This is a genomic window from Sporosarcina sp. FSL K6-1508 (genome assembly GCF_038007465.1).
GTDB classification, from domain to species: Bacteria; Bacillota; Bacilli; order Bacillales_A; family Planococcaceae; genus Sporosarcina; species Sporosarcina psychrophila_B.
Genome location: NZ_JBBOXF010000001.1, coordinates 1,430,001 through 1,487,671, shown reverse-complemented (window position 1 = coordinate 1,487,671; position 57,671 = coordinate 1,430,001). Strand labels below are relative to the sequence as shown.

Below are 57,671 nucleotides of genomic sequence, written 5' to 3'. Positions count from 1 at the left end.
ATCAATGTCTGCGTTCTGGCAAATGACTTCCAATGAATCCAAGACACTCGGTCTCCCGACTGATAATTCCGCACTCCCGTTGCCATTGTCGTATCTTTGACGATACTCAATGGAGAAGCCATCACACCTTGATCATATTGGGTGTCGAATGGCACATAGTGAATACCTGTTGTTTTTGGAAACACCAGAATTGTATGCTTTGATTCGATAAATTTCGTTTTCCGTAGCCAGCCGAAAAAATCAGATACTTCAACCATCACTCCCTGGAGTATATGCTCGCCCCGTGGCATCTTTTCAATTTCATATTCCCACTCAAATTCTTTGCGGAATCCAAAGATAAATAAGCGCTTTAATTTTTCGCCTCCCATAATGGCGATTTCGCGATCTGCCCAATTCTCACTCACTACCGTATAAAGTAAGGGAAAGCGACTTTTACGTTTTATTGATAAAGAAACTATTAACTTCTCCCCATTTTGCACTTGAGGCGTCCGAATGGTACGTTTCACGGTCAGTTCTGACATTGGATAGAAAAACAATAATAGCGAGTAGATTATGAACGGTAAAATGATATAAAAAACTGTCCAACTTACAATACCGCCTTGAAACATTGCAAACACAAACGCAGAAATCAAAACGAACAACACAAATAGTAATCGGCCCGACATATCGGCCATTTTTTTTACAGTTCTCATTTCAATGGAACCCTGTCTACAGGGACACGTACCTTTGTCAAAATTCGATCCACAATTTCCGAAGTGGAAATCCCCTCATATTTCGCTTCAGGCCTAAGGATCATACGGTGGCCAAAAACAAATGGGGCTAAATACTGGACATCATCAGGCGTGACATAGGCTCTGCCTTTTATCATAGCGTACGCCTGACACGCTTTCATAAGCGCAAGTGATCCACGGGGACTTACACCTAAATAGACATATGGATTATCGCGCGTCTGCATGGCACATTCAACGATATAGGACTTTATGGTATCGTCGACCAAAACATTGGTTACAGCGCCCTGCAGTTCTATTAAATCAGCAAGTGAGATAGCTGTTTCTAAATTATCAATAGGCACCGCTTTTTCAGCGCGATTTAACACTTCGATCTCTTCAGCCTTTGTTGGATAGCCCATTTTCAGCTTGAATAAAAATCGATCCAGCTGTGCCTCGGGTAAAGGATATGTCCCTTCATATTCAATCGGGTTTTGTGTCGCCATGACAAAAAACGGCTGGGGTATCTGCATGGTCTCTCCATCAATCGTTACTGAGGACTCTTCCATCCCTTCCAGTAGAGAGGATTGAGTTTTAGGTGAAGTTCTATTTATTTCATCGGCCAAGATTATATTCCCCATAATTGGCCCTGGTCTAAATTCAAACTCCATCTCTTTTGGATTGTAAATCGATACGCCTAAAACATCCGACGGAAGCAAGTCAGGTGTAAATTGGATGCGCTTAAAGTCTGCTCCAATTGACTTGGCTAATGCTTTTACCATCATTGTTTTTCCAACACCCGGTACATCTTCAAGCAAAACATGTCCTCGGGCCAGAAGCGCGGTCACACTCAATTCGGCGATATTTCTTTTCCCGATCATTACTTTTTCAATATTTGTTAATACTTTTTCAATCATCTCTTTATATATCATTTCAGTTCCCCCAATTGTATAGTACACTCAACTTATCCGAAAATTAACAAAACATACCCTCATAATACAGGATATCTAATTTTCACACAACTCAGGTGTAATAATGAAAAAAACAAAAGGACAAGCACCAAGGTATTTGTGTCTGGACTTGAAATTTTCCCTCTCGCAGTTTTTCCACAGACAAAAAACGTTATAGTTTCATTAAATAAAGAAAAGGCCCCCGGTAGGAGCCCCATAAATCACTTCCAGAAATCATCAAAGATAGTAATTGGCAGATGCCGTTTGTGTTGCGAACGCAGGAAATGGTTCTCAATTGCTGTACGCGGTCCTTCCGGCAGCTTTTTCCCTTCAAGATAATCATCGATATCGTCATACGAAACACCAAGTGCAACTTCATCAGGCAATGCTGGTTTATCTTCTTCCAAATCTGCTGTTGGCACTTTCATATAGAGATGCTCAGGGCAGCCAAGTTCCCGCAACAACTCTTTCCCTTGGCGTTTGTTCAATCTGAATAGCGGCATAAGATCTGCACCACCATCTCCAAACTTCGTATAGAATCCAGTGATTGCTTCCGCCGCATGGTCACTCCCGAGCACAATGCAATCATGCATTGATGCAACTGAGTATTGGACTTTCATCCGTTCCCGCGCCTTTTCATTTCCTTTAGCGAAATCGTTCAACGTAACACCTGCAGCCGTTAATGCACGTGCACTCGCATCGACAGCTTCTTTAATATTAACGGTGTAAATCATCGTGGGCTTAATAAACTCCAGTGCATCTTGACAATCATCCTCGTCAAACTGGGAACCATAAGGCAATCTGATTGCTATGAATTTATAGCGTTCCGTTCCTTCCTCACCGTTCAATTCATCGACAGCCAGCTGGGCAAGTTTTCCGACAAGTGTTGAATCCTGTCCACCTGAAATCCCTAACACAAAACCATTTAGAAACGCATTTTTCCTTGCATATTCTTTCATAAAGTCGATTGATTTCCGCACTTCTTCTTCAGGATCGATAACGGGTTGCGCCTTCAGCTCTTCAATGATCTTGTCTTGTAATGTCATAATCGATAAACCTCCTTATTGATTAATAAAGTCTTCCACCATTTCCTGGACTTCCTGGATGTTACGCATTTTATTGTCCCAACATTTCTGGCTTAAGTCGACTGGATATTCTTCAGGATTTAGAGATCGTTTATATTCATCCCATAACAATTCAAGGTTTTCTTTTGCGTAGTTACGCATTTGTTGAAGTGTCGGATTAACATAAATGACGCTCCCATTCTCTACCACTTTCACATGCAAGTCTTTGGCTTCGAAATTCGTAACAAACTTCGAGATGAATGTGTGGACTGGGTGGAACATTTTAATGCGTTTTTCGGAAGCAGGATCCTCATCATGCATTGTAATATAATCCCCTTCAGCCTTGCCGTTTTCTAAGTCGATAATGCGATATAATTTTTTCCGTCCAGGTGTTGTCACTTTTTCTGTTGTTGACGAGATTTTAATCGTGTCTTCCATTTTACCCTCGGCATTTTCAATCGACACAATTTTATAAACTGCTCCTAATGCCGGTTGGTCATATGCTGTGATTAATTTCGTTCCGATTCCCCACACATCAACCTTTGCGCCTTGAGCCTTCAAGTTGAGGATAGTATATTCGTCCAGATCATTTGAAACGACAACTTGTGCTTCCGTGAATCCGGCTTCATCCAACATACGACGCGCTTCTTTTGATAGGAATGAAATATCCCCGCTGTCGAGACGGACACCGATGAAATTGATTTTATCGCCAAGTTCTTTTGCAACTTGGATAGCCGTTGGAATACCGATTTTCACTGTATTATAAGTATCTACAAGGAATACACAATCCTTATGTCTCTTAGCATATGAATGAAATGCTTCGTATTCGCTTTTATATGCTTGGATCATTGAATGGGCATGCGTCCCAGCTACGGGTATATCGAATCTTTTTCCTGCCCGGACATTACTCGTGGCCTCAACACCGCCAATGAATGTAGCTCGTGCTCCCCAAATCGCCGCATCCATCTCATGCGCACGGCGTGTCCCGAACTCCATCACAACTTCGTCTTTGACAACTTGTTTGATGCGGCTCGCTTTTGTCGCAATCAATGTCTGGTAGTTGACGATATTAAGCAGGGCTGTCTCCATCAGCTGCGCTTCGATAAGCGTTGCTTCCACGCGAATAATCGGTTCATTCGCAAAAACGAGTTCCCCTTCAACCATCGAATAGACATCACCTGTAAAACGGAGTTCTTTTAAATAAGAAATGAAATCTTCTTTATAACCAAGATCGTCACTCAAATAAGCAAGATCACTTTCGCTAAAATGAAATTCTCTTAAGTAATCGAGAACACGCTCAAGCCCTGCGAATAGCGCATACCCATTACCGAACGGCAAGTTTCTGAAAAACAGTTCAAAAACCGCCTTCCGTTCATGGATACCATCTGCCCAGTATGATTCCGCCATATTGATTTGATATAAATCCGTATGTAAAGCCAAGCTGTCATCTGCATATTTCGAACTCATGTCAATCTCCTTCTTCCGCATTCTAATGGTACAAGTATACACTATTTACCCTAAAACCGACTTAACATAACATGATTTGACAATCCTATTTCTCATTTCCTCAATTGATGAATGATTTTAGTTGCTAGTGCCATATTAAAGGGGATTGATGAAACGGGGAGGTATTGTTATGGAAGAAGACAACAAGAAAGAATCAAAGCAGAACGAAACTTTATCCGAAAAAATAAAAACAGGCAAGATAGACCAAAACGGCATTCACGAAGAATTGTCAAGAGAGTTTGCAACTCTGGGTGATCGGAAAAAGGCAATGATTGATTTATACCGTTCTACTGAAAAATAAAAGTTGCTCTAGTATGTTGAAATAAGGAATCCAATGATTCCGCTACTACGCTAGGAGCTGCCTACGCTGTATACATTTATTCAGCGCCATATGTGTTGATTCACCAAATATAGGCTGTCAACACTGCTTACTTTTGTGATAAAACACTTAACTCCTTATGTACGGGTTGCTCGGCGATCACTGCACCATTATCCAGATTTCTGCTGCGTGGGGAGGCGATAAAATCGAATCCCTGCGTAGTTTTTTCGTTAATGGTATGATGGAATTTCGTCCGTGCTCCCCAAAGATAGATACACGTTCATCAAAAACTTTCGAGAACGAGTGAATTACCACCTTCCCATCCATAAGGCGATGCCAAAGATGCAATTTCAGCTGCTTACTCCTTCTTTATTACACTTCCTTTTCGATTTTAAATCAGTCATACCTTCTATATAACGTCATTCTATTACTTGTCTGATCTTTGCTAGAATAAACAAAAAGGCTTTAGTAAAAGCGGTGATATACCCGGAATTTCATCTTGAGTCACTTGCAACCTCTGTATTTATTATCTCATCTCCCATTTGCATAACTTTTTTTTATAAAAAACTAGTTTTTAGCTTGTAATCTCAACCAATCATGTTAATACTAAAATGAAAGGTTCTATCAGTCATGTTCACTTTTAATTAATTATGAAGGAGCTATTATCATATGAATGGTGTATTGGATATTTTCGAAAAAAAGGGACCACGGCGGATTCTTATCTTCGCTTTGATTATATTAATTCTTTACAGTGTTAGAAGTATGATGAATATCATCTTACTTACATTTATTTTTGCATTTTTATTAAACCGGCTTGTTGAATTTACGGTAAAGCGTGTACGGTTAAATCGTAAATTATTAGTGATTTTAATGTATACATTGATTGTTGGAATACTTACGATAGGCATCGTAAAATATTTACCTTTAATCACCTCGGAAATCAGCCAACTTATTATACGAATTACCACCTTCTATTCACAACCACATGACAGTGTACTACTTAAATACTTGGAATCTATTATCTCAAGTAATCAAATTGCAGCCTATTTGGAAAATGGTTTTTCTTTTCTACTAAAATACTTTACTGATATTAGTAAAACAAGTATTCAAGTAATGCTCGCTTTACTATTAAGCCTATTTTTCTTGTTGGAAAAACCGCGTTTAATTGAGTTTACAAACAAATTTAAAGATAGTAAGATTGCTCCTTTCTATTATGAAATTGAATTCTTCGGCAAAAAATTTGCTCGGACATTCGGAAAAGTAATTGAAGCCCAATTTATCATCGCGATCGTCAATACTTTCTTGTCTGTAATCGTTTTGATTGTACTTGGATTCCCGCAAATAATTGGCTTGGCAATCATGATTTTCTTTTTGGGACTCATTCCTGTTGCCGGTGTAATCATTTCCCTGATTCCATTAACGTTGATTGCTTTTACAATTGGCGGATTTCTAAAAGTTGTCTATGTTTTCATTGCAGTAATGATTATTCATGCCATAGAAGCATATATCTTAAATCCAAAGCTAATGTCTTCAAAAACAGATTTACCCGTTTTTTACACGTTTATCGTACTCATTTTCTCGCAAAACTTCTTTGGCGTATGGGGACTCATTATCGGTATTCCCGTATTCGTTTTCCTTCTTGACGTACTAGATGTAACGGATAAAGAACAGGTGATTTCTGTATCTGCTCCAAAAACTAAAAAATAAAAAAGACAAGAGGAGATTTTGAATTTTCCTCTTGTCTTTTTTCACCTCTTGTAAGATGGCCTTTATTCGGTCTAACTTAATAAACGATCTTATTTCCCATTTATATTACTATGCTGTTTTCTACCCTCAGCAACTCCTCTTTCATCTCTAAACCGGCCCTAAAACCACCCAACTTACCGGTTTTTGCAATGACACGATGACAAGGTACAATTATCAATACTGGATTCGCGCCGATAGCGGTTCCGACTGCTCGTATCGCGGTCGGTTTTTCAATCCTCTTGGCAATATCCGAATATGAAACCGTCTGCCCATATGGGATTTCTTGCAGTGCCTTCCAGACAGATTGTTGAAAAGGTGTGCCGTGAAGATCGATTGGCAATGAGAAATCCTTACGCAGCTCTTTCAAATAGTCGACCAACTCCATCGTATATGGTTGCAAGATACTCGCCTCTTCAGACAGCGTATAACTCGGAATCCACTTCTTCACCCATGTGACAAGTTCTTCGAATGGCGCATTTGGGCTACCGATATAGCAAAGACCTTCTGTCGTTGCAGCGATATACATATTCCATTGTGAATGCTTAAGCAATGTCCAATACACGTTAGCTTCCCTATTTTTCTCCATTGGTCTGCACCTCCATTACGTTTTTTTCGGTCTTGTTTTGACATTTGCCTAATTTGCAGTTTGAATACCGTGTTGAAGTAGTTATGAATGCATGTTTAAAACTGTGGATGGTATTTTCACCAGAGCGGTTCGTCGTCATTCGATAATTCAATCATGTATAGAGAAAGAGTCATTGCTAAAACCGTGGTTACAATCAAGCTTGTAATGACAATCGGCAAAGGGGCTTCAAATAGTACTGCTGGAATAAGTGTCACAATAGGAGCAATGGATATCAGGCCTGTACGCTTTCTAGAACCGGGAGTGACAAACTGTTTTTCACCGCAGTACGAGCACTCCACTCCACTGCTAAATCGAAGGAACTTGATGAACGTATTCTTCCAATTCCATTTGCGGTTACAATTTTTACATGTCGGCATTTTCTCATCTCCAGTTAATACATATACGATCTTGATCACTAACAAGTTTCATTTGTTCCTCAATAAAAGTAAATCTTCCTTTCTGGGGAATAAAGGTAGACAAATACCAATGAACGATTAGCAACAAACACTTTTTAGAACTATAATAGAGTTTTCTTGCATGATAAAATACGCTATATAAATAAGAAGTTAGTAGGAGCGAATTGAATGTCTAATTTTTATGAACCTGCCTTGCATTTTCATAACGTCAATTATTCCATTGATGATGTACATATTTTAAAAAACATAACGGGTTCCTTTCCAAAAGGGAAAATCACTACGCTTGTTGGCCCATCCGGAGCAGGAAAAACGACGTTGCTCAAATTATGTAATGGTTTGATATCCCCCACTTCCGGCGAGATTTATATTCATGAAAAACCAATTCTCACATATGAGCCGGTTGAACTCCGCCGTCATGTCGGAATCGCCCTTCAAAGTGCACCAATGATAAAAGGTACCGTCTTCCATAACTTAGCACTCCCTTTGGAACTTCAAGGTGAAAAAATGCCTGAACAGAATGCGGTTGAAATTCTGGAAGACGTCGGGTTGGATAAACAGTTTTTACATAGGAAAACGGATGATTTGTCAGGTGGACAACGGCAGAAAGTATCAATCGCCCGTACACTGATTAATCGCTCTGAAATCCTATTGCTGGATGAAATAACCTCCGCCTTGGACCGATCATCATTACATGAAATTGAAGAGTTGATCGTTAAAATCAATCGGAAATACGGCGTGACAATCATTTGGATTACACATAACTTGCAGCAAGCGTTATCAATCGGCGATTATACCTGGGTGCTTATGGACGGTAAAGTCATTGAAACGGGCAAAAGTGACTTATTGAAATCGCCGACAAATGAATTCGTGAAGCAGTTTGTACAAGGAGGCGAAGAATGAGTTATTTGACGTTATCCATCACACTTATTTTTGTTATCATCCCCCTCCTACTATCGAAAACACTGCGCTTAGGGTTGGAAAAAGATACGCTTATTGCAACAGTCCGATCCATTATCCAGTTGCTCGCTGTAGGATATATTCTCAAATTCGTCTTCGATTCCGAAAATCTTTTGTACATCGGATTGATGGTTACATTAATGATCGCGGCAGCGACGCAAAACGCACGGAAGAAAGGAAAAGCAATCGAGGGAATTACGTGGAAAATCGCAATCACATTAGTTTTTATCGAAGTGCTTACACAAAGCATTTTACTAGGCTTCCAGATTGTGCCGCCAACCGCGCAATATATCATTTCAATCAGCGGTATGGTCATTGGTAACTCAATGGTTCTCTCGATTCTCTTTCTAAATCGATTTACAGCCGAGGTCGAAACCTATCGTGACGAAACAGAACTTATCCTTTCACTCGGCGGAACGCCAAAACAAGCAATCCATAGGCAGCTCATCAATGCGATTAAGGCAAGTATGATCCCAACTATCGAAAGTCAGAAGACAATGGGCTTAGTCCAGTTACCCGGCATGATGAGCGGTCAAATTATCGCAGGCGCCGACCCCATTCAAGCGGTTCAATTCCAGTTGCTCATTATCTTCCTATTATTGACGACAGCGGCAGTGACAAGCGCATTACTTGGATTTTTATCATATCCCAGTTTATTCAACCAACGTATGCAACAACTCAGGGAGAAGCATTAACAATCTACCCCTTGTTTTATTTTCCATAGCGTGCTAAAGTTATGGAAATTGTTTTTTCACATAATTTCATATTTTATTCTTATCAAGAGAGACCGAGGGAATGGCCCAATGACGTCTCAGCAACCAACCTGTTCAGGTACGGTGCTAATTCCTTTAGGTGTCCATTTCCCTAGAAGATAAGAAGATTGTCTGCGATATTTCGGGGACCCTCTTCTTACAGAGGGTCTCTTTTTTTATTTCAAAGAAAAGGGTGACTATAATGACAAAAAGAAGTTTGGAAACAATTCTAGTGCAATTAGGCAATAACAGTGATTCGAAAACAGGTGCTGTCAATCCGCCGATTTATTTATCAACTGCATACAAGCATAAGGGTCTCGGCCAATCGACTGGCTACGACTATACAAGAACAAAAAATCCGACCCGTTCCATTTTAGAAAAAGGCATTGCTAACTTGGAGGGTGGAGATGGTGGTTTCGCTTGCAGTTCCGGCATGGCGGCGATTCAGTTAATCCTTACCCTGTTTCGTCCCGGTGATGAATTAATTGTTCCAGAAGATATTTACGGCGGCACATACCGCTTACTCGAACAGTATTCTGATGTCTATTCAATCCACACGTTGTACACGGATTTTACTGATGTAAATGAAACCGAGAAGTTGATTTCGCCGAAGACGAAGGCACTCTTCATCGAAACACCTACGAATCCATTAATGCAAGAATTCGATATTCTTCAGTATGCCGAACTCGCAAAAAAACATGATTTACTGTTAATTGTCGACAACACGTTTTTAACGCCCTATTTCCAAAGACCAATCGAACTAGGCGCCGATATTGTCATGCATAGCGCAACGAAATATATCGGCGGGCATAATGATGTTCTCGCTGGTCTTGTCATAGCAAAAGGCGAGAAACTTTGCGAAAAATTGGCTGCCAACCATAACGCAATCGGCGCGGTCCTTTCCCCTTCTGATTCTTGGTTAATAATCAGGGGGTTGAAAACACTGCATTTAAGGATGAAACAGCATGATGCAAATGCAAAAGTAATCGTAGACTTTTTGAAAGATGAACCGCTTGTAGCAGACGTTCTCTATCCAGGCAAAGGTGGTATGCTCTCATTTCGATTAAATGACAGTCAATCGGTCGGACCGTTTCTTGAAAATCTGCAACTCATTACATTTGCGGAAAGTCTGGGCGGGGTGGAAAGTTTTATAACTTATCCAGCAACGCAAACACATGCAGATATCCCGAGAGAAGAACGGATACGTCGAGGTGTCTGCGACCGGCTTTTACGTTTTTCTGTTGGAGTAGAAGAAGCGGATGATTTGATTGCAGATTTGAAGCAAGTATTTGCAACTTTGAAAAGTGAGGTGCTAGTGCCATGAGTTTGAATGAAGAGCGATTAGAAACAACTATCATTCACGCATCCACAAGGGGAGAATACGAGCGGAAATCAGGGGCTGTTAATGTTCCGATTTACTTATCTTCCACGTTCCATCAAGAAAGTTTTGATGGCTTTGGACCATATGACTACAGCCGGTCGGGCAATCCAACGAGAGAGGCTTTGGAGAAATCCATCGCCACATTGGAAGGCGGTGCAAGAGGGTTGGCGTTCGCTTCCGGAATGGCTGCTATCTCCTCTGCATTTATGCTTCTTTCTTCCGGCGACCATATCGTTGTCACTGAAGATGTATATGGCGGAACGTACCGCTTTGTGACCGAAGTTTTGCCAAAGTTCGGGATTGACCATACATTTGCAGATTTGACGAATGTGGAACAAACGGCCCAAGCTATTCAGCCAAATACAAAAGTAATTTACATCGAAACACCATCTAATCCTCGTTTGGGCATTACGGATATTGAGGCCATTGTAAAACTTGCAAGAGAGAATGATTGTCTAACGTTTCTCGACAACACATTCATGTCACCACTCTACCAGCGCCCTCTTGACCTAGGCGTCGATGTCGTCGTTCATAGTGCAACTAAATTTTTATCGGGTCACAGTGATATCATTGCCGGTTTAGCAGTGACAAAAGATGAGACACTCGGCAATCGATTGGCATTCATCCAGAATTCATTTGGATCCATTCTTGGCGCACAAGATTCCTATGCACTAATTCAAGGGATCAAAACATTAGGTGCTCGCTTAATGCAGTCATCCGGATCAGCACAGAAAATAGCTGACTATTTGAATGCGCATCCTTTAGTAGAAGAAGTATTTTACCCAGGATTAGCAAGTCATCCCGGCTATACCATCCACTCGAAACAGTCGAAGAGCCCTGGGGCTGTCTTATCTTTCAGTTTGCCAGATAGAGAAACCGCAAAAGCTTTTGTTGAAAATGTCCGAATTCCTGTTTTCGCTGTAAGTCTCGGCGGCGTTGAATCTATTCTTTCCTATCCTGCAACTATGTCCCATGCTGCCATGCCGAAAGAAGAACGGGAGAAACGCGGCATTACCGATGGGCTTCTGCGCTTTTCTGTCGGTCTCGAACACGTGGATGACTTGATTGCTGATTTTGAACAAGCTTTGATAAAGGCGAATAACATTGTTGCCCTAATTAATTAAGCCCAGCTACAGATAACCATATTCGTTAGAAAGAGGGTAGTAAAATTGACGAAACAAATCGCGGAACCAACTTTAACGAAAGCTCCATTCAAAGCAGACCATGTGGGGAGTTTCCTACGACCAGAACGCCTAAAACAAGCCCGTCTCCAAAATGAAAACGGTGAAATCACTGCCGAAAAATTACGTACAATCGAAAACGAGGAAATCACAAAGCTCGTGCAAAAACAAAAAGATGCTGGACTAAAATCAGTAACAGATGGTGAATTCCGCCGTAAATGGTGGCACTTCGATTTTCTAGCCGGTTTTGAAGGAGTCGACTTATACCAAACGGAAGAAGGAGTCGAATTTAAAGGCGTCCGACGCAAAGCAGATGGCATTAAAGTAACAGATAAAATTCGGTGCAGTGATCATTACATGATTGAACACTTCACGTTCCTAAAAAGTGTCGCAGGCGATACGCTAGCAAAATTCACGATTCCTAGTCCAAATATGTTACTACACAGAGCAACATTTGAAGATGGCGTCTATGCAACTGATGATGAGTTATTCAATGACTTGGTGACCGCCTATCAAAATGTAATTCAGGCACTTTATGATGAAGGATGCCGCTACCTGCAACTTGATGATACATCGTGGGCCTCTTTCTTATCAGAAGACGGTAGAGATACATTGAAAGCAGAAGGGCAAAACCCCGATACCCTTGCACAACTATCTGCAAGGATAATCAATGAAGCCATCTCGAAAAGACCAGCCGACTTGCTCGTGACGATGCATATTTGCCGCGGTAATTTCAAATCCACCTACTTTTCCAGCGGTGGCTACGAAGAAGTATCTGAAATAATTTTCGGCGGATTGGATGTTGACGGGCTTTTCCTTGAATTTGATGACGAACGCTCCGGCAATTTTGAACCATTGCGCCGTGTAAACCGACCCGACCTCTATATTGTATTAGGTCTGATCACGTCTAAATTCGGCGAACTGGAAGACCCTGAAAAAGTTAAGGCAAGAATAGCGGAAGCTGCAAAGTATGTACCTTTGAAGCAACTCTGTTTGAGCCCGCAATGCGGTTTTGCTTCGACAGAAGAAGGTAATCTACTGACAGAAGAACAACAGTGGGAAAAAGTACGCCATACAGTAGATACCGCACAAGATGTGTGGGAGCAAGTAAGACGGTAAAGACACTGTCCCGATGAAGTCCGGAATGCCCCCTTTAATTGGAGAATTCAGAGTACATTTCTCATCCGTTTATAGATATGGAGATCTGTGGGATTGGTATTTGCGAATAACAAATAGGCCTGCCGTCAGTTATTGAACTAATGGCAGGCCTTTCTATACCGAAATTTATACGGATTCGATTAATTATAAAAACTTTCTGGGATTGCACCTATATTTCTTCGGTGGTAGAGCAGCGGTTCTTTACCTTCATTCTGAATATCTAACACTTCACCTATTAGTATTGTATGATCTCCAGCCTCAATTTGTTGTACCGTTTTACATTGCAAAACCGCAAGTGTATTTGACAGTACTGGAAGCTGTAAATCCGACTCTTTCCAGTCACATTGACTAAATCGATCGGCAACCCGACTGGAAAATAACGTGCATAAGTCGCTTTGATCTTCGGCCAAAATATTTACCGAAAATTTTTCCGTACTTAGAAAGTCGCTATAGGTAGATACTCTTTTATCAATTGACCATAAAATGAGTAAAGGTTCCAAAGATACGGATGCAAATGAATTGACTGTCAGCCCCATCGGTTTTTTATCTGCATCATATGCTGTAACGACAGTGACCCCCGTCGGATAATTCCCCATTGCTTCTTTAAAACTCGCCACTTGTTCCGTCTTACTTCCCATATTAGCAACTCCCATTTTCTTATTTCACTAAAAGCATATCAAACCTATTAGAATATTTCATACTTTGTGATTCTGTACTTAATTGAAGAGTTTATATTTACTCAAAGCTTCCTTCTCTATAATCTTTATAGGCCTGCACAATCTCTTCTTCTGAATTCATCACAAACGGACCTCGCGCTACCACTTTTTCTCCGACAGGTTTACCTGCATATAACATAATATGCAATTTTTCTAGTGCGTGAATCTTCACTTCAGTCTGTTCAATGTCCATTCCACGTTCTAGCCACAGAACCTGCCCTTTCTTTCCCTCCGTGCTCTCCTTGCCAAACATCCCTGTTCCTTCTAGTATATAAAGGAACCCGTTGTAGTTGCCGGGAAGATTTTGTGTGACAGTGGTTCCTGGTTCAACAATCAATTCAACCATTGTCACGGGCACATGATTTTTTGTGTCAGCAGTTATATCCTCGGAAGAACCGGAAAAGACACGAATTGTTGCCCCCTCTTCATAGCGTACCGGCATATCTTGTGCACGCATGTTTTGGTAACGCGGTTCTGTCATTTTTTTATCGCTCGGGAGATTGAGCCATAATTGAAGGGAATGTACCATTTCTCCAACTGCAGGATCTTCTGTATGAATGATTCCTTTACCCGCAGTCATCCATTGCACGTCTCCGGGGTACAATTCCCCGCCGCCCGTTTTATTATCAAAATGCTCCAGTTTTCCACCAATGACATACGTTACTGTTTCAATACCACGATGCGGGTGCATGCCGAATGTTCCGCGTTCGAAAAAGTCCTCTGCCATCAACAGAAACGGATCGACCTCTTCCCAGTTTCCTGGTTCAATAACTAATCCAACTTTATGAGTTGGCGAATTTTCCTGATAAACAACAGTCTTAACACTTCTTATTCCCCTTGAGAAGATTTGTTTCTGATTCATATTACATTCCTCCTTCTGTTTTTAAACAGCTAAAATTTTCACGAATAGTAATAGATCCCTATATATGTTATTATGGAACAAACTAGATGGAAAGAGAAGTACGCACTTAAAAGTGCTATAGTATATAAAATGATACTAATGGAGGTTATACTATGGAGATAACACCCGAACTATGTAAAGTTGATGAAGCTTTGGGTATCTTAGTAGGTAAATGGAAACCGATTATTTTACTGCACTTATTTACTGAAGGGACACAAAGATTTAGTGAATTGAAAAGATTGATGCCTGATATTACTCAAAAAATGTTGACCAAGCAATTAAGAGAATTAGAAGATGAGGATATTATTAACAGAGTTATCTATCCACAGGTTCCACCGAAAGTTGAGTATTCTATTTCCGAGTATGGAAATAGCTTGCAGCCTGTGCTAGCAATTATGCACGAATGGGGCACCAGCCATGCCACACATATTCAAAAGAAAAGAAATAACCAGAACATCAGTGACGTACTTTAATAGATGATTTAAAAACAGACACTCTCCAAGAGAGTGTCTGTTTTTAACTTGATTCAGCAGAGGTCCACCACTTCTATAGGTGGTGGGCTAAATGCTGAAATCCTTATAAATCAGTAAGGATGCTAACTTCCAACGGATGATTAGTTGATTCCTTAAGCTTTAACTGTAACAGCCGTTTTATTATAAAACTCAATAAAGTTATAAACAACTGAATCCAAGAAGTCGATTGTAGCTTTATCTGTTAGTTCGCCAGCTTCGTTCATTTTTTCATGCACGGAACCGACGTAAACTTCATTGCCAGGCAATAATACAGGCGCTAATGCCGGGTTTGATAGAATTTCTCTTAAGTGAATTTGAGCACGAATACTGCCGAATACTCCCATAGACGATCCCACGATGAATCCAGGTTTGTTTTGAAGCGTGAAATCGCCTCCACGTGATAACCAGTCAATTGCATTTTTCATTGCGCCTGGAATCGAGAAGTTATATTCAGGGACTGCAAATAATACAGCATCTGAATCTTTAACATTATTTTTAAAATCCACTACGTTTGCAGATGGATTGCTTTCTGTATCAATTGAAAACATTTCAAGATCATTGATGAAAACCGGTGTAATGTCTAATTGATCTGCATAACGATTTCTCATATGTTCAACTAGTTTCAAGTTGAATGAAGTTGAACTTGTACTGCCGATAATTGCCTTTACTTTAATTGCCATAATGTAAAACTCCTCTATATAAATGATTTATAAAGCTAATTCCTATCTTAAGTATACACAAATAAAATGAAATAAGTAGTACGCACTTTGTAGTGCCATAGTATACTAAAAGATACCGTGGAGTACTATCCTTCACGACCGACCGTAAACTACACTCGACCGCTCATATCTCCTCAGCAAACGATCGTAAACTACACTCCACCGCTCATATTTACTCGCCAACCGATCACAAACTACGATCGACCGCTCATATCTCCTCGTCAAACGATCGTAAACTACGATCGACCGCTCATATCTCCTCGTCAAACGATCGTAAACTACGATCGACCGCTCATATCTACTCGCCAAACAATCATAAACTACACTCGACCGCTCATATCTCCTCAGCAACCGATCGTAAACTACACTCGACCGCTCATATCTCCTCAGCAAACGATCATAAACTACACTCGACCGCTCATATCTCCTCAGCAACCGACCGTAAACTACACTCGACCGCTCATATCTCCCTCGCCAACCAATCACAAAAGGCATCCCCTCCGTCATTAACTAACGCACGGGGAGACGCCTCTCTTATTCAAGAACTTATTTTAAAAAATTAATTCTTTTGTGCAACCAATTGACTTTCCCTAACTTCTTTCGCCGCTGCTACCATTACTTTCAAACCTTCAATCGTCTCTTCTTCTTTTCTTGTTTTCAAACCGCAATCCGGATTAATCCAAAATTGGTTCGGATTAATGGTTTTAAGGGCACGATTAATATTTTGTTTCATTTCTTCCTTGCTTGGAACGCGCGGGCTATGGATATCATAAACACCTAAGCCAATTTCTTTATCATACGTATTGTTCTCAAATGCCGCGATGATTTCGCCATGACTTCTTGATGTTTCAATCGAAATAACATCCGCATCCAGCGCACTAATGGATTGGATAATGCCGCTAAACTCCGAATAACACATATGTGTATGGATTTGCGTGTCATTTTCAACTGAAGCAGTTGCTAGTTTGAACGCATAGACAGCAGCATCCAAATAGCTATCTTTTTTCTCGGGATCAAGGGGCAAACCTTCTCGAAGTGCGGGTTCATCTACCTGAATCATACGAATGCCGTTCTTTTCAAGCTCTTCAATTTCTTGACGAAGTGCAAATGCAATTTGGTTCAATACATCAAAACGAGGAATATCGTCGCGTACAAAGGACCAATTCAAAATTGTCACAGGACCCGTCAGCATCCCTTTTAGCGGTTTAGTCGTTAACGATTGCGCATAGACACTTTCCTTCACAGTAATCGGCTCACTAAATGCAACATCCCCTAAAATGAGTGGCGGCTTGACACAACGTGAACCATACGACTGAACCCAGCCGAACTGCGACACTGCAAAACCTTCAAACTTTTCACCAAAGTATTCGACCATATCCGTTCTTTCAAATTCTCCATGAACTAAAACATCAATGCCGATAGCCTCTTGAATTTCAATCCATTTGTCAATCTGATCTTTAATAAATTGCTCATAGGCCTGATTTGTAATTTCCCCTTTGCGCCATTTGGATCTCGTCTGCCTTACCTCTGGTGTCTGCGGTAAACTCCCAATTGTTGTTGTCGGCAGAAGAGGCAACTTAAAGCGTTGTTGTTGCTCGATAATCCGTTCTGCAAATGGTAATGAGCGATTCACGTCTTGTTCAGTTAACTTTTCGATCGTTTCTTTCACTTCAACGTTTTGCCGGTATTTCGAGTTATTTAGGCGAGTAAGTGCATCTCTGCTTTCTTCAAGCTCTGTCGCAATAGTTTCTGTTCCTTCGTGGACGCCCTTACTAAGGATAACAATTTCAGCAAGCTTTTCATCGGCAAACGAAAGGCCTCCCTTTATAATTGAATCCAATTTTTCTTCCGGTTGTGTACTAACCGGCACGTGGAGCAATGAAGCCGACGGTTGAACAATAAGACGTTCCTTTTCAACAAAAGCCTGAATTTCTTCTAACACTGTTAATTTACTATCCAGATCCGCTCGCCACACATTCCGACCGTCAATGACACCCGCTGCGAGTACTTTGTCTTTAGGGAAACCGTATTTCTGCAGCAATTCAAGTGAATCACCGTGAACAAAATCCAGACCCAATCCTTGTACAGGCAACGCAGCAACTGCTTCATAATTAGCAACTTTTTCAAAATAAGTTTGCAGGATAATTTTTAATGTTGGCACTGCCTCATGGATCTCTGCATATGCCTGATGCACATGTTCAAAATCCTCTTTCGACAACTTGCTTGTAAGAATTGGCTCATCAATCTGAACCCACTCTGCGCCGGCCTCTTCAAGCTCTTTCAACACCTCTATATACAAGGGCGTAAACTGTTTTAATAAAGCCGGGAAATTCTCTTCACCGAAAGACTTTGCCAGTTTAATATATGTAACTGGACCTAAAAGTACAGGCTTACCTTCAATGCCCAACTTTTCTTTTGCTTCTTTATAAAATGCCAATGGACGGTTCTCTACTAGTTTCGGTTTTACACCTTCTAATTCTGGAACAATATAATGATAATTTGTATTGAACCATTTGGTCATTTCAGAAGCAACCCCGTCCTTAGTTCCGCGGGCAATTGCAAAATACGTGTCCAGAGGCACCTTGCCGCCTGCATATGCAAAGCGTTTTGGCACGACACCAAACATAATCGAGGTGTCCAGCACATGATCATATAACGAGAAATCTCCAACCGGAATAAGATCAATACCGAATTCTTTTTGCTTTCGAAGGCTATCTAAACGTAGTTCTTGCGTTATTTTTAAAAGTTCTTCTTCTGAAATTGCTCCATTCCAGAAGCTTTCCAATGCCCTTTTCCATTCACGTTTTCCACCAATTCTTGGGTACCCGTTATTTGAACTTTGTACTTTTACCATCGTATGTTATCCCCTTTATTTTTTATTTTTTATTTTCCATATTTTAATAGACGATACTTTCGGTTTGAATCACCTCCCTTGCAACAACGGCGTCCACTCTGCTGTGTATATACTCCGTTAAATTCACAGTCATGTCGTAACGCATAAAGGGTGTTATTAAATAGATGCCATGAAAATGCTCAAGTGCCACATCGATCAATTCCCTAGAAACTTCTAACCCTTCTCTCGTAGACTGTTCACGATTCCCGTTAGATAATGCCATTCTTGCTCGTACTTGTTCTGTCAACTTAATGCCTGGTACCTCGTTGTGCAGAAATTCGGCGTTTTGCGACGAGGTCAACGGCATAATTCCGATGTATGTCGGTGTCTCAATATGTTTTGTTGCCTCGTAAACTTCTATAATTCTTTCCTTGCTATAGATTGGCTGGGTAATAAAATAATCGGCTCCAGCTTCTATTTTTTTCTCTAATCTCTCAACGGCGCGATCTAAATGGCGAACATTCGGATTAAAGGCCGCTGCCACAGTAAATGACGTTTTCTGTTGCAATGACTTTCCTGACTTTGAAATGCCTCCGTTAAATTGCTTGATAAGTTGAATCAATTCAAAGGATGTCACATCGAAAACAGATGTTGCACCGGGAAAATCGCCTATTTTTGTAGGATCTCCCGTAATTGCCAATAACTCAGTGATACCTAATGTGTGTAATCCCATGAGGTGTGACTGCAAGCCAATCAGATTCCGATCCCGGCATGTCACATGAACAAGGGGTGTGGCCCCAATCTTTTGTTTAACAAGCGATGCCATTGAAGCATTGCAAATTCTTGGGGTCGCCAAGGAATTATCAGCCAATGTGATAGCGTCTACACCTGCATCCTTTAACGCCTGGGCCCCTTCGAAGAATTTAGTCGTATTTAAATGTTTGGGCGCATCAAGTTCAACAATTATCGAATGTCTTTTTTTCACTGTTTCAAGCAATGTTGGTGTTTGCATTCCATTCGTCTTAGACTCCGTAGCCTCTATTTTTGCTTCCTTCTTTTTAACAAGCTTTTCTATAATCGGCTTTCGATTTGGAAGTCCTTTCACTAATGCTTGAATATGTTCTGGCGTTGTCCCGCAACATCCGCCAATTAAACTGACCCCCTCCTTCCTAAAATTCAATGCAAATTTCTCGAAATAGTCAGGTTCATTTTCGTAAAATAATTTACCGTCCTTATATCCTGGATAACTGGCATTCGGATACACCGATAACAGGGCACGCTTCATCACTGGGACAGTTTCTAAAGATTTCAACATATGGTGTGGACCAAGTCGGCAGTTGATGCCGACTATATCAGCGCCTAGATCTTCTAATTGTTGCAATGCGTCCGCAAGCTCCAAGCCATTTTGTAGTACGCCGGCTTCATGCATCGAAACGTTTGTAATGATTGGAAGATCTGTCTCCTCACGTGCTATTTTGAGTACAGTTGTTAATTCATCAAAATCGTAATAGGTTTCTAAAAGTAGTCCATCTACCCCTTCAAGTAGCAGGCAATACAATTGTTCTCTGAAACTGCGCTTGATTTCATCCTTTGTTCCGATAGATGTTCGGGAACCATGAATCCCCCCGATAGTTCCAAGGATGAATGTATTCTCGCCGGCAGCTTTTTTTGCAATTTGGACAGCTGCTTTATTTATTTTTTTTACGCTGTCCTCTAAACCGTGACGTGCTAACTTTATATAATTGGCACCATAGGTGTTTGTTTGTATAATGTCAGCACCCGCCTCAATATATGCCTGATGGATGTGAAGCACCTGATCGGGATGCGTCAAGTTCAGTTCTTCAAAACACAGATCCACCCCATGTGAGTAAAGAAGGGTTCCCATTGCCCCATCACCAATTAAAATGCGTTCTTTCATGGTATCCAGTAATTTCGACAACTATATTTTCTCCTTTCTTTTTCCCACTGCCACAAATATTGTTTTGAAAATCCGTTTTAAAACACCTTCATTTTGAAATTATGTTACTTATTGGAAGAATTTATAAAAACAAAAAAGAGTCTCTTCCTGTATTTAATAAAGGAAGTAGACTCTAAATTTGAATAAGTCTTCTCCTCATCTACCAAGCCGCATTTCCGGCTTGCTGGAATTAGCACCGTGCCAAAATGGCGGTTGCTGAGGTGTCATCGGGCCAGTCCCTATACCTCTCTAGATAAGAAAAACTATTAAGTTGGATTTGTTTACTTATGTTATTACAGACTTTACCTCATTGTTGGAAAATTAGCAACACCTTTTTAAAAAAACATTATATATATTGAAAAAATGAATACAGCATATGCGCTTTACAAGGGTTTTTGGGAGGCCACTGAAAAAGACCCCAATACTTGTAGTGAAATGGAATTCCCACCAATACGGCTTCGACGCCTTGTGGATGGCCTCTATGTGAGAAAGCGCATTTCGTTTTCGGGGATAAGACCTACAACCTGGAGTGCCATAAATCGATCGAATGTGATCAACGAATGTCCCAATACATGAGGAATGGATTAGATATCCTGCTAATATCGCTTCGGCGCTTTGTAGATGCCTCCCGCGATAAGCCGGAAAGGAGAGCACTTGGGAGGGATTGAACTGCATCCCTCCTCAGTCTTATCGCTCCGGCTACCACGAAGTCGCGCCTTCGCTGGATGGTCGATGTGAGAGAGCGCATTTCATTAGCTGTGATGAAATCTGCAATCTGGAGTGTGTCTTTCTTGACTCTAATTCTATATGTTGAACTATTGAATCCGGTGTATAAACTGAGCGAAGGCGCCTTAACAGGGGTAGCCGAAGCCATAAGACTGGCGGCGAAGCTGCTTGGCTTATGGCGGGAGGCATCCCCTAGCGCCGTAGCGGTTCAGTGGAATTCTTTATTTCAATTTATATAGTATCAACTACTACTCACATTATAATCTCGGCATATACATCTCAAAATCACATTTCTCTCGATGATGAACACCCTAGCGCAGGCGCGGCAAAGGGGTCGCCGAAGCCGTAAGACTGGATGCAAAGCGCTAATCCAGGCTTACGGCGAAAGGCACCCCCAAAGCGCCAAGCGATTTACAATCCACACCCCGAACTACAACTCTCTCATTATTGACCGCCATAGCAGATTCAATGGGATTCTTTAATTCAACATATATATTTCATAGTTTCAATTTTTTTCTTCCCGAAATGGCATCTCTGAAATCTTCTTGAATAGTCGTCTAAATAAATAATAATGCCCCTATTGATCACTGCAAATTCTATAACCTTGCATATAATAAATTATAAGAACAATAACGAATCACCGGTTTACCCAGTTGTTGTTCCCGTTGAAGTGAAAGGAGGTCATTGACTTGAAAACTTCCTTAGGCATCTGGATTGGTTGGCTGGCAATTATTTTAGCCGTAGCAGGATTCTTTTATGCCCCTTATTGGTTAGGTGGCGCCGCACTCGTTCTCGGATTAATCTGTTTAGCTTATCCACAAAAAGTATTGGCATGGATTTCAATCATGCTTGGGGTCATTGTGATTTTACTAACAATGTTCCAGTAACCGGCTGAAAAGTCGATATTTCAGGGCATGTACGGTTCCACAACCGCACATGTCTTTTTGTTATGAAGAAATAGGTTTGTATAGAAAACGGACTCCTCAACTGGCACTTTTAAGCTTTTTTTGTTACCCGCCAAATAACCCCTGTCTCAGGAATGGCATTTTTTCCAGCAAAGAGCCCAAAGTCAGCGACATAAAGGACACCACTAACGTCAAAAACGGCATCAATGGGCCGTTCGAAGCCGCCCCCATGCGTTTCTGAAGCTGGGAGACCCGATCGATTCAATGCAAACACATGTACCTGCCCCGTTTGCATATCGATGCGGGAAATACGGTGCCCTACACGGGGTAATTGTTTTCCTCCAGTTGTAACAGGAGCATTTGCTCCGAACTCGGCAATATAAGCATCCCCGACTGGACCAAAGGCAGGGCTTTCATTAAAACTGAATCCCATCACTGCGGAGTGTGCCGGAAAAGTGGCTACTGGTCGGGGAGGTTGCATAGGATGTTCAGCTAAGAGAAATGTTGGCTGTGGTTTTCCCTCTGGTTTAAATTGTGGCGAGGTCACGGGTAATCCCCCGGTGAAATCCGGAAAACCATACCAGAAACCAGGCCGTATCCACTGAAATTCATCCGGTGAGTTGGCGATTGGGCGGCTCCCTCGAACGTCAATCCCATGATTGGCTGCAAATAAACGGTTATAACGATCAAATCGTATTCTGAAAGGGTTGCGTAATCCCCATGAGACTAACTCCAGCTCAGAGCCGTCTGCATTGGCGCGCAATATACTTCCATTTGCACGTGTAATTCCATCCACTGCTTTTCCTGGATAGGCTGCAATCCCAAAAGGTACATACGCACCAGTTGTAGTCAATCGATCTGGAAAGCTATCTAAAAAACTGGACGTTTTAAAGCCCTGTCCCTTCAAGGTAATTCTTCCACCTGGATATTCGTGGAAAAATGGATATTCCTTAACCCAACTATTGTCTAGCCCTACAACCCCACTATTGGTTGCAGTTCCCTGACCAAAATACATTTTCCCATCAGGTCCGAACACCACCCGATTATTATGATGATCCCCGTTACTTGGCAAACCTTCAATGACGTCCTTTTTAGTCCCGTCCGGCAAAATCATCGTGACATAGCGTCGATGTGCAACGTAAATATTGCCCTGGTATTCAGTAATTCCCGTTAATGGAGGATTAAAGCCGTCAGCTATTACGGTAAACCCCTGTTGCGTCAGCTTTAACACTTTGCCATTGCCATCTGTTATCCCAGAATCAGCAACTAACATTTCCCCTTTACCGGTAAAGGTAATATTGATAGGTGTGGTTAAACCGGCAGCAAACACATCGATCGTGTAACCAGGCGGTAATTGGATATCTCTAGGATCAATCTTTCTTGAAGGAGTTTGTTCCATACCGTTCCGTTCAGTCATCTGCTACTATCCCCTCTCCACAGTTTCCTTATCAATCTATTCAACCATTGGGCTTTTGGGCACTCATTCGAGTCACAGCTGCTCTCATTTTCTTATACTATATATAGACAATGTGATATGAGATTTTCTACTGGTTGAAAAGGCTTAACTAAAAGGAGTGAGACCGTGTATTTTAATGAATCCATACCATCTCATCCAAAAGATATTCATCAATTCTTTGACAAGTGGCCAAGTACAAAAAAGATGTCGTTTACGGCTTTGATGACGGCACTTGCAGTAATTTTACAAGCGGCTGGCGGGTTGTTACCCGGAATTGGTTATTTCTTTAGCCCATTTGCCACTGCCCCGATTTTGCTGGCTGCATTGATTTCATTCCGTTCGGGTGTTTCGACTTATGTACTAACTAGTTGTTTATTATTATTAATTCAACCAAGTGAATTGATTATTTTCCCATTCACTACAGGTCTGCTCGGGTTAGGACTTGGCTGGACATTCTGCAAGTTAAATCGGCGGTTTGGGATTTTAATTGTAAATGGGTTATTATTACTGCTTGGTGCTTGTATACCCTTGTACGTTTTCGGCTTTCCGCTATTCGGCCCTGTCATCTCTCCGTGGTTTAACATACAGTCTATGATAGGTATTTTTGGATTTTCCTTAATTTACAGCTGGTTATGGTTAGAATTCGGTCTGTTTCTGCTTCGTAAGATTAACATGGTTTTAGATCTGAAATAAAGTAATGCCAAAAAGACCTTTTGAAAGTTCATTGAACTCACAAAAGGTCTTTTCAGAATTATAAAGTCATTTCCAATTTGTATGGAAAGAGCCTTCTCTATCAGTACGCTCATAAGTATGCGCACCAAAATAATCACGTTGTGCTTGTAATAGATTTGCGCTGGAATGACCTGTACGATAACTATCATAATACGTGAGGGAAGCACTTAAGGATGGAAACGACATACCTGACATCATGCTTTCCGCAACTACATTTCTTAAACCTAGTTGGTACTCTTTTGTTTTTTCTACAAAGTATGGCGCTACCAATAAATTAGCAATACTCGCTTGTGCATCATAAGCTTCACTAATTGTATTTAGGAATTCCGCTCGTATAATACAGCCGCCGCGGAAAATAAGCGCGATGTCTTTTAACGGCAAGTTCCAGCCGTTAAGTTCCGACGTCCTTTTATATTGAGTGAACCCTTGTGCATAAGCACAGATTTTCCCCATATATAAGGCTTGTCTTACATATTCAATCCATTTTTCTTGATCTAACTCTTCATCCCGAGCCTCTGGACCTGCCAATAGACTGGATGCATGCACCCGTTCCTCCTTCACATGGGAAAGGTAACGGGCAAATAACGATTCAGTAATAATTGACACCGGGATGCCATTATCGATTGCTTGTATGCTGGTCCATTTACCTGTTCCATTTTGGCCAGTTTTGTCGAGGATTACATCTACAAGCGGCAAACCTGTTTTATCATCTTGTTTTCTCAAAATGTCGGCAGTGATTTCAATTAGATAACTTTTTAGTTCTCCTTGATTCCACGTTTCAAAAATATCAGCAATTTCATTCAATGGTATATGGAGTTTCTCTCTCAAAAAAGTATAGGCCTCAGCGATAAGCTGCATATCTGCGTATTCAATACCGTTATGCACCATTTTCACAAAATGACCTGCACCTTTTGGACCGATATAAACGCAGCAAGGGATCCCTTCTACTTGAGCAGCAATTTTAGTAAGTATAGGTGCTACTTTTTCATACACTTCCTTATCTCCGCCAGGCATGAGGGAAGGCCCTTTTAATGCCCCTTCTTCACCGCCTGAAACACCAATGCCTAAATAATCGATTCCTTTAGCTTTTAATTCATCATATCTGCGTGCAGTATCTTGGTAATTTGAATTGCCGCCATCCATGATAATATCATCCGGCTCAAGATAAGGTACTAGTGAACGAATCACTGTATCTACAACTTCACCAGCCGTAACCATAAGAAATATCTTTCTCGGTGACTGCAGAGACTGTACAAAACCTTGCACATCATAATACGGATAAATTTGCTCGGGGTTGCTTCTTTCTAAAAGTTGATCAGTTAACTCTCTTGTATAATTATAGACAGCCACCTTTTCACCCTTACTTGCCATGTTTAACGCGATACTGCTGCCCATTACCCCAAGACCAATAATGCCAATTGTATTACTCATATACTTTCAGACCCCTTTCTATATCACTAAACTTAGTAATAAAATAAACACTAAACCAGCTACTGAAATAATCGATTCAAGCAAAGTCCATGTTGCAAATGTTTCTTTCAGCGTCAAACCAAAAAACTCTTTAAACATCCAGAAACCGGCGTCATTCACATGTGATGCAATTAAACTACCCGCCCCTGTCGCTAGTACGACCAAAGCTAAGTTTACATCAGACGTACCTAACATCGGTATAACCAACCCAGCTGTTGTTAAAGCCGCAACAGTCGCTGACCCTAGAGCAATCCTTAAGATAGCTGCGATAATCCATGCAAGCAAGATAGGTGATAAGGAGGTGTCACTGAATAAATCAGCTACATAACCCCCAACACCACCATCTATGAGTACTTGTTTAAATGCCCCGCCGCCGCCAATAATTAAAAGCAGCATGCCGATGTTTGCAATTGCGATAGAACATGAATTCATCACTGCTTTCATTGGGATATTTCTAGCTAATCCCATGGTAAAGACTGCGAGTAATAAAGATAACAACATGGCTGTTGAAGCGTTTCCAATAAAACGTACGATTTCAAAAGCCCGGTTATCTGTAATATCCATCGTCTTCTGTACCATCGAAATAACCGTGGCAATAGACATTAAAATAACAGGAAACATTGCTGTAAATACACTGATTCCAAAACCAGGTGTTTCTTCTATTTTAAACGTTTTTTGCTCACCTAAAGATGCAATATCCCCTGTTCTATTGAACGAATCAGGAACAAGTTTTTTAGCAAGCTTGGTAAATAAAGGACCGGCAATAATGACGGTCGGAATGGCTATAATGAAACCATAAAGTAAAACTTCACCGATATTTGCCCCATATTCTCCTGCTATTACTGTCGGCCCCGGATGCGGCGGTAAGAAACCATGCGTCACGGAAAGGGCGGCGGCCATAGGGATTCCCAAATACAAAATAGAAACCCTTAATTGTTTTGATATTGTAAATACGATTGGAATTAATAACACTAATCCTACTTCAAAGAATAAAGCGATACCGATAATGAATGAAGCAACCACAACAGCCCATTGGATATTCTTTTCTCCAAATTTGTCGATGAGGGTCATCGCAATGCGTTGTGCCCCTCCGGCATCTGCAATTAGTCTTCCCAACATTGCACCAAGACCAAATATCAGCGCTAAATGACCTAGTGTTCCGCCCAGTCCAGCTTCAATTGAGGAGACAATGCTATCCAGCGGCATCCCTAAGGCTAAAGCAACACCGAAAGAGACAATGATTAAAGAAACAAAAGTGTTTAATTTAAAGCCCATGATTAAAACAAGTAACGCAATAATCCCTATCGCTACTATAAATAACGGCATAACAATCTCCTCCTATATATTTCGAATAAATGTATACAGCATAGGCGCCTTATAAGGTTTAGCCGCAGCAGATTCAATGGATTCATTATTTCAACATATATATTTAAAATTATTTTTTTATTAAGCTTCTTTGATAACTTGCGATGCTTGTGTATTCATTTTCCAATACTCTGGATAAATTAATGAATATCGGTAATAGTTTTCTGTATTCTTGTACATCGGATTCTATAGGTGTGTGCTTATGGGTGCTGCCAATCATTTCAGATACAACGTCAAATGAATCAACTTTTCCGGCAGCATAGAGCCCTAAAATACAGGCACCCAGACAGGAACTCTCATAACTTTCCGGGACAATTACTTCCAGATCGAATATGTCGGCCATCATTTGACGCCAAACGTCTGACCGTGCAAATCCGCCCGTTGCTTGAATTCGGATAACTGGTTCATCCATGACTTCCATCAATGCTAAAAATACTGTGTATAGATTGTAAATCACGCCTTCAAGAGCCGCTCGAATCATATGCTCTTTCTTATGCGTCATTGTTAAACCAAAAAATGAGCCGCGTACATCAGGATTCCATAAGGGTGCACGTTCTCCTGCCAGGTATGGATGGAAGAGTAATCCATCCGATCCGGGTCTTACACGTTCAGCAATCTTCGTTAACACTTCATATGGATCAATGCCAAGCCTCTTCGCTGTTTCTACTTCTGCTGAGGCAAATTCATCGCGAATCCAGCGAAGTACCATTCCGCCATTGTTTACAGGACCGCCAATAACCCAGTGTTTCTCGGTTAGTGCATAACAAAATATCCGTCCCTTTTCGTCTGTTTGAGGTCGGTCTATGATTGTTCGAATCGCGCCACTCGTCCCAATCGTTACTGCAACTTCTCCCTTGCCTATCGCATTCACGCCTATATTGGAAAGAACCCCATCACTTGCACCAATGACAAAGGAAGTTTGCGGAGTGACACCAAGCTTGTTCGCTATTCCCAGGTTACAATTAGTGAAAATCTCGGTTGTCGGTACAAGTTCCGAAAGCTGATCGGGGGTCACCCCGGCAATTTCCAATGCCTCTTCATCCCACTTCAGTTGTTTAAGATTCATCATGCCCATTGCTGAAGCGATAGAATGATCCACGACATACCGGTCAAAGAATTTTTTGAAAATGTATTCTTTAATGCCTATATACTTTTTGGCTTTTATCGCTATTTCAGGACGGTCATGCACGATCCAAGCAATTTTGCTTAAAGGGGACATGGGGTGAATAGGTGTTCCAGTTCGTTTATACACTTCATGACCATTTAACTCTTCTTTTATTTTACGGGTCCAAGCTTCACTTCTATTGTCTGCCCAGGTGATACACTGCGTCAGCGGCTGATCATTTTCATCCATCGCGATAATGCTATGCATCGCACTGCTAAATGATATGAACAGTAACTTTTCCGGAGAAATTTGTGAACTTCTCATTATAGTTGAAATGGCTTGTAAAACCGCTCGATATATTTCTTCTGGATCCTGTTCTGCTGTTGAGATGTCTGGTGTATAAAGGGGATACCCAATATTCTCTTGCTGTATGATTTCACCTTTTTCGGTAAATAAAACAGCTTTAGTACTCGTTGTACCTATATCTACACCTAACATATAGTTCGTCATACTTTTCGCTCCTTTCTTTTAGCGAGCATTTGTTGCGACATCCAAAGGTCTGTCACTTTACCTTGCACATCATCGAAGTTTTGATGCAAAGCTTGAATCATGATATCTCGATCTTTTGTATTTATGGCTTTAATATAAATTTCATGGTTACTCAAGATACGTGTGAAATCATCGTATTTTTCCACCAAACGCATTCGCATCGATAAAAGGATTAAACTTTCCATAACAGGTTTCGTGTTATTCCAAATCAGCATGATGTATGAATGGTCAATTGAACGAATAATCGTTTCATGAAACAAAACGTCTTGATAGGAGAATTCATCTGCATCCTTGTATTTAATGGCGACTTCCATCATTTCGAGTATCTTACTTAGTTCTCTTACTAATTCCGTTGTGTCTATTTTAACGATTCGTTCATAAACAAAGGTTTCTATCAGTAAACGTACATCATAGATCTCCTTGATATCCTTCTCGGTTAAACCAACTACAACCGCACCCATTCTTTCTAATCGTATAATATTTTCTGATGCCAATATTTTTAATGCCTCGCGAATAGGAGAACGACTCACTTCAAATTCCAAAGCTAATTTATTTTCCGATAAAACAGTGCCCTTTTCTATTACGCCGGAAATAATCCGCATCCTAAGTTCGCATGCTAAACGTCCTCCTGTGGAAGCGCTTGCAATCCATTTTTCAGGATATAGGAAATCCTTGGATTTACTCATACCATCACTTCCCTATCTACATATAGATATACTTGTATACAAGTATGATAGTGCAAAAATGGCGAAATGTAAACGCTTATATGATGGATTAAAAGAAAGATATTGAAACGGTTCTTAATGGGTGATGCATTTCCAATGGAATGACAAATCCTGTATGATAGAGGGCCTCCAGAAGTAATAAATCTACTCGAACAGTATCAACAATAAAGGGAAAGTATAACTGAACAAATGGATGTCCGTTTGCCCTTTTTGTAACTCAACATCGAGCATACTAAAAAGCTCACCCAATTGAAAAGGTGAGCTTTTATGAGTTTATTTTTCCAACATATCACAGTCTCAACGTTGTCAATATTTCTTTGAAACCCTGTCATCTACATGGGACATTTTTATGGCTTCAATTTCTCCAGTAATCTGATCTAATTCATGTTCCAACATATTAAGTAAAATCAATTTAGCATCCAATTTTTCCTCGTAGTCCAACGATTTAGCCAATAACTCTTTTATTTGACGGTCTAATTGCAGAAGTGTTTCAGCATCAATTGCAGATAGACTTGTCAAATCGTAGGAGTTAATATCTGTAGAAATGCTATTCTTTCTGTTACCGCTTTTATTTGCTGCAATTTTTTTATTCTGTTTTTGTAAATCTGATACTTCACTTTGTAGTCTTCTTATTATACTGCTTTTTTCTTCGATTTCTTTTAGTAAATGCTGTTGCACTTTTTCAGATTCGATTCGCTTTTGGTTAGTTATGTCTAATTTTTCTATTCGGGATTGCACTTCTGTATTGGATTCTTGAATGAGATGTACCAACTTATTTTCGAGCTGCTCTATAGTCGTTTTATACTCTGCAATCTTATTATAAAGAGAAGAAATTTGCCTATCATTATATAGACTGGTATCAAGTCCGTCTTTTAAATCATTAATGACATCGGTCAACTGTTTATTCGTCGTCCATAAACCAGTTTTTGTTTTCCTCAATGTATCAATAGAAGTAATATACTTTTCGCTTTGGATCTCATGTAAATGAATATGTTTTTTATAGTCATTAGTCCGCTTTTCAAATTCTTTATGTAACGTTTGTAACTCCTCAGATAGCATGTTTTTTTCATTTACTAACTGTAGATTTTCCTGCTCTAGCTTTTCTGCTAATGAATAGTGGTAGCTGTCATGATATTTTTTAACTTCCTGTTTATACTTTGCTAATTCTGCCTTTAAAAAGATAATCATTTGTTGGAGTTGCAGAGGATCCTTATTTTTGATGTATTCACTATTCATAGCTGAACCTCCTTTCACAGGTGTTTCGGTGGCAAGGGTTGCATCAGAAGCCCTTAAAACTTTTCTCTTAGCAAAGCAATCATTTCTTCAAAGTCATTTTTGTTATCCGCCATGACTTGTTCAAGCTTCTTTAAAGTCTTTTCTTGAGAATCCTCACTCACTTCTCCAAAGGACCGGCGCTCTCCGTTCATCAACAGATAGATAATTAACATATTCAATGTACTATTCTCTAGAAATACAAAACTATTATTATTTTCATGCCTATCCTCTTTACGTTCGTTAAGCTGGTCTTTCATAAATTGGCGGATTACATGCTTTATTAGTAAATCTTGTTCATTTCCATCGAATTCACTCATTTTCATCCCCCTGTATACGGACAGTTCCATTAAGATTGATAGGATTAATCGCAGCAATCCCATCTTTCACTTGATCACTGAATGTAAATCCAGTGATACTCCCTGCATAAGTTTCTTTAGGCGACCATTTAATCTGAAAATTCGAAAATGAAATGATTTCATTAGGTTCTATCGATGGTTTGCCTAAAGGCTTAAGCCAGAATTCCTCTTTATTCGTTTTTTCATTTGTTCGTTCCCATCCACCCGCACCTTTTAATGACTGCTTAAAGTGTTCATAAACATATTTACCGGAGAAAGAGAAAGGACTATCTTTAGGGATTTTTATACATAAGTAAGGATTTATAATTGGCTGATTCCCTATGTTATGTAAATGATATGATCCTAGACATAGGCTCTCCTGCTCCGGGTCGTGTGAAATGTTCAGTGAGTATGTAAAATAACTTATTATATTCACTCTGGCAGGTTCATGCAGCTCATCTATCAATTTCTTAATTTCATGCAGGTATGATTTTGTTTGATGTTGAAGCTCCGCAACCTTCTCTTCTACATGATTTCTACTGTGTTTCACCATTTTCTACCCCATTTCAAAAAAAATAAAGAGAGGAATCTCCTCTCTTTAAGATATGTTTGGTACTTAATCATTATCACCATTACCCGATATTAGTGGCAGCAATTGCCACCGTCTGGGAAAACAACAGAGCATTGCTGTGGACGCATTGGCGGAGGGCAAGCTGTTGGTAGATCATCTCTTGGTTCACAGTAGTCAGCTAAAAACTCAACAGTTACCGGGAATGTTGACTGGATACTTTGACAAGTTGCGACTGAAATATTTAGACCAGTGAATGTGATTGTTAGTGCAGTTGTATCTATTGTGAACGTTCCTGGAGAACACACGAAACAGTCTAAATCCGTGTAAGTAATTGCAACGTCTGTTCCTTCAGGCGCGCACAAGGTTACCTGTTCACAACGGCTAACAGGAATAATCGCGCTCGTCAACACCAGTCCGCTCGCTAGCGTAACGAGAATTGTTACATCGAAATTCTTTTGAATATTGAGCTGTTGAAGCATTACATTTTTACCATCGATGCAGAATGGACGATTATCACGATTAGTGATTACGATTGGATTCATCGCAGCAGGTGTCACATCACAGGATACAGTAGCACCTACTAAAGTTGTCGTGGGTAATATTCCTGGAAAAGAAATTGCTCCTGTTGGAAAAATATCAAATGAGTTTTCTTTGACAATCCAGTCGTACACCTTGTCGACATTTATACAAATTAATTCTTGACCCTCACACAACTTTTTTTCTTGCATGTTTGCAGACACCTCCAAGTTTTTTATCTTTCGTTCGTAGCATATGACGTGAAAAAGTTCGTGTATGGGCAAAGAAATGACTTATCGAGAATTTCATCAAATTGCACCTCTAATTGATAGAGAATGAAGAATTTCATGCATATGTATTTTTGTAAGAACGTTGTTTCCCCCTAAGAATCCCGCATTTTGTCACGGATTGAAACCATCATTAATAGAATAGTAATGGACTGTAAAGGAGTGAAAATAGATGGAAAATTCTAAGTTATACTCCACTCATGACATCGAAAAACTAAAAAAGAAAATCGCAGCATACAGAGATACCTTAACCACATTGAAAAATGGAAATTCAATTGATGACTATCTTTTCATGAAGGGCGAATTTAATGGTTTTAAAACGAAAATATCAGATTTAGAAGGGGAACTTGAACTAATGAATGAAAAGCAAAGTACACATCTAGAGGAGCAAGAATTGCAAGTTGAAAAATTTTCGATCCAGATCAACTCTCTGCATCAAACTGTAGAGGAATTGAATCAAGATATTTCAGTACTTATGGATAAGTTGAGGAAGAATGATAGTGATAATAGTGATCTTATAGAAGAAACAAATCTCCAAGTCGGCTTACAAGAAGTTTTAAACTTCGATAATAACAATGTTGCGAGCGACATAAATCTTATAAAGGAAGAGTCTTCCCAAACCAATGACCAGACCCCGATTTCTACTATTCAAACGGATACCCTTCCCCCATCTTACAAACAACTGAAAAAGTTTGTAAATGAAGCGAAAAGTATCGAAGAATTACCTTTTAGCCAAACACCTTCGGATAGAGGCGATATCCAGAAAAAGCCCCTCGAAGAGCAGCCGCGCTTCAGTAAACGAAACTTCCCGTCAAACAGCATTATTCCTGATCAACCATATGATGGCCAATACAGAAAACTAAGCATGAAAACAACAATTCATTTAAATAATGTTTCAAAAAAACATATACTTCCTACAAATCCAAACAAAAACACCACTGGGTTTTTCCAGCCAACTATTAGCGAACCTGAAAATATAGAAACCGCAACAGAAACCGTAGAGGAATACTTCGGCACTACTTCTTATGTTGCCCCTATTGAAAAGAAAGAAGAGCTAATCGAAATTCCAAAAAGGTCGAAACAACAAGAATCCAAAAGCAAAGAATCTATATCATTTTTCAAGTTCTTTCGAAAAGAAAATTAAACTAGAAAACCGAGCAATCAACAATTAGTCTAACTCCAACCACTACAGCCGCTTTGACTTATTAGCAGGGCGGTTTTTAATTACGGTCAGTAATTAGTTGAGGGTTCGCGACCATTAATGCTGAATAAATTAAAAACGTTTAAAACAAATAGTTGATAGCCCGTCCGCCCTGCTATTCTTCTGAATAGGATAGCAGAGAAAGGAGGTGTTAAAATGTATTATAATAATTCTCGTAACCGCGGATGTGGTGGTTGTGGTGGATCTGGCGGATGCAGTCAAGCAAGCTGTTTTTGTCAACCATCTAACGGCTCAAACGTTTGTAGAGCCCTTGGACCATTCACAGCTGTTGACTCCGCTTGTATAATTCCGCCAGCTAACACTGGTTCTGTCATCCCGTTCGCTTCCGGTATTGTGCCAGTCACTTTAACTACTATTTTAGGTGGATTGGTTAGTACGCCGGCTTTCGTTGGATTTGGTACTAACATTCTCAGCCCAACCGTTCTTGGTGCTACAATAGACTTGTCAGGTCTGTTCAACGAAGCATTTTCGGTTCCACGAGCAGGTACGTTAACAGCTATTTCTGCATCTTTCACTCTTACGGCTGCAGTGACACTTCTCGGAACTACAACAATTACAGCTCAAATCTTCCGTGCACCAGCAGGAAGTAATACTTTCAGTCCTACAGGTGTATCTGTAGATCTAGCCCCGCCTATAACAGGTCTTCTAGCCGTAGGCACTACAGTTTATGGAACGTCGTCCAACTTCCTACCAGTGCCAGTAGCAGCGGGTGATCGCTTGTTAATGGTATTCTCGTCAACTACATCAGGATTGGATATCGCCGGAGTGGTTATAGGTACTGCTAGCGCAGGTTTAACTATCTCGTAAACATTTGCTATCGATAAAACAAAGTTCACTTAAAAGTGTTCTAAACGATTTTTTAAGCCCCTTGCTTAAAATGTAAGGGGCTTTTTGTTTTTATTTGTTTTGGTATCTATGCAATTTTTGCTTTCACTGCTATTCGTAGTGCATGGTCATTCAGCAAAAGCTTATTACCGCAAAACAAACTCCCCCCTGATCATATGATCAAGGGGGAGTTTGGGCGCATTACGTTCCTATTTTAAAAACTGGTTGTCTAACCTTTAATAACCTAGACCCCTGCCTTTTTCAGTCATTTCATGTGCTAGTTTAATAATTGAAACTGCTAACTCGGCATACGTCGCTTCTCGTTCAGGGTTAAAGTGATTTTGGTCAGTCTTTAATAATCCCATTGAGGTTGCCAAGGCCACATAGCCGGTGTATTCCGGTTGTACCTTATTTGCATCAACAATATCAAGTTTATAGATACTGCTTTGCTTAGCCGCTTGCTCAAGACCTAGAGCACGTATATACCAAGCTGCCAATTCTTCTCTTTTAACGGGTGCATCCATATCAAAGCTCTGGCTGTCCCGTTTAATAATGCCCAGTTCAACGGCGCGTTCGACCGATTGATAGAGCGGGTGTTTGGAATCTATATTATCAAAAGTTTGATTCGTATTTTCGTTTCCTCCATAATATCTGCCGGAATAAATATAAGTAAGTGAATTCATAATGATTTTTATTGCTTCCCCTTTTGATACAGAGGCATCACCATTAAAGTTTTTAGTATCTTTAATGTCTAATATTTTGGCATTAATAAGATAATTAAGTTCCTCTTCTGCCCATGGATGTGAAATGACGGTTGAATTTCCACCACCATACAAGCTATCCCATTCTCCCGTCTTAGCATTTAAAAAACTAAGGTCTGCATCATTAAAAACAGGTAGATAGACTAAATCATAGTGATGATCATCTTTGTTATTCCCTTGTTTCATATAATTAAGTTTTAAGCTTAGTGCTTCTTTCAAGTTAGCAATTGCGTCTTCTTCAGAAATAACTTCATCAATTGATGGCCATTCTTCCATCTCTTGATAGCTGACATTAAGGCTGTTTAAAGAACCATCGCTGGCAATACTCACACCAATTTGATCACCCATCACTGTAATCCCATTTACAATTCTCGGGAAAGAAAAGTAATAATTACCTTGTCTCTCGTCAAAGTGTGCTTCCTCTATAGGCATAGCATAGTGATGTAAATTAGATGGAGCCCATTCCTTAATATATTTCACCGCTTGAGCGAGAGCTTCCTCCCGGGACAAAGCTTTCTCTTTTTCAGGTTTGTCTTCAGTTCGTTCTAGCATGTCACTTTTTAGATCACTGTATTGAATAATCTCACCCGTATTTTTATCTAACTCCAAATTCGTTCCATGTCCACCATTCGCATATTCATACATATACTGAATGCTAATAACTGCCTGTCCATTTTGGTTTTCTATTTCGTCTATAGATTGAATATTCAACTTAACCTTCTCTGATTTAATGGCTAGTAATTGTTCAGCAATTTCCTTTGCTTCTTCTAAAGTAATGCCATTCTGTTTTGCCGGGAGTGAATCAGCTGTAACTTTTTCTATTTTTGTTTTCTCTGGGAACTCTACTGTGTACCCGTCTGCAGTCAACCACTTACCTGAAAGTGCGTTAACCCCCCGTAACTTTGTTGTTGGCTGGTAAACAAGCTGAACGCGGCGTTCACCCGTTCGATAGTCTGTATCAATATGATATTGCAAATCTATAGAGAGATTTTCTTTTACTTTCTTTAAAACCTCGTTTTTATCCATTACTTGTTTTACATCATCAAAGGTGGAATTTTCCAACTTAACAGAGCTTCTGTAAAAACTAACAACTTCACCATTGCCAAGAACAGATACTCCAATTGTTTGATCGGAAATGGATACTTGATTTTCCGTACGGGCAAAAGAGAATGAGTATTGTATTGGTTCAGTTAATATTTGATTTGGAAAATAGTTAAAGATATCCGTTTCTAATTGAAATTCCTCTCCACCAAGAGTATTCTTGATAAAATCGACGGCTATTTTCTTAGCATCCTCTTTTGAGACCTTGGCGGGAAATAAAGCTTCTGCTTCATTCGAAGGTTGATAATGAAAATTCTCAATTTCTAAATTCTCCCCAACAAATCCAACACTCCCACTTACTTGCTTACCATCAATTGTCTTAAAAAAGGATAAGCCATAACGTAATGTATCGTCTTCAGGGTAAAAGTAACTATTATCCACTCTAAAATCACTATTCGATAAAAAGTCGAACTGGTTAGGAAACAAAGCACGAAACTTCTTAATTAAATCATTTTTCGAAAAAACTGTTTCTGTTGCAGCAACTTGAATTTGTACTTTGTCAGGTTGTCCAATCATTGTAGTTGAAGCGTTGGCAGCAGACGAGTACATCCCAAATGATAGAGCAGTAGAGCTTACTATTACCCCAATTTTTTTAAAGTTCACCAAAATATTCCTCCTAAATTAGTAGTCTATAAATTGTACATTAGATTCAGCGAATTGTGAACAAGAGTTTTTAAAAATACTCTTTATGTAGTTACCCATTCCGCCTTATCTCTTAAATAATTGAAATTCACTCTCCGCCTTCCCTATTGGTAATTGTAGACAATTCTATTGATGTTATGATAGTGATAAAGGAAACATACCAATTTCGGTTATCACAGTTCACCATTTATAAAAGCCTTCTATAGTTTTGTAGATTACAAATGAAGTAACGGTGTTGGAAAAGGTCTTTTCAAATGGTTGAAATTAAGCTTCTTTAAAAGCTAACTTTTAGCATTACTCTAATTCTCCCCGTACACATAAAAGGTTTTAGATTATTCTTACATCACGCTACCAATAACGTTGTAGGCTCTACAATCTAATACAAACTAAAATATACGCTGATTTAACAATCTTTATAGTACTTACTTTTTCCTGAAATTAGAATGTGACGGCTTCTACAAAATGAGTAACTTAATAACTAAAGCAATAAATAATAAAGAACCCATACCTTATTTGGTTTGGGTTCTTTGCTACTTCGTTTGCGTATCGGAGAAAGAAAGCATCGATTTCTTTTATAAAAATCATATTCTATAATCTGAAACCCTAATTGACATAATAATTTCTTACTCCAATCTGGATATCATCTATGTCGGAATCATGAATAAAGAATAAAGATTTATGAACTTTACCATCACCGTCTGTCATCGTGATCGTATTGTTTTGAATCTTATACTTGCCTTTTTCTATTTTGCTGGATTGGCTGGTATGTGTCGAAGGATTACTATTTGCCATCAAACTACCTATACTCACGCCTGACAGCTCGAACGTTCCATTTGCTCGAAGGGTTAATTTATATGTCCATGAGTTGGCGGCCGGAGTAATCCCGATTAAACCAGAGTATCCCATAAAGGTATAATTATTATTAAAAGTAGTCCCTTTAGGAACTGGCTGCACCTTATCTAACATAGTCCCGTTTATCATAAGAAAACCATTTTCCGACTTCTTGATTGGAATGGATTTTCCGTTACTAAGCTTTAGCTCCCCCTTGCTAATCGAGTAATTAAGACATTTTTCCTTTTTGCAATCAATCGTTTCCGGACCTCCATTCGTTGGCGGTCCAATCAGTACCTTTTTATTTTGCATGAAGGTGTAGATGTCCCAACACAAACCCCCACATTCATAACCACCTAAATCCGCCCGAAATCCATAATACATTCCGTTCAATTTATTCAGATCTACAGGAGCCGTTGGTTTATTTTGTTTTTTAGGCTTAGAATCCTCTTTTTTCTTATCAGCCTCTTCCTTTGCTTTAGAATTCAAATACTCTTTTACCGCTTTATCCAACTCTTCTTTCTTAACATTATTTTCTTTCATGAATTCCAATGTAACAATAGAGACTTCGGCGTTATAGGGATCCCAGTAAACAAGGGCTCCAGTAGCATCACCAATAAAATGAAGTGGCACTTGCAAGGCCCCATCAATGCTTTCCGCTGCAACTTGAAGTGTAATCGTTTTATTATTTACTTTAGCTTTTTTCTCTCCAACAACTAAAGCAATCGTCTTCTCACTGTTTTTTATAGTAGCTAATTGTTTCTTCGGCTCCCAAATTACCTCCATCTGTAAAGCCTCAAATACAGCCCGTAAAGGAACGAACGTAGTACCATTCTTAATCTGAGGTGGAGTTTTTACGTTTACCTCCTTTGTATCAATATAGATTTTTATAATAGAATCAGACGAGCTTGCAGAGGCTTTCCAATGTTGTGAAAAAACCCCAATCACCAAAATTACAGCAAAACAAACAACCATGCGGAAAATTCGACCAGGCAAATAGTAGTCCCCTCTCTTGATAAACATTGAATATTCAGTATATGTTTCACTCAAATTATTTGCCAGTTACGAAAGTAACATTCATCACATTTCCAAGACATTTAGAGGGTGCTTGGCCCTGTTACAAGTCGGAACCACCCAATTGAGAGTCGAGACCTCGATTCAAGTTCGGCGGAACAGTCAATTAACCTTTAGGGAATTGAAAGATGCTCGGATTCCCATAGTTTCAGTATTAATTGTCCCCAACTTATTCCCTCTCTTCTGACAATCGATTAGGTAGTTACGTACATGGCTCTGACTAATGTATCAATGTTAATATATACCTCACTCAACGTAGCACTCGATAAACAGCGCTAGCGTCCGCTCATAGTTTCTATTATTCCTCTGTAGTGTGTTCTTAAATTTTTCTGTCTTCCAAAAATCTTGATATGTAAATTTTAAAAGCATAAAAAATAACCACCCCTCCAATTAACTGAGAAATGGTTATTCCTAAACTAATTAATTTTAATTGAGATGGCTTTTATAGATTGCTACGTACTGCTACAAACAGTGATAAAACAATGTTTTAGTCGATGTTATCAAAACCGTCTTCCGCATGGGTAATCGTTAGTAATTCAACATCAGTCATTATGATAAGTTATTGCTGGGACAGTCCCAGTAGCTTTAGCCGATCATATCTTTATATAAACTTATTCATTTTAAACAAACTATCTCTAATGATTATCAAGAAAATGACCACTAGAGCAGCCAATTATTCACAAATACTCATTAAATTAGCTATTTGTAAAGGATGTTACACCTTTCTAGGCATTCCACCACCCAACTATGACTTGGTTGGTACAGTAAATGTAATTTTTGTTCCGTCATTGGGGGTGCTGAAAACGCTCAGACCTTTTCCGTACAATCGCTTCAAACGTTGTTCGGTATTGACTAGTCCAATGCCTTTTTTCAGATCGGGTTGGATGATAAAGATTTGTTTTATCTTTTCTTCGTCCATTCCGACACCGTCATCGATAACGGCAATTTCCGTATAGCCGTCTTTTTTTCGGATTCGTATTGTTATTGAGCCTCCAGCTATTCGCTTCAACACTCCGTGATTGACAGCATTTTCTACTAAAGTTTGGATAGATAAAGGCGGAATCATTACATCTTTGACTTCGTCTATTTCCCATTTTATATGTAGCCGATCCCCAAACCGCTCCTTTTCAATATATAAATAAGAGTCAAGTAAATCAAGTTCATCTTGAAGAGAGACAACCTTGTCTAAGTTTTTCAGATAGAAACTGCTCTGTAAATAATGTGCGAACTTCTCAAGAAGACGGGCCATTCTCGGTGTATCTGTCTCGCTCAATGAAACAATCGCATTCAGTGTATTTAACATAAAGTGTGGGCGAATTTGTGCTTGAAGCCATGCAGCTTCCATCCCTAACCGTTCATTAATTGATGCTTGTAAATTGGTTAAAGCAAATACCCGAACATTTAACTCCACTGCATCGACTGGTTTTGTAACGTAATCATTTGCACCTGCTAAAAAACCAGTATAGATATCCTCCGGGTTACTTCGCGCTGTTAAAAGAAGAATAGGAAGTTCAGATATTGAAAATTTTTCTCGGATGAAACGGGTTAATTCATACCCGGACATAGTGGGCATCATAACATCTGAAATAATTAAATCCCACTTCTTCCATTCAAGTTGTTTTAATGCTTCTTTTCCACTAGTAACAACCTCTACCTCATATTGGTCTTCAGTAAGAATGTTGGTCAACACTTTCAAATTCACTGGATCGTCGTCAATAGCCAAAACTCTCGGTCTGTATGAGGGTGGCGTATTTTTAGTAAATGCTTCAATCATTGCATGATGCATAGCAATCGGTGTTTCTTTAATAGGAAATTCACTCATATCCAGAGATGGGGTTATTGTTGTGGCTATTTGCTCTTCAAAAGAGCCTTCTGCTAGTGGTAAAGTAAATGTAAATATCGAACCTTCGCCCAAGATGGAACTCGCTTTTATGATTCCACCATGCATTTCCACTAACTGTTGGCAGATACTTAGACCTAAACCGAGACCACCCCCAATTGCTGTAATACTGGAATCACCTTGTTCATATGGTTCAAAAATTGTACGTAGCGTTTTTTCATTCATCCCTACACCCGTATCGGTGATATGAATATGGGCTTTTTCCTCGTGTATGTCAGCATCGATAGTAATGATGCCTTCATCGGTATATTTCACCGAATTGTGAAGAAGATTAAACAAAATTTGAATCAGCCGATTTTTATCCGCTGCTACACTAGGAAAGTCGCTTTGGATTCGTACTTCCATTTGAATATCTTTATTTTCAATTAGAACTTTGAGCATATCAACAACGCCTGCAGAGATAGCTTGTATGTCAAGACGCTCCCTTTTCAGTTGGATCCTATGTTCCTTCAAGCGGGTAATGTCTAGTAAATCTTCCAAAGTCCGTGACATATGATGCCCAATCGTCAGTTGAAGTTCCAAGTCATTTTGAGTTTTTTCATCCAGATAATTAGGTCTGTTATACAAAATTGACTGTGTGATATTAATAATGCCATGTAGTGGATTCCGAAGTTCATGGGATGTATTTGCAAGAAAGTCATCCTTTTGCTTAATCTCTTTTTGAAGTTGAATGGCAAGCTCTTCATTTGATGCATTTAAAGCTAATAGTTGCTTGTTTTGTTGCTCTGTTTTCCGAACCGACTCAGCAAAATTTTTACTCATCAGGATTACATGGATCATTACATAGACGCCAACCGCTGGCAACATTAATGTCGATCCTTGATACCAATTCTGCCCTATCGCAAAATCATTAAAAAATGCCAAAAATATAAGTCCCATCCCGATTAGATTTACTTTTGCGTTTCTGTTCTTATTACGAATACTCTTGGAAATAACATAAATTACATAGAAAAAGGTAGGAATAGCCAAATAAAACACATTAAAAAATAAAGCCTGAAAAAATATAGGCTGTGTAAATGAAGTCGTAACAATAAGCGCTGAATGTATAATAACTAGCCCATACATTATTTTCTTGGAAAACTCCTTTTCATGCCACTTCCACAATAAAATGACATAAAACATTGACGTCGCCTCTGTTAAAATATATTCTAATCTGGTTCCCCAGAGCCAAGACATATCTAAAAATATGAGCGTATAGTAAAAAGGTACAGTAAATAAAGCACGAACAGATATGAGCATAGCAAAAATCCCGAATATAAAAAACACAGGCTCCTGTCTACGATACCAAGCAAATAAAATCATAAACAGACCAATGATGAAAATACAACCATTCATAAAAAGGGTACTTATCATATTCGTATTAAACTTTTGAGCTACAACTGACGCTTCCCCTAAATAAATGGAGTTCTCAAATCCCCCTCGAATATGATCGAAGCTAGATACTTGAATAGTGAGGTACACTTCATCCGATTGCGCAATAAAATATCCTGTTCTTGGAGCCATTTCAGCAATATGTGACGCTGAATCTTGCCCCGCTACACCATTTTTAGAGACTTCTGTTTGATCTATATAAAGTGTATAGGCACTGTATTGAAAGGGAATATGAATTGCTAATGTTTCCCCTACATATTCTTTAGGAATTTTGATCGTTGTGCTATATGTTCCGTATGTATTGATTTCCCCCGTTTGTGTCTCAAACGAGCTAGGAAGTGAAACCACTCTTCCCATTCCATTCCTTCGCTGATCCATCACTTCATTAGGTGTTAATAATGCTTTCTCAAAAAAGTACCATTCACCATCTAAATCTGTATAAAATTCTTTCGATTGTAGATTGTCATTTATATCAAAAGTCCCTAATGCCTCGACCTGTTTCGCAGCAGTCCTGGGCTTTTCTATCATTATGATCATTATTAAGATCGCTATAAAAGCTAACAAATATCGCTTATGCGTCTGTCTCATTAGACTCCCCCGCCTTTGATACTAAGAATTATATGTGAAACTAAATTATGAGCTATTAGTAAATCTGTACCAGCACTATAATACCAATCAAACCGATCCTCCACAATATAAAGACTATTACAATAACCAACAATTACTGTACCTATTTTCAGATTAGAAAATTCCCCTAATTTTTACAAAGAGAAGAAGTTATCGATGATGATCTGGATATAATAAAAAAAGCGTCATAAAAGTAGAGGTTGGATAATTTAAAAGACTATGTATTCACTACATATTACTACTACCAAATCTTATTGTGAAATAGATAGTGAAGAAGGTATTTTTGAATTAAATCGAACAACTAATCACGTTAGCCTATGAAACTTAACTTAGTATTAGAGGATTTGATACATAGTTTTGAAAATATAATGTTACCTTTTCTCGAAAAAAGCGGAGTCTGTATCATTGTAAACCCCTGTTATAACACTATTTATGTAGTTAAGCTTATATCATGCCGCCCATATCAGGCATTCCCTCGCCAATCGGGTTCGCGTCAGGTGAATCTGCAACAACTGCTTCAGTCGTCAGCTTTATTTCCACAAGTTACGCTGTGTTTTGTATAGTTTAACTTGTCTTAGAGCCGTTCATTCATAGATTTTTATAAGCAGACCATTTCTCGATATTTCTGAATGTAATATTAAAATTGAATAACGTTAGACCCTTTAGACCAGTCAATATAGATGTCAAAAAAGTAATACGATACGTTTGGACAGCACTTTCTTGGTTCTTTTTGCAAAAGGGATAAACTGTATTAACGAGGCAGATCTATTAGAATAGACCTCCTTTTTAGTCTTTGGTTAATTATGAGTCAGGACTCTTGGAGCGTTTTTAAATTGTGACAAAGGTTAATATTTCCACGAAAACTTGTTACTTGGCCGTTATACTCTTGTTATTTTCTTTTGTTATTGTAGTTAATAAGCAGAAGGGGCACTGCTAATTTATTCGAGCGAAAAGCTTCATAACGAATACTTTAAAAAACTGACCCTGTTTTAGACCATTGATTGAGAAGGAGGTAGATGTACATAACGTCTTAATAGAATGCGTGTCATTTCAATTTCGAATTAGTAGTCGGGATTAAAAAATTCAAAAAAGGGAGTTTGATGATTCTTGGTTAAAGAAACTAATCAAAAAGAAAAGAGCACGAATAAGAAAATTTTGCCGTTTGTAATGTCAACCTCAATGCTAACAGCTGCTATTTTCGGAGCAGGTGGCTCAGCATTAGCAGCTGAAAAGGGCGAAGATACAGGGTTTAAAAATCACGGCGCAGAGGTTTCATCTTTTGCAACCAGTATTCCCGGTTCTCCTGAAAAAGGAAAAATAATGCGGTCAATTGCAAATAAAAATTTGCAGGAAATGGCACCAGATGAAGATGAAGCTACGAATGTACCTGTCGACGAAGAGGAAGCAACGGATGCACCTGTGATTGAAGACGAAGCTACAGATGTGCCTGTAGTTGAAGACGAAACTACAGATGTACCTGTAGTTGAAGAGGAAGCAACGGATGCACCTGTGATTGAAGACGAAACTACAGATGTACCTGTAGTTGAAGAGGAAGCAACGGATGCACCTGTGATTGAAGACGAAGCTACAGATGTACCTGTAGTTGAAGACGAAACAACGGATGTACCTGTGATTGAAGACGAAGCTACAGATGTACCTGTGATTGAAGACGGAACAACTGGTACACCTGTAATTAATGAGGAAGCAACGGAAGTACCTGTGATTGAAGACGAAACTACAGATGTACCTGTAGTTGAAGAGGATGCAACGGACGCGCCTGTGGTTGAAGAGGAACCTGCTGTTGAAGATGAATCAGCAAATGAAACTGACGAAACAGAAAAGCCAGCTGACGATAATATCAATGAAGATACTAAGTCACCTGACCAATCTACTGATAGCAATATTATAACAGAAGAGCAAGTAAATGAATATAGATCTATCATACAAAATTATGGAAGTTTAATTGATTACTATGATTTCCTTATCCAAGAACATCTTGGTATGATCTTACCAGACGAAGATGGCAATGTAGCAGAAGAAACTGCTGAGGATCTAGCAGAAGTACCTGTTGTTGGCGACACTGTGGAAGAATCTGCTGAAGATGTAGCAGAAACACCTGTTGAGGGTGACAATACTGTGGAACAACCCGTTGAAGATGTAGCAGAAACACCTGTTGAGGGTGACGATACTGTGGAACAACCCGCTGAAGATGTAGCAGAAACACCTGTTGAGGGTGACATTGCTGCAGAAGAATCTGCTGAAGATGTAGCAGAAACACCTTTTGAGGGTGACATTGCTGCAGAAGAACCTGCTAAAGAAACTGTTCAACCAACGGTTTGGGACAACTTAGTCGGTTATTATCAACAAGTTGTTACAGCTTACAATTCTTTATTTAGTTCACTAAAGAAGTAAAATGACAATTAAAATTATATAAATAATTTATTTTGCGGGAAGTGTTATCATTCCCCGCCTGAACTGTATGATTTACGGTTGATCACATTAAAAATTTAATGTTGACAAAACTTTGTGCCTTTGAAAACTCCTAATAGAGTTTTCAAGGGCTTTATGTAGTATAGGTTATTTATAAATTTCTCATTAACACCCATACGACTAGTAGCGCTGTAGCGGTTTCAATGGAATTCTATAGTTCAATCTAGATAAACTAATTATAATAGCATAAAAAATAACCACCTCTCCAAATTTCTGAGAAGTGGTTATTTCTATTTGAATTAATTATGAACGCGATAGCTTCACAAAATAACCTGTGAAGTTGATTACATCATGCCGCCCATACCACCCATGTCAGGCATTCCGCCGCCCATTGGGTTTTCCGATGGTAGATCTGCAACAACAGCTTCAGTAGTCAAGAACATCGCTGCAACAGATGCTGCGTTTTGGAGTGCATAACGAGTAACCTTAGTCGGATCAACGATTCCAGCTTCCATCATGTTTACCCATGCGCCATCTGCTGCGTTGAAACCGACTCCGACTTCTTCGCGTTTCAAGCGGTCAACGACGATAGATCCTTCAAGACCTGCATTGTTAGCGATTTGGCGTACTGGCTCTTCAAGTGCACGAAGTACGATTTTAATGCCTGTTGCAACATCGCCTTCAGTAGACTCTAGTAATGTCGCTACTTTACTGTAGACGTTTACAAGCGCAGTACCACCACCTGAGACGATACCTTCTTCAACAGCTGCACGCGTGGAGTTCAATGCGTCTTCAATGCGAAGTTTACGTTCTTTCAGTTCAGTTTCAGTAGCTGCTCCAACTTTGATAACCGCTACGCCGCCTGCAAGTTTAGCAAGACGTTCTTGCAATTTCTCTTTATCGAATTCAGAAGTCGATTCTTCAAGTTGAACACGGATTTGGTTAACGCGTGCTGCGATAAGATCCGAGTTGCCGCTGCCTTCAACGATTGTTGTGTTGTCTTTAGTAACGACAACTTTCACTGCATGACCAAGTTGAGAAAGGTCAGCTGATTTAAGGTCAAGACCAAGGTCTTCTGTAATAACTTCTCCGCCTGTCAATGTCGCAATATCTTCAAGCATTGATTTACGACGATCGCCGAATCCTGGTGCCTTAACAGCAACAGCATTGAATGTGCCGCGCAGCTTGTTCACAACGAGTGTTGCTAGTGCTTCGCCTTCAACGTCTTCTGCAATCATAAGAAGTGGTTTACCTTGTTGAACAACTTGCTCAAGAACAGGAAGGATTTCTTGGATATTCGTAATCTTTTTATCTGTAATCAAGATATAAGGATTGTCCAAAACTGCTTCCATTTTGTCTGTATCTGTTGCCATGTAAGCAGATGCATAGCCGCGGTCGAATTGCATTCCTTCAACAACGTCCAGTTCAGTTGTAAATCCTTTAGACTCTTCGATTGTAATGACGCCGTCGTTGCCAACACGCTCCATTGCTTCTGCAATGAGTTGTCCTACTTCTTCGTCTCCGGAAGAGATGGATGCAACTTGTGCAATTTCTTCTTTTCCTTCGATTTCATTCGAAATTTCTTTAAGACCTTCAACTGCAGTTGCAACCGCTTTTTCGATTCCTTTACGGATTCCGACAGGGTTAGCACCAGCAGTAACGTTTTTCAGTCCTTCACGGATCATAGCTTGTGCTAGAACCGTTGCAGTTGTTGTACCGTCACCAGCGATTTCATTCGTTTTAGAGGCAACTTCAGCAACAAGTTTTGCACCCATGTTTTCGAATGCATCTTCAAGTTCAATTTCACGTGCGATTGTTACACCGTCATTTGTAATAAGCGGTGAACCAAATTTTTTCTCAAGAACAACGTTACGTCCTTTAGGCCCAAGCGTTACTTTTACAGCGTCCGCTAATGTATCTACCCCACGCAGCATTGCGCTTCGTGCGTCTTCGTTGAATTTAATTTGTTTAGCCATTTATAAGTACCCTCCTGATTTTTCGTGTATTTTTAAACAATCCGAGCATCAGTTTATTAACCGATAATCGCTAAAATATCGCTTTCACGCAAGATCAGATATTCGTTATTTTCATGTTTGATTTCAGTACCTGCATATTTTGAGAAAAGGATTCGATCTCCTTCTTTAACTTCTAAGTCGACACGTTGGCCGTTTTCAAGAACGCGTCCAGTACCTGTTGCAAAAACTTTACCTTCTTGCGGTTTCTCTTTTGCAGAGTCCGGTATAACAATACCGCTTGACGTTTTTTCTTCTGCCTCGATTAGCTCGATAACAATACGGTCACCTAATGGTTTCAACAATTGAAACAACCTCCTCAAAGTAATATCTCCCATTTAGCACTCATTAGACTGGAGTGCTAATACATTTCTAATCATAATGAACATTTGCATTTATTGCAAGTGAAATACTCTGCATATTTCTTTGCTTATCTCCCTTGAAACAGATAAAATTGACTTCATCCCCATTTGAAAGGGTGGCGCTAGATGAAAAATTGGAAAATCTATATTTATCTCTTAGTTACTTACATTTTAATGCAGTTGAGCAGTGTCTATGTGGCAAAGGGCTTGTTCAATTACTTCCCTTGGAATGAGCAATACACTATTCAAGAAATTAAGTACCACGCAAGTTCTTGGTCGCTCTTCCTGGTTAACGTAATTGCGGTAATTCTTTTCTTGCTAATCATCTTGCCTAAGAAAAACTTCTTCCAAGTGTTCAAGGGTAAAAAATCTTCCATCGGCAATTCAGTCCTTTGGGGATTCATTGGCTTCTTCCTGGCCCTAGGAGGGCAGATGCTTGCCGGCGCAATCGAAATTGCAATCGGAATAGAACCGGGATCCGACAACACTGCAATCCTTTCCGATATCGCGAAAGTCTCGCCGATTATCATCATTTGCATAGTACTGTTTGCACCGATTTTGGAAGAAATCATCTTCAGAAGGGTTATCTTTGGAGGAATTTATCAAAAGACAAACTTCTGGATTGCAACCATTGTCAGCGCCCTCGTTTTTGCTGCTGTACATAACGAATTCGAACACCTTCTGACATATATGATGCCAGCTTTTGTTTTCGCCTACTTGTACTACCGGACAAAACGAATACTGACACCAATAATCGCTCATTTACTAATGAATGGATTTGTAGTTATCCTCAACCTGAATCTCGACAAGTTACAGCAAATGCAAGATATGAAACAAGCTATCATTGCCTTCCTGCAATAGGAAAAGCGTAAAGCGGTTTGCGCCTGAAGTCTAGACATCGACTCGAAAACTTATGCTATTTCTATTAAAAAAAGTCTTCCAAAGCCCGATTTCGGGTTTTGGAAGACTTTTTCATTATAGCTGCTGTTGATCATTAACTTCATCAATCTGACGTTGTTGTTCAGCTTTCGCTTCTTCAAATTGCCGTTGCTGTTCTGCCTTCAAGTATTTTCTATGCCCAAAACGGGATATGAAGATACTTATTTCATAGAGTGCAAACAACGGAACTGTGACGAACATATGTGACAATAAGTCAGGTGGTGTAATGAACGCCGCAATCACGAAGAGGACAAAATAAGCATACTTCCGTATTTTCACAAGCGTCTTGGGGTTCAATATGCCGAGTCGTGTTAAAAATAGCAAGACAACCGGCAATTGGAAGACAATCCCAAATGGTATAAGCAGTTGGAAAAGGAATGTGAAATACTCATTTATCCCGATTGTCTGGGTTATATCGAGCTCTGTGGATAAGTTCATCATGAACTGCATCACATATGGAAGCAAGACAAAATACGAAAACGCAATTCCCCCCACAAACAGTAAAAAGGTGAACGGAATATAATTTAATGTCGCACGTCGTTCAGTTTCATGTAATCCAGGTGATACAAACGACCATAATTGGTACATCAGCACCGGAGAAATAACGATGATGGCTATAAAGATGATCACTTTTACGTAAATCATGATTGGATCGAGTACGTTAAAAGCATTTAATGCGATATTATTCGCTTCTCCATCATTCTGCAGAAATTGGATAAGCGGCTTCGCCACAAAAAAAGCGCCAACTATTCCAACTGCAAAGAAAACGACAATGACCATCAGCCGTTTTCTAATTTCATCTATATGTTCAATGACTGTTAAATTTTTATCATTCATCGGACAGACATCCTAACTTACTTCAGTTCTTCTTTCTTGTCTTCCACTTTCTTTACGTCGTCATCTTCAGCGAGACCTTTCGTCGCGTGTTTAAACTCACGCAATGAAGAACCGAAGGCTTTCCCGATTTCAGGCAGTTTCTTAGGACCGAATACGAGCAATGCAATAACAGCAATGATAATCAGACTTCCTGGACCTGGCATTCCGGACACCTCCTTCATAAGATAGGAATTGAACTCAATCCTTCTTTGGGGAAGAACGTATTTCAATTCTTCCTGTGTCTATTTTACACGAAACCTGTCGGCATTACTATTTATGAACCATTACATATGTGAATCTTTTACGTCATTTTTTATAAAGTAGATAAGCGTTTGTAACTCAACAGATAAATCGATTGTATGCACCCGAACTGATTCCGGCACTGCAAGCCGGATGGGAGTGAAGTTAAGAATTCCTTTTATACCGATTTCAACAAGCTGGTCTGTCACTTCTTGGGCTACACGGGAAGGGACTGAGAGGATAACAAGATCGATACCTAATTCCTTTATCTTTTCTTTAATCATGTCGGGATGAAAGACAGGGATTCCGCTCATTTCCTCTCCATCACTTGGAGCTTTCGGATCGAATGCAACGACGATACGCGTATTATGGTTCTTATGAAAATTATATTTCAAAAAAGCATTTCCTAAACTGCCAACCCCGATAAGGGCAACATCCGTTACTTCATCCTGATCAAGCGTCTGACGGAAAAAATCAACGAGATAGTGTACATCATAACCATAACCTTTGCGGCCAAGTGCCCCAAAATGTGAAAAGTCACGGCGTATTGTGGCTGCATCGATTTTCATTGCTTCACTTAACTCACTGGATGAAACACGTTTTTTTCCTGAGTTCGCAAAGTTTTGCAAAAATCTATAGTAAAGTGGCAAACGCTTTGAAGTTGCCTGTGGTATTTTCTGTGTTTCTCCTATCATGTTAACCCTCCTGCACGTACTTAAAGGCGATTCTATCGTACAGTAGATAATGAATGTTGTAAAGCCGACCGTTGCACGCTTGGCGCCATTGATTTAAACTGAAGAGGAATAGAGGTGCTTACTTTGATTGTATTACAAGTGAACGGACTAACAAAATCATTTTCAGGAACAGATATATTAGAGAACGTAAAGCTTGAAGTCCAGCATCGTGATCGTGTCGCACTCGTCGGACGGAACGGTGCTGGAAAATCGACATTACTCAAAATAATCGCGGGAGAAATGAGTGCTGATTCGGGGGATTTAATTGTCCCTAAAGATATACGAATCGGTTATCTGGAACAGCATTCAGGCATCGATTCTGAATTGACGGTTTGGGAAGAAATGATGACCGTATTTGAACCGCTCCATAGTATTGAAAGACGGCTTAGGTCGCTTGAAGGGCAGATGGCGGACCCATCTGTCTATGACACCCCGGCCGACTATGATCGCGTGATGAAAGAATACGATGCACTGCAAATTGAATTCAAAGACTCCGGCGGCTACCAATACGAATCGGATACGCGTTCTGTCCTACATGGAATGCGTTTTTATCCGGAGGACTACAACAAAAATGTCACTCTTCTTTCTGGTGGACAGAAGACGCGATTGGCACTTGCTAAAATGTTGCTTAGCAAACCTGATCTTCTTATCCTTGACGAGCCGACAAACCATCTTGATATTGAAACACTCGGCTGGCTGGAGAAATACCTAGTGTCTTACGAAGGTGCCATCTTGATTGTTTCTCATGACCGTTATTTCCTGGATGAAATCGTCACCATTGTCTACGAAGTATCGAGAAAAAAAGTTGTGAAGTATACAGGTAACTATAGTGCTTATCTTGACGAAAAGGCGAAGAACTATGAGCGTGATCAAAAGCTATTTGTGAAGGAAATGGGAGAGAAAGCTAAGCTTGAAGATTTTGTTCAGCGGAATATCGCAAGGGCATCAACATCTAAAATGGCGAAAAGTCGCCGTAAAACATTAGAAAAGACCGATTGGATGGATTCTCCAGATGGAGATGAAAAATCCGCAAACTTCACCTTTTCAATCGATCGCCCAAGCGGTAATGATGTGTTAGCACTAGAAGATATAGCAGTCGGATACGACGGGATTCCTGTTTCAACCGGTATCGGTATGCGTGTCTACAAACAAGACCGCATTGCCCTTATTGGACCAAACGGTGTTGGGAAATCAACAATATTGAAGACAATCATTAAAGACCAGAAACCGATATCCGGAAATATCCGTTATGGGACAAACGTTCAATTCGGCTATTATGACCAAGAACAGGCTACATTAATCGGCACTGGTTCCGTTCTCCAAGAATTATGGGATGACTGGCCAATGATGAACGAAAAAGATGTACGCTCTGTACTTGGACGCTTTTTATTCACCGGTGAAGATGTTGAGAAGTCTGTCATGTCTCTATCAGGTGGAGAAAAAGCCCGGCTATCACTCGCTAAACTAATGCTCCAAAAATCAAACACGCTTATTCTCGATGAACCGACAAACCATCTTGACTTGGATAGTAAGGAAATTCTTGAAAATGCATTGGATGACTTCCCCGGTACACTTATCTTCGTATCGCATGACCGGTACTTCATCAACCGCATTGCAACAAAAGTAATTGACATTAGCGCAACTGGCGCAACCGAATATCTCGGGGATTACGATTACTTTATAGAAAAAAAGCTAGAACAAGCGGAACTACTTGCTGAAGCAAATGCTACTAAAGCAACCGCAGCTCCTGTTATTGTAAGAAAGAATGATGATGACAAAGAATTAAAAAGGCAGGAACGGAGACTGACAAGAGCCATCGATGAAATTGAGTCTCAACTTTCCGTTGTAGACGATGAACTTGCAGCACTTCACGAAGAACTTGCTACCCCTGAATACGCAGATGATCACGTGAAATTGATGGAACTGCAGGCACGGATCGATGCCCTTCAATTGGAGCATGACAACAAATCAGAGAACTGGCTAACACTTCAAGAAGAACTAGAATTATTATAAGAAAAGACGGAGCAATGCGTCACATTGAATCGATATTTTTCGGTTCATTGTGACGCTTTGTCATTTCTTGCTGTCGCAACTTATCGAAGAACAGAATACAATAAGAGTTGCCGATTAATTATTCCACAATCTTATACACATGAGAAGTGTATATATAACGCCAATAAACAACTATTATCCACACCATCAACAAATACATCATTTTTTATACACATAGTTATCCTTTAATCACCGTTATTAAATGTACATATACAATTGTTATGCACACCTTATCAACAATTGTGCATAAGTACGAACGTTCCCTATTGACATCTAGAAAAAATTCCGGATAAAAAAACGCGGAAATTGTCAAAATATGACGACTTCCGCGTGATTAACCATTTAATTCTTCCATGACACAAGAGGCATACCGGGCTTGCCGTTCATTGCAAGATTGCCGCGTATTCCATCAATGAACATTGCTGATCCAGCTGCCGCAATCATTGCTGCATTATCTGTACAAAGCGCGATTGGCGGAACAAAAAAAGGAATTTCTTCTATCCGAAACGTTTCTTCAAGAGAAGAGCGCAGTCCTTTATTCGCTGCAACTCCGCCGGCTGCAATCACTTGTTTCACTTCAAACTCTTTAGCTGCTCTCAATGCTTTCGCCGTCAGTACTTCTACGACACTTGCTTGGAAACCTGCGGCAACATGAGATGGGTTAACTTCCTCACCACGTTGTGCAAGATTATGTTTGTAGTTAATTACAGAAGACTTTAGGCCACTAAAACTAAAATCATAAGTACCTGGCTCAAGCCAAGCTCTTGGGAATTCGATTTGGTCATCACTTTCTGCCGCAAGCTTATCAATTTGCGGACCTCCTGGATAGGGAAGACCTAGTACGCGTGCTACCTTATCATAGGCTTCACCAGCAGCATCATCACGTGTCTCTCCGATCACTTTGAACGAACCATGCGATTCCATTATTACGAGCTCTGTATGGCCGCCTGAGACGATAAGCGCAAGGAGTGGAAACTGCATTGGCTGCATTAGCTCATTCGCGTAAATATGGCCTGCAATATGGTGAACACCGATAATCGGCAAGCCATTGGCAAAAGCAAACGCTTTTGCCGCATTGACACCGATTAGCAGTGCTCCGACAAGTCCAGGACCTTCCGTAACAGCAACTGCATTAAGCTGTGAAGGCTTCAGTTCCGCATTTGCCAGTGCTTCTTCAATCACCAGAGTAATTTGTTCAACATGATGTCTCGATGCGATCTCAGGTACAACACCCCCGAACCGTTTCTGACTTGTAATTTGAGAAGCTACAACGTTGGAAATAATCTCCGTTCCATTTCTAACAACGGAAGCAGCTGTTTCATCGCAACTTGTTTCAATTCCTAAGATATAGATATCTTTTGTCATTTGAACTCCACCCACATGACGAGCCCATCTTCATGGTCGTCCGTATAATAGTTTTTCCTAATTCCGCCGTCCTGGAACCCAAGCTTACGGTAAAGGTTTTGAGCCGTAATATTGGACATCCGCACTTCCAGTGTCATTAAACGGACTTCTTTCTCCCTGCAAAGCGTAATTGCTTCCTTCATCAACGCTTCACCGATCCCATTGCCTCTCATATGCTTGCGCACCGCAACGTTCGTAATATGGCATTCGTCCAGTACAATCCACATACCGCAATGACCAATGACTTCTTCTTCAACAATTGCTACGACATAATGCGCATAGTCATTTCCAGTCATTTCATGCTCAAAAATTTCCGCTGTCCAAGGAGTAGCAAATGATTCTTTTTCAATCTCAACAACAGATGGAATATCCCCTATTACCATCTCTCTATAATAAATATCTTTATTCACGCCCATTGTCTCTCTCCTGCTCTTTCAGCCAGTTTACTTCGGCTTCTGCCATACGCCGATACTCCGGAACGAATGTATGTATATCCGATTCTGGTTCTGATTGGGCTGCGATGTAGATTAATGAAGATGCACGGGGAAGATTAAATTGTAGGGGCGCCATAACAGCTTGTTTGCCCAGCTGTTCAATAATCTTCTGTTCATGCATAACCGTATCCTTTCCAACGAATAGAATGGGGCTACTTTGCTGTTCAAGTAATAGAAGCAGTTCTTCCAGGGAGAAGTGACCATCTTCAATTACTCCAATTAACTCTCCATCTTCATATCGATAAGCGCCAGCGTAGACATTCCCTCTTCTTGCATCGACAATAGAGCAAACCAATCCGTTAAAAAACAGCGCGTTTGCTGCCAATGCTTTTAAAGTGGATACACCAACTAAAGGTTTATCAAGTGTCCAAGCAAGTGTCTTAGCAATGGTCACTCCAATACGTGCCCCTGTATAAGAACCAGGACCTTCAGAAACTGCAATTGCCCCAATGTCAGATGGTACTAAACCTGCTTTTGTCAATAGCTCCTCGATCGCTGGCATCGCACGCAATGAATGGTTAATAGCCATTGCTGAAGTTTCTTCTGCCACTAGTTCTCCATCCTTGACAATTGCAACTGAAATCGGAGTGTTAGCTGTATCTATCCCTAGCCAAATCATAAGAAAATCCCCTCACAAATCTTTTCATATCTTTCACCTTTTGCTATGAATGTAATCGTCCGTTTATCTCCGCCACCATGAATAAGCTGAATTTCTAGACGTTCCGCAGGCAAATCATCATTAATAAGATGCGCCCATTCAATAACAGATATCGCATCCCCATAAAACAGTTCGTCCCATCCAAGATCCTCATCACTGCCCGCTAAACGATAGACATCGAGATGATTGAATGGATACTTTCCTTCATACTGTTTGAGGATTGTAAATGTTGGACTGTTGACCGTGCGCGTAATCCCTAGGCCTCTTGCGAGCGCTTTTGTAAATGTCGTTTTCCCGGCGCCTAAATCACCTTCAAGCGTGAGGACATCCGGAGGAGTAAGAAGAGTCGCGAGTTTTGTTGCAATCTGTTCCGTTTCCTCAACGGAATGAACTTCGATTTCCCTATTCATAGATTATTTCCTTTCTGCTTCTTTGCTATAGTGTACCGAAAATACGTTATCCCGGAAAGTATTGACGCTTTTATTTGTGTTTCGCAGGAGAGTTTTTGTACGTGAAATGTGGTTTTGTTTCTCGGGAACGTTGCTTACTTCCGATAAAGTGTTGGCTACTTTCCATAAAACCTTGTTAACTACAAGAAACATTGTCTTCTTTTTTTAAAAAAGTTGTATTTATAAAATTTTAGATACAAAAAAACCGACTCCGGAATTAATCCCTAGAATCGGTTCTGAATTTAAAATTAAATGGCGGTCCCGACCGGGATCGAACCGGCGATCTCCTGCGTGACAGGCAGGCATGTTAACCGCTACACCACGGGACCTAACTATGTAACACTTTTCGACGTTGTAACTTTTTAACACATTCATGTCGAATTAAATGTGAGAGACCGGCGACGTCCTACTCTTGCAGGGGGAAACCCCCAACTACCATCGGCGCTGAAGAGCTTAACTTCCGTGTTCGGGATGGGAACGGGTGTGACCTCTTCGCAATCGTCACCAGACTCTATTGAGCTTGTTCGCTCAAAACTGAATAAAACAGACATTGTGCTACACGAATCAGGGTAATCAAGCCCTTTTCAAAATTGGTTAAGTCCTCGATCGATTAGTATCCGTCAGCTCCACACGTCGCCGTGCTTCCACCCCAGACCTATCAACCTCATCTTCTTTGAGGGATCTTACTTACTTGCGTAATGGGAAATCTCATCTCGAGGGGGGCTTCATGCTTAGATGCTTTCAGCATTTATCCCGTCCATACATAGCTACCCAGCGATGCCTTTGGCAAGACAACTGGTACACCAGAGGTATGTCCATCCCGGTCCTCTCGTACTAAGGACAGCTCCTCTCAAATTTCCTGCGCCCGCGACGGATAGGGACCGAACTGTCTCACGACGTTCTGAACCCAGCTCGCGTACCGCTTTAATGGGCGAACAGCCCAACCCTTGGGACCGACTACAGCCCCAGGATGCGATGAGCCGACATCGAGGTGCCAAACCTCCCCGTCGATGTGGACTCTTGGGGGAGATAAGCCTGTTATCCCCGGGGTAGCTTTTATCCGTTGAGCGATGGCCCTTCCATGCGGAACCACCGGATCACTAAGCCCGTCTTTCGACCCTGCTCGACTTGTAGGTCTCGCAGTCAAGCTCCCTTATGCCTTTGCACTCTGCGAATGATGTCCAACCATTCTGAGGGAACCTTTGGGCGCCTCCGTTACTCTTTAGGAGGCGACCGCCCCAGTCAAACTGCCCGCCTGACACTGTCTCCTGCCCCGATAAGGGGCATGGGTTAGAAGTCCAATACAGCCAGGGTAGTATCCCACCAACGCCTCATCCGAAGCTAGCGCTCCGGAATCCAAGGCTCCTACCTATCCTGTACAGGCTGCACCGGAATTCAATATCAGGTTACAGTAAAGCTCCACGGGGTCTTTCCGTCCTGTCGCGGGTAACCTGCATCTTCACAGGTATTATAATTTCACCGAGTCTCTCGTTGAGACAGTGCCCAGATCGTTACGCCTTTCGTGCGGGTCGGAACTTACCCGACAAGGAATTTCGCTACCTTAGGACCGTTATAGTTACGGCCGCCGTTTACTGGGGCTTCAATTCGAAGCTTCGCTTGCGCTGACCTCTCCTCTTAACCTTCCAGCACCGGGCAGGCGTCAGCCCCTATACTTCACCTTGCGGTTTTGCAGAGACCTGTGTTTTTGCTAAACAGTCGCCTGGGCCTATTCACTGCGGCTCTCTCGGGCTTTAACACCCTACCAGAGCACCCCTTCTCCCGAAGTTACGGGGTCATTTTGCCGAGTTCCTTAACGAGAGTTCTCTCGATCACCTTAGGATTCTCTCCTCGCCTACCTGTGTCGGTTTGCGGTACAGGCACCTCCCGCCTCGCTAGAGGCTTTTCTTGGCAGCGTGAAATCAGGGACTCCGGGGAATACTCCCCTTGCCATCACAGCTCAATGTTATAGGAACGGGATTTGCCTCATTCCACACCTCACTGCTTAGACGCGCATAACCAACAGCGCGCTCACCCTATCCTACTGCGTCCCCCCATTACTCAAACGGCGGGGAGGTGGTACAGGAATATCAACCTGTTGTCCATCGTCTACGCCTTTCGGCCTCAACTTAGGTCCTGACTAACCCTGAGCGGACGAGCCTTCCTCAGGAAACCTTGGGCATTCGGTGGAAGGGATTCTCACCCTTCTTTCGCTACTCATACCGGCATTCTCACTTCCAAGCGCTCCACCAG

The 57,671-nt window shown here is 40.4% G+C and carries 49 protein-coding genes, 1 tRNA gene, 2 rRNA genes, 1 pseudogene and 2 riboswitches (2 of these 55 cut by a window edge); of the genes and pseudogenes, 15 read left to right on the top strand and 38 right to left on the bottom strand.

All coding sequences use genetic code 11. The features are described 5' to 3' along the window. The 4 genes from MKZ11_RS07310 to MKZ11_RS07295 all read right to left on the bottom strand — a co-directional run. Positions 1–692: the 5' portion of a DUF58 domain-containing protein gene (locus MKZ11_RS07310; protein ID WP_340793409.1), read on the bottom strand. The gene continues 523 nt to the left of window position 1, outside the view; the window shows 692 of its 1,215 coding nt (coding positions 1–692); its start codon is at positions 690–692; its stop codon lies off the left edge, out of view. Beyond that, entirely contained in the window at positions 689–1,639 is a 951-nt protein-coding gene (locus MKZ11_RS07305) for an AAA family ATPase (protein WP_340793407.1), read from the bottom strand. Before MKZ11_RS07305 ends, MKZ11_RS07310 begins: the two co-directional genes overlap by 4 nt. A gap of 239 nt (positions 1,640–1,878) precedes the next feature. Then, positions 1,879–2,703, bottom strand: coding sequence for an ammonia-dependent NAD(+) synthetase (nadE, locus tag MKZ11_RS07300; RefSeq protein ID WP_340793405.1), 825 nt, complete (start codon positions 2,701–2,703; stop codon positions 1,879–1,881). Between the two features lie 15 nt (positions 2,704–2,718). Further along, positions 2,719–4,188 carry a nicotinate phosphoribosyltransferase gene (locus MKZ11_RS07295; RefSeq protein ID WP_340793403.1) on the bottom strand — a complete coding sequence of 490 codons (1,470 nt, stop codon included), beginning with the start codon at positions 4,186–4,188 and terminating at the stop codon, positions 2,719–2,721. Positions 4,189–4,357: 169 nt separating this feature from the next. Here MKZ11_RS07295 and MKZ11_RS07290 point away from each other — a divergent pair, with 169 nt between their 5' ends. Then, a complete protein-coding gene (locus MKZ11_RS07290) occupies positions 4,358–4,528 on the top strand; it encodes a hypothetical protein (RefSeq protein WP_340793400.1) in 171 nt (56 codons plus the stop codon). A gap of 177 nt (positions 4,529–4,705) precedes the next feature. Here MKZ11_RS07290 and MKZ11_RS07285 read toward each other — a convergent pair whose 3' ends face one another. Then, positions 4,706–4,873, bottom strand: coding sequence for a hypothetical protein (locus tag MKZ11_RS07285; RefSeq protein ID WP_340793399.1), 168 nt, complete (start codon positions 4,871–4,873; stop codon positions 4,706–4,708). A gap of 342 nt (positions 4,874–5,215) precedes the next feature. On the opposite strand from MKZ11_RS07285, the gene MKZ11_RS07280 reads away from it, so the two are divergent. Further along, on the top strand, positions 5,216–6,253 hold the full coding sequence (locus MKZ11_RS07280; protein ID WP_340793397.1) for an AI-2E family transporter: 1,038 nt from the start codon (positions 5,216–5,218) through the stop codon (positions 6,251–6,253). Positions 6,254–6,353: 100 nt separating this feature from the next. Here MKZ11_RS07280 and MKZ11_RS07275 read toward each other — a convergent pair whose 3' ends face one another. After that, on the bottom strand, positions 6,354–6,878 hold the full coding sequence (locus MKZ11_RS07275) for a methylated-DNA--[protein]-cysteine S-methyltransferase (protein ID WP_340793395.1): 525 nt from the start codon (positions 6,876–6,878) through the stop codon (positions 6,354–6,356). 116 nt (positions 6,879–6,994) lie between these two features. Then, complete coding sequence (locus MKZ11_RS07270; RefSeq protein ID WP_340793392.1) at positions 6,995–7,333, bottom strand: TIGR04104 family putative zinc finger protein; 339 nt, start codon at positions 7,331–7,333, stop codon at positions 6,995–6,997. Positions 7,334–7,501: 168 nt separating this feature from the next. Between MKZ11_RS07270 and MKZ11_RS07265 the strand changes: the two genes are divergently transcribed. The 5 genes from MKZ11_RS07265 to MKZ11_RS07245 all read left to right on the top strand — a co-directional run bounded on the left by MKZ11_RS07265 (position 7,502) and on the right by MKZ11_RS07245 (position 12,723). Beyond that, positions 7,502–8,233 carry an ABC transporter ATP-binding protein gene (locus tag MKZ11_RS07265; RefSeq protein WP_340793390.1) on the top strand — a complete coding sequence of 244 codons (732 nt, stop codon included), beginning with the start codon at positions 7,502–7,504 and terminating at the stop codon, positions 8,231–8,233. Beyond that, positions 8,230–8,985 carry an ABC transporter permease gene (locus tag MKZ11_RS07260; protein WP_340793389.1) on the top strand — a complete coding sequence of 252 codons (756 nt, stop codon included), beginning with the start codon at positions 8,230–8,232 and terminating at the stop codon, positions 8,983–8,985. Before MKZ11_RS07265 ends, MKZ11_RS07260 begins: the two co-directional genes overlap by 4 nt. A 76-nt stretch (positions 8,986–9,061) precedes the next feature. Further along, a riboswitch (SAM riboswitch) is annotated at positions 9,062–9,168 on the top strand. Between the two features lie 76 nt (positions 9,169–9,244). Then, on the top strand, positions 9,245–10,366 hold the full coding sequence (locus MKZ11_RS07255; protein ID WP_340793387.1) for a methionine biosynthesis PLP-dependent protein: 1,122 nt from the start codon (positions 9,245–9,247) through the stop codon (positions 10,364–10,366). Beyond that, complete coding sequence (gene metC / locus MKZ11_RS07250) at positions 10,363–11,547, top strand: cystathionine beta-lyase (protein WP_340793384.1); 1,185 nt, start codon at positions 10,363–10,365, stop codon at positions 11,545–11,547. Before MKZ11_RS07255 ends, metC begins: the two co-directional genes overlap by 4 nt. 45 nt (positions 11,548–11,592) lie before the next feature. Next, positions 11,593–12,723: a 5-methyltetrahydropteroyltriglutamate--homocysteine S-methyltransferase gene (locus MKZ11_RS07245; protein ID WP_340793382.1), complete on the top strand. Its 1,131-nt coding sequence runs from the start codon at positions 11,593–11,595 to the stop codon at positions 12,721–12,723. 179 nt (positions 12,724–12,902) lie between these two features. Here the strand turns inward: MKZ11_RS07245 and MKZ11_RS07240 are convergent, their stop codons facing one another. Both MKZ11_RS07240 and MKZ11_RS07235 read right to left on the bottom strand, forming a co-directional pair. Next, positions 12,903–13,400 (bottom strand): flavin reductase family protein, encoded by a 498-nt coding sequence (locus MKZ11_RS07240; protein WP_340793381.1) that lies wholly within the window; start codon positions 13,398–13,400, stop codon positions 12,903–12,905. A gap of 97 nt (positions 13,401–13,497) precedes the next feature. Beyond that, positions 13,498–14,340, bottom strand: a complete 843-nt coding sequence (locus tag MKZ11_RS07235; RefSeq protein ID WP_340793380.1) for a pirin family protein — start codon at positions 14,338–14,340, stop codon at positions 13,498–13,500. Positions 14,341–14,492: 152 nt separating this feature from the next. Here MKZ11_RS07235 and MKZ11_RS07230 point away from each other — a divergent pair, with 152 nt between their 5' ends. Then, positions 14,493–14,852, top strand: coding sequence for a winged helix-turn-helix transcriptional regulator (locus MKZ11_RS07230; RefSeq protein ID WP_340793379.1), 360 nt, complete (start codon positions 14,493–14,495; stop codon positions 14,850–14,852). A gap of 152 nt (positions 14,853–15,004) precedes the next feature. On the opposite strand, the gene MKZ11_RS07225 is transcribed toward MKZ11_RS07230, so the two are convergent. The 4 genes from MKZ11_RS07225 to MKZ11_RS07210 all read right to left on the bottom strand — a co-directional run bounded on the left by MKZ11_RS07225 (position 15,005) and on the right by MKZ11_RS07210 (position 20,382). Further along, positions 15,005–15,571 carry an NADPH-dependent FMN reductase gene (locus tag MKZ11_RS07225; protein ID WP_340793377.1) on the bottom strand — a complete coding sequence of 189 codons (567 nt, stop codon included), beginning with the start codon at positions 15,569–15,571 and terminating at the stop codon, positions 15,005–15,007. A 132-nt stretch (positions 15,572–15,703) separates the two neighbouring features. Next, positions 15,704–16,096 (bottom strand): hypothetical protein, encoded by a 393-nt coding sequence (locus MKZ11_RS07220; RefSeq protein WP_340793375.1) that lies wholly within the window; start codon positions 16,094–16,096, stop codon positions 15,704–15,706. Between the two features lie 73 nt (positions 16,097–16,169). After that, positions 16,170–18,464, bottom strand: a complete 2,295-nt coding sequence (gene metE / locus MKZ11_RS07215; RefSeq protein WP_340793373.1) for a 5-methyltetrahydropteroyltriglutamate--homocysteine S-methyltransferase — start codon at positions 18,462–18,464, stop codon at positions 16,170–16,172. A 43-nt stretch (positions 18,465–18,507) separates the two neighbouring features. Further along, a complete protein-coding gene (locus MKZ11_RS07210; protein ID WP_340793371.1) occupies positions 18,508–20,382 on the bottom strand; it encodes a bifunctional homocysteine S-methyltransferase/methylenetetrahydrofolate reductase in 1,875 nt (624 codons plus the stop codon). 171 nt (positions 20,383–20,553) lie between these two features. Further along, positions 20,554–20,660: riboswitch (SAM riboswitch) on the bottom strand. Between the two features lie 1,155 nt (positions 20,661–21,815). Here MKZ11_RS07210 and MKZ11_RS07205 point away from each other — a divergent pair. Beyond that, positions 21,816–22,013, top strand: coding sequence for a hypothetical protein (locus MKZ11_RS07205; RefSeq protein ID WP_340793369.1), 198 nt, complete (start codon positions 21,816–21,818; stop codon positions 22,011–22,013). Positions 22,014–22,122: 109 nt separating this feature from the next. Here MKZ11_RS07205 and MKZ11_RS07200 read toward each other — a convergent pair whose 3' ends face one another. After that, on the bottom strand, positions 22,123–23,448 hold the full coding sequence (locus MKZ11_RS07200) for a PQQ-dependent sugar dehydrogenase (RefSeq protein WP_340793366.1): 1,326 nt from the start codon (positions 23,446–23,448) through the stop codon (positions 22,123–22,125). 165 nt (positions 23,449–23,613) lie between these two features. Between MKZ11_RS07200 and MKZ11_RS07195 the strand changes: the two genes are divergently transcribed. Beyond that, the gene (locus MKZ11_RS07195) at positions 23,614–24,180 is read left to right on the top strand and encodes a hypothetical protein (RefSeq protein WP_340793363.1); all 567 of its coding nucleotides are present in this window, start codon (positions 23,614–23,616) and stop codon (positions 24,178–24,180) included. A gap of 66 nt (positions 24,181–24,246) precedes the next feature. On the opposite strand, the gene gnd is transcribed toward MKZ11_RS07195, so the two are convergent. From gnd to MKZ11_RS07155, 8 genes are all read right to left on the bottom strand, one after another. Next, positions 24,247–25,650, bottom strand: a complete 1,404-nt coding sequence (gnd, locus tag MKZ11_RS07190; RefSeq protein WP_340793362.1) for a decarboxylating NADP(+)-dependent phosphogluconate dehydrogenase — start codon at positions 25,648–25,650, stop codon at positions 24,247–24,249. A gap of 18 nt (positions 25,651–25,668) precedes the next feature. Beyond that, complete coding sequence (locus MKZ11_RS07185; protein ID WP_340793360.1) at positions 25,669–27,015, bottom strand: GntP family permease; 1,347 nt, start codon at positions 27,013–27,015, stop codon at positions 25,669–25,671. Between the two features lie 109 nt (positions 27,016–27,124). Beyond that, positions 27,125–28,669: a gluconokinase gene (gene gntK / locus MKZ11_RS07180; RefSeq protein WP_340793358.1), complete on the bottom strand. Its 1,545-nt coding sequence runs from the start codon at positions 28,667–28,669 to the stop codon at positions 27,125–27,127. Continuing rightward, positions 28,666–29,394: a GntR family transcriptional regulator gene (locus MKZ11_RS07175; protein WP_340793356.1), complete on the bottom strand. Its 729-nt coding sequence runs from the start codon at positions 29,392–29,394 to the stop codon at positions 28,666–28,668. The genes gntK and MKZ11_RS07175 overlap by 4 nt, the downstream gene beginning before the upstream one ends. Positions 29,395–29,739: 345 nt before the next feature. Next, complete coding sequence (locus MKZ11_RS07170) at positions 29,740–30,669, bottom strand: hypothetical protein (protein ID WP_340793354.1); 930 nt, start codon at positions 30,667–30,669, stop codon at positions 29,740–29,742. A 53-nt stretch (positions 30,670–30,722) separates the two neighbouring features. Continuing rightward, on the bottom strand, positions 30,723–31,025 hold the full coding sequence (locus MKZ11_RS07165) for a hypothetical protein (RefSeq protein WP_340793352.1): 303 nt from the start codon (positions 31,023–31,025) through the stop codon (positions 30,723–30,725). After that, a complete protein-coding gene (locus MKZ11_RS07160) occupies positions 31,018–31,596 on the bottom strand; it encodes a hypothetical protein (RefSeq protein WP_340793350.1) in 579 nt (192 codons plus the stop codon). Before MKZ11_RS07160 ends, MKZ11_RS07165 begins: the two co-directional genes overlap by 8 nt. An 89-nt stretch (positions 31,597–31,685) precedes the next feature. Then, entirely contained in the window at positions 31,686–32,342 is a 657-nt protein-coding gene (locus MKZ11_RS07155; protein ID WP_340793348.1) for a hypothetical protein, read from the bottom strand. 430 nt (positions 32,343–32,772) lie between these two features. Between MKZ11_RS07155 and MKZ11_RS07150 the strand changes: the two genes are divergently transcribed. Beyond that, complete coding sequence (locus tag MKZ11_RS07150) at positions 32,773–33,561, top strand: hypothetical protein (RefSeq protein ID WP_340793346.1); 789 nt, start codon at positions 32,773–32,775, stop codon at positions 33,559–33,561. A gap of 213 nt (positions 33,562–33,774) precedes the next feature. Beyond that, positions 33,775–34,446 carry an exosporium glycoprotein BclB-related protein gene (locus MKZ11_RS07145; protein WP_340793344.1) on the top strand — a complete coding sequence of 224 codons (672 nt, stop codon included), beginning with the start codon at positions 33,775–33,777 and terminating at the stop codon, positions 34,444–34,446. 254 nt (positions 34,447–34,700) lie between these two features. Here the strand turns inward: MKZ11_RS07145 and MKZ11_RS07140 are convergent, their stop codons facing one another. From MKZ11_RS07140 to MKZ11_RS25030, 4 genes and pseudogenes are all read right to left on the bottom strand, one after another. Continuing rightward, entirely contained in the window at positions 34,701–36,929 is a 2,229-nt protein-coding gene (locus tag MKZ11_RS07140) for a YcdB/YcdC domain-containing protein (RefSeq protein ID WP_340793343.1), read from the bottom strand. A 642-nt stretch (positions 36,930–37,571) separates the two neighbouring features. Further along, on the bottom strand, positions 37,572–38,849 hold the full coding sequence (locus MKZ11_RS07135; RefSeq protein WP_340793341.1) for a stalk domain-containing protein: 1,278 nt from the start codon (positions 38,847–38,849) through the stop codon (positions 37,572–37,574). Between the two features lie 769 nt (positions 38,850–39,618). Continuing rightward, positions 39,619–42,681 (bottom strand): hybrid sensor histidine kinase/response regulator, encoded by a 3,063-nt coding sequence (locus tag MKZ11_RS07130; RefSeq protein ID WP_340793339.1) that lies wholly within the window; start codon positions 42,679–42,681, stop codon positions 39,619–39,621. Positions 42,682–43,215: 534 nt separating this feature from the next. Next, a pseudogene (locus tag MKZ11_RS25030) lies at positions 43,216–43,299 on the bottom strand (hypothetical protein); the annotation flags it as partial. 579 nt (positions 43,300–43,878) lie between these two features. Here MKZ11_RS25030 and MKZ11_RS07125 point away from each other — a divergent pair. Then, positions 43,879–45,183: a hypothetical protein gene (locus tag MKZ11_RS07125; protein ID WP_340793337.1), complete on the top strand. Its 1,305-nt coding sequence runs from the start codon at positions 43,879–43,881 to the stop codon at positions 45,181–45,183. 362 nt (positions 45,184–45,545) lie between these two features. Here MKZ11_RS07125 and groL read toward each other — a convergent pair whose 3' ends face one another. Then, complete coding sequence (groL, locus tag MKZ11_RS07120; RefSeq protein WP_340793336.1) at positions 45,546–47,177, bottom strand: chaperonin GroEL; 1,632 nt, start codon at positions 47,175–47,177, stop codon at positions 45,546–45,548. 56 nt (positions 47,178–47,233) lie between these two features. Beyond that, positions 47,234–47,518, bottom strand: coding sequence for a co-chaperone GroES (gene groES / locus MKZ11_RS07115; protein ID WP_340793333.1), 285 nt, complete (start codon positions 47,516–47,518; stop codon positions 47,234–47,236). A 183-nt stretch (positions 47,519–47,701) separates the two neighbouring features. Here groES and MKZ11_RS07110 point away from each other — a divergent pair, with 183 nt between their 5' ends. Then, positions 47,702–48,436, top strand: coding sequence for a CPBP family intramembrane glutamic endopeptidase (locus tag MKZ11_RS07110; protein WP_340793332.1), 735 nt, complete (start codon positions 47,702–47,704; stop codon positions 48,434–48,436). Positions 48,437–48,550: 114 nt separating this feature from the next. Here the strand turns inward: MKZ11_RS07110 and tatC are convergent, their stop codons facing one another. The 3 genes from tatC to MKZ11_RS07095 all read right to left on the bottom strand — a co-directional run bounded on the left by tatC (position 48,551) and on the right by MKZ11_RS07095 (position 50,325). Then, a complete protein-coding gene (gene tatC / locus MKZ11_RS07105; protein ID WP_340793329.1) occupies positions 48,551–49,351 on the bottom strand; it encodes a twin-arginine translocase subunit TatC in 801 nt (266 codons plus the stop codon). Between the two features lie 17 nt (positions 49,352–49,368). Then, positions 49,369–49,554 carry a twin-arginine translocase TatA/TatE family subunit gene (locus MKZ11_RS07100; RefSeq protein ID WP_340793327.1) on the bottom strand — a complete coding sequence of 62 codons (186 nt, stop codon included), beginning with the start codon at positions 49,552–49,554 and terminating at the stop codon, positions 49,369–49,371. Between the two features lie 120 nt (positions 49,555–49,674). Continuing rightward, the gene (locus MKZ11_RS07095) at positions 49,675–50,325 is read right to left on the bottom strand and encodes a redox-sensing transcriptional repressor Rex (protein ID WP_340793325.1); all 651 of its coding nucleotides are present in this window, start codon (positions 50,323–50,325) and stop codon (positions 49,675–49,677) included. Between the two features lie 123 nt (positions 50,326–50,448). Between MKZ11_RS07095 and MKZ11_RS07090 the strand changes: the two genes are divergently transcribed. After that, a complete protein-coding gene (locus MKZ11_RS07090; RefSeq protein ID WP_340796942.1) occupies positions 50,449–52,377 on the top strand; it encodes an ABC-F family ATP-binding cassette domain-containing protein in 1,929 nt (642 codons plus the stop codon). A 381-nt stretch (positions 52,378–52,758) separates the two neighbouring features. On the opposite strand, the gene tsaD is transcribed toward MKZ11_RS07090, so the two are convergent. The 7 genes from tsaD to MKZ11_RS07055 form a co-directional block, all read right to left on the bottom strand. Further along, the gene (gene tsaD, locus MKZ11_RS07085; protein ID WP_340793323.1) at positions 52,759–53,781 is read right to left on the bottom strand and encodes a tRNA (adenosine(37)-N6)-threonylcarbamoyltransferase complex transferase subunit TsaD; all 1,023 of its coding nucleotides are present in this window, start codon (positions 53,779–53,781) and stop codon (positions 52,759–52,761) included. Next, on the bottom strand, positions 53,778–54,236 hold the full coding sequence (rimI, locus tag MKZ11_RS07080) for a ribosomal protein S18-alanine N-acetyltransferase (protein WP_340793321.1): 459 nt from the start codon (positions 54,234–54,236) through the stop codon (positions 53,778–53,780). Before rimI ends, tsaD begins: the two co-directional genes overlap by 4 nt. After that, entirely contained in the window at positions 54,223–54,933 is a 711-nt protein-coding gene (gene tsaB, locus MKZ11_RS07075; RefSeq protein ID WP_340793319.1) for a tRNA (adenosine(37)-N6)-threonylcarbamoyltransferase complex dimerization subunit type 1 TsaB, read from the bottom strand. Before tsaB ends, rimI begins: the two co-directional genes overlap by 14 nt. Then, positions 54,930–55,382, bottom strand: coding sequence for a tRNA (adenosine(37)-N6)-threonylcarbamoyltransferase complex ATPase subunit type 1 TsaE (gene tsaE / locus MKZ11_RS07070; protein WP_340793316.1), 453 nt, complete (start codon positions 55,380–55,382; stop codon positions 54,930–54,932). Before tsaE ends, tsaB begins: the two co-directional genes overlap by 4 nt. Before the next feature lie 292 nt (positions 55,383–55,674). Further along, a tRNA-Asp gene (locus MKZ11_RS07065) sits at positions 55,675–55,750 on the bottom strand. A 64-nt stretch (positions 55,751–55,814) separates the two neighbouring features. Beyond that, a 5S ribosomal RNA gene (rrf, locus tag MKZ11_RS07060) occupies positions 55,815–55,930 on the bottom strand. 81 nt (positions 55,931–56,011) lie between these two features. Beyond that, a 23S ribosomal RNA gene (locus MKZ11_RS07055) occupies positions 56,012–57,671 on the bottom strand; it runs 1,273 nt beyond the window's last position.

Coding starts and splice junctions, on each gene's coding strand:
- metC (WP_340793384.1), top strand. CDS start 10,363: ATGAGTTTGAATGAAGAGCGATTAGAAACAACTATCATTCACGCATCC.
- MKZ11_RS07100 (WP_340793327.1), bottom strand. CDS start 49,554: ATGCCAGGTCCAGGAAGTCTGATTATCATTGCTGTTATTGCATTGCTC.
- tatC (WP_340793329.1), bottom strand. CDS start 49,351: ATGAATGATAAAAATTTAACAGTCATTGAACATATAGATGAAATTAGA.
- MKZ11_RS07295 (WP_340793403.1), bottom strand. CDS start 4,188: ATGAGTTCGAAATATGCAGATGACAGCTTGGCTTTACATACGGATTTA.
- MKZ11_RS07305 (WP_340793407.1), bottom strand. CDS start 1,639: ATGATATATAAAGAGATGATTGAAAAAGTATTAACAAATATTGAAAAA.
- MKZ11_RS07265 (WP_340793390.1), top strand. CDS start 7,502: ATGTCTAATTTTTATGAACCTGCCTTGCATTTTCATAACGTCAATTAT.
- MKZ11_RS07240 (WP_340793381.1), bottom strand. CDS start 13,400: ATGGGAAGTAAGACGGAACAAGTGGCGAGTTTTAAAGAAGCAATGGGG.
- MKZ11_RS07255 (WP_340793387.1), top strand. CDS start 9,245: ATGACAAAAAGAAGTTTGGAAACAATTCTAGTGCAATTAGGCAATAAC.
- MKZ11_RS07095 (WP_340793325.1), bottom strand. CDS start 50,325: ATGATAGGAGAAACACAGAAAATACCACAGGCAACTTCAAAGCGTTTG.
- tsaD (WP_340793323.1), bottom strand. CDS start 53,781: ATGACAAAAGATATCTATATCTTAGGAATTGAAACAAGTTGCGATGAA.
- MKZ11_RS07290 (WP_340793400.1), top strand. CDS start 4,358: ATGGAAGAAGACAACAAGAAAGAATCAAAGCAGAACGAAACTTTATCC.
- tsaB (WP_340793319.1), bottom strand. CDS start 54,933: ATGATTTGGCTAGGGATAGATACAGCTAACACTCCGATTTCAGTTGCA.
- MKZ11_RS07145 (WP_340793344.1), top strand. CDS start 33,775: ATGTATTATAATAATTCTCGTAACCGCGGATGTGGTGGTTGTGGTGGA.
- rimI (WP_340793321.1), bottom strand. CDS start 54,236: ATGGGCGTGAATAAAGATATTTATTATAGAGAGATGGTAATAGGGGAT.
- MKZ11_RS07230 (WP_340793379.1), top strand. CDS start 14,493: ATGGAGATAACACCCGAACTATGTAAAGTTGATGAAGCTTTGGGTATC.
- MKZ11_RS07200 (WP_340793366.1), bottom strand. CDS start 23,448: ATGACTGAACGGAACGGTATGGAACAAACTCCTTCAAGAAAGATTGAT.
- metE (WP_340793373.1), bottom strand. CDS start 18,464: ATGGTAAAAGTACAAAGTTCAAATAACGGGTACCCAAGAATTGGTGGA.
- MKZ11_RS07275 (WP_340793395.1), bottom strand. CDS start 6,878: ATGGAGAAAAATAGGGAAGCTAACGTGTATTGGACATTGCTTAAGCAT.
- MKZ11_RS07260 (WP_340793389.1), top strand. CDS start 8,230: ATGAGTTATTTGACGTTATCCATCACACTTATTTTTGTTATCATCCCC.
- tsaE (WP_340793316.1), bottom strand. CDS start 55,382: ATGAATAGGGAAATCGAAGTTCATTCCGTTGAGGAAACGGAACAGATT.
- MKZ11_RS07150 (WP_340793346.1), top strand. CDS start 32,773: ATGAATGAAAAGCAAAGTACACATCTAGAGGAGCAAGAATTGCAAGTT.
- gntK (WP_340793358.1), bottom strand. CDS start 28,669: ATGACGAACTATATGTTAGGTGTAGATATAGGTACAACGAGTACTAAA.
- MKZ11_RS07280 (WP_340793397.1), top strand. CDS start 5,216: ATGAATGGTGTATTGGATATTTTCGAAAAAAAGGGACCACGGCGGATT.
- groL (WP_340793336.1), bottom strand. CDS start 47,177: ATGGCTAAACAAATTAAATTCAACGAAGACGCACGAAGCGCAATGCTG.
- gnd (WP_340793362.1), bottom strand. CDS start 25,650: ATGAGTAATACAATTGGCATTATTGGTCTTGGGGTAATGGGCAGCAGT.
- MKZ11_RS07170 (WP_340793354.1), bottom strand. CDS start 30,669: ATGAATAGTGAATACATCAAAAATAAGGATCCTCTGCAACTCCAACAA.
- MKZ11_RS07160 (WP_340793350.1), bottom strand. CDS start 31,596: ATGGTGAAACACAGTAGAAATCATGTAGAAGAGAAGGTTGCGGAGCTT.
- MKZ11_RS07285 (WP_340793399.1), bottom strand. CDS start 4,873: ATGGATGGGAAGGTGGTAATTCACTCGTTCTCGAAAGTTTTTGATGAA.
- nadE (WP_340793405.1), bottom strand. CDS start 2,703: ATGACATTACAAGACAAGATCATTGAAGAGCTGAAGGCGCAACCCGTT.
- MKZ11_RS07185 (WP_340793360.1), bottom strand. CDS start 27,015: ATGCCGTTATTTATAGTAGCGATAGGGATTATTGCGTTACTTGTTTTA.
- MKZ11_RS07110 (WP_340793332.1), top strand. CDS start 47,702: ATGAAAAATTGGAAAATCTATATTTATCTCTTAGTTACTTACATTTTA.
- MKZ11_RS07175 (WP_340793356.1), bottom strand. CDS start 29,394: ATGAGTAAATCCAAGGATTTCCTATATCCTGAAAAATGGATTGCAAGC.
- MKZ11_RS07130 (WP_340793339.1), bottom strand. CDS start 42,681: ATGATCATAATGATAGAAAAGCCCAGGACTGCTGCGAAACAGGTCGAG.
- MKZ11_RS07165 (WP_340793352.1), bottom strand. CDS start 31,025: ATGAGTGAATTCGATGGAAATGAACAAGATTTACTAATAAAGCATGTA.
- MKZ11_RS07225 (WP_340793377.1), bottom strand. CDS start 15,571: ATGGCAATTAAAGTAAAGGCAATTATCGGCAGTACAAGTTCAACTTCA.
- MKZ11_RS07155 (WP_340793348.1), bottom strand. CDS start 32,342: ATGCAAGAAAAAAAGTTGTGTGAGGGTCAAGAATTAATTTGTATAAAT.
- MKZ11_RS07235 (WP_340793380.1), bottom strand. CDS start 14,340: ATGAATCAGAAACAAATCTTCTCAAGGGGAATAAGAAGTGTTAAGACT.